This is a genomic window from Caballeronia sp. INDeC2, from assembly GCF_023631325.1.
Lineage (GTDB): Bacteria > Pseudomonadota > Gammaproteobacteria > Burkholderiales > Burkholderiaceae > Caballeronia.
Map to the genome: position 1 here is coordinate 281,109 of NZ_JALQDG010000001.1, position 51,773 is coordinate 332,881.

At 63.0% G+C, this 51,773-nt stretch carries 50 protein-coding genes and 1 other RNA gene (1 of these 51 only partly in view); 35 read left to right on the plus strand and 16 right to left on the minus strand.

The annotated features are described in order from the left end of the window. From NCS28_RS01385 to NCS28_RS01450, 14 genes are all read left to right on the plus strand, one after another. Nucleotides 1-286: the 3' end of a Tim44 domain-containing protein gene (locus NCS28_RS01385; protein ID WP_250512087.1), read on the plus strand. The gene continues 719 nt to the left of window position 1, outside the view; the window shows 286 of its 1,005 coding nt (coding positions 720-1,005); the start codon falls outside the window, past its left edge; the stop codon is at nt 284-286. Nucleotides 287-462: 176 nt separating this feature from the next. Next, the gene (locus tag NCS28_RS01390; protein ID WP_502801134.1) at nt 463-1,134 is read left to right on the plus strand and encodes a ubiquinone biosynthesis accessory factor UbiJ; all 672 of its coding nucleotides are present in this window, start codon (nt 463-465) and stop codon (nt 1,132-1,134) included. 22 nt (nt 1,135-1,156) lie between these two features. Continuing rightward, nucleotides 1,157-2,728, plus strand: a complete 1,572-nt coding sequence (ubiB, locus tag NCS28_RS01395) for a ubiquinone biosynthesis regulatory protein kinase UbiB (RefSeq protein WP_250512090.1) — start codon at nt 1,157-1,159, stop codon at nt 2,726-2,728. A gap of 11 nt (nt 2,729-2,739) precedes the next feature. Further along, the gene (locus NCS28_RS01400) at nt 2,740-3,366 is read left to right on the plus strand and encodes a methyltransferase domain-containing protein (protein ID WP_250512091.1); all 627 of its coding nucleotides are present in this window, start codon (nt 2,740-2,742) and stop codon (nt 3,364-3,366) included. Nucleotides 3,367-3,508: 142 nt separating this feature from the next. Continuing rightward, entirely contained in the window at nt 3,509-3,862 is a 354-nt protein-coding gene (locus tag NCS28_RS01405) for an FmdB family zinc ribbon protein (protein WP_250512092.1), read from the plus strand. A gap of 135 nt (nt 3,863-3,997) precedes the next feature. Continuing rightward, nucleotides 3,998-4,660, plus strand: coding sequence for a DUF502 domain-containing protein (locus NCS28_RS01410; protein ID WP_035497641.1), 663 nt, complete (start codon nt 3,998-4,000; stop codon nt 4,658-4,660). A 93-nt stretch (nt 4,661-4,753) separates the two neighbouring features. After that, the gene (gene aspS / locus NCS28_RS01415; RefSeq protein ID WP_250512093.1) at nt 4,754-6,556 is read left to right on the plus strand and encodes an aspartate--tRNA ligase; all 1,803 of its coding nucleotides are present in this window, start codon (nt 4,754-4,756) and stop codon (nt 6,554-6,556) included. 109 nt (nt 6,557-6,665) lie between these two features. Beyond that, nucleotides 6,666-7,142: a dihydroneopterin triphosphate diphosphatase gene (nudB, locus tag NCS28_RS01420; protein ID WP_250512094.1), complete on the plus strand. Its 477-nt coding sequence runs from the start codon at nt 6,666-6,668 to the stop codon at nt 7,140-7,142. Beyond that, a complete protein-coding gene (locus NCS28_RS01425) occupies nt 7,139-8,428 on the plus strand; it encodes a phospholipase D-like domain-containing protein (protein ID WP_250512095.1) in 1,290 nt (429 codons plus the stop codon). The genes nudB and NCS28_RS01425 overlap by 4 nt, the downstream gene beginning before the upstream one ends. 271 nt (nt 8,429-8,699) lie before the next feature. Further along, nucleotides 8,700-9,374, plus strand: a complete 675-nt coding sequence (locus tag NCS28_RS01430) for a TetR/AcrR family transcriptional regulator (protein ID WP_250512150.1) — start codon at nt 8,700-8,702, stop codon at nt 9,372-9,374. A 69-nt stretch (nt 9,375-9,443) separates the two neighbouring features. Next, nucleotides 9,444-11,231, plus strand: coding sequence for an acyl-CoA dehydrogenase C-terminal domain-containing protein (locus tag NCS28_RS01435; protein WP_250512096.1), 1,788 nt, complete (start codon nt 9,444-9,446; stop codon nt 11,229-11,231). Between the two features lie 718 nt (nt 11,232-11,949). Further along, nucleotides 11,950-14,379, plus strand: a complete 2,430-nt coding sequence (locus NCS28_RS01440; protein ID WP_250512097.1) for a 3-hydroxyacyl-CoA dehydrogenase/enoyl-CoA hydratase family protein — start codon at nt 11,950-11,952, stop codon at nt 14,377-14,379. Nucleotides 14,380-14,393: 14 nt separating this feature from the next. After that, the gene (locus NCS28_RS01445; RefSeq protein WP_250512098.1) at nt 14,394-15,590 is read left to right on the plus strand and encodes an acetyl-CoA C-acyltransferase; all 1,197 of its coding nucleotides are present in this window, start codon (nt 14,394-14,396) and stop codon (nt 15,588-15,590) included. 55 nt (nt 15,591-15,645) lie between these two features. Next, on the plus strand, nt 15,646-16,410 hold the full coding sequence (locus tag NCS28_RS01450; RefSeq protein WP_250512099.1) for an enoyl-CoA hydratase: 765 nt from the start codon (nt 15,646-15,648) through the stop codon (nt 16,408-16,410). Between the two features lie 6 nt (nt 16,411-16,416). On the opposite strand, the gene fdhD is transcribed toward NCS28_RS01450, so the two are convergent. Then, complete coding sequence (fdhD, locus tag NCS28_RS01455) at nt 16,417-17,244, minus strand: formate dehydrogenase accessory sulfurtransferase FdhD (protein WP_250512100.1); 828 nt, start codon at nt 17,242-17,244, stop codon at nt 16,417-16,419. Between the two features lie 190 nt (nt 17,245-17,434). Here fdhD and NCS28_RS01460 point away from each other — a divergent pair, with 190 nt between their 5' ends. Both NCS28_RS01460 and NCS28_RS01465 read left to right on the plus strand, forming a co-directional pair. Next, nucleotides 17,435-17,914 carry a nitrate reductase associated protein gene (locus tag NCS28_RS01460; protein WP_250512101.1) on the plus strand — a complete coding sequence of 160 codons (480 nt, stop codon included), beginning with the start codon at nt 17,435-17,437 and terminating at the stop codon, nt 17,912-17,914. Nucleotides 17,915-18,111: 197 nt separating this feature from the next. Continuing rightward, nucleotides 18,112-21,225, plus strand: a complete 3,114-nt coding sequence (locus NCS28_RS01465; protein ID WP_250512102.1) for a sensor domain-containing protein — start codon at nt 18,112-18,114, stop codon at nt 21,223-21,225. 8 nt (nt 21,226-21,233) lie between these two features. On the opposite strand, the gene NCS28_RS01470 is transcribed toward NCS28_RS01465, so the two are convergent. Continuing rightward, a complete protein-coding gene (locus NCS28_RS01470; RefSeq protein ID WP_250512103.1) occupies nt 21,234-21,629 on the minus strand; it encodes an acyl-CoA thioesterase in 396 nt (131 codons plus the stop codon). A 236-nt stretch (nt 21,630-21,865) separates the two neighbouring features. On the opposite strand from NCS28_RS01470, the gene NCS28_RS01475 reads away from it, so the two are divergent. Together NCS28_RS01475 and NCS28_RS01480 are read left to right on the plus strand one after the other, a co-directional pair. Next, the gene (locus NCS28_RS01475; RefSeq protein WP_250512104.1) at nt 21,866-23,743 is read left to right on the plus strand and encodes an ABCB family ABC transporter ATP-binding protein/permease; all 1,878 of its coding nucleotides are present in this window, start codon (nt 21,866-21,868) and stop codon (nt 23,741-23,743) included. Nucleotides 23,744-23,870: 127 nt separating this feature from the next. Continuing rightward, a complete protein-coding gene (locus NCS28_RS01480) occupies nt 23,871-24,128 on the plus strand; it encodes a DUF805 domain-containing protein (protein ID WP_350029765.1) in 258 nt (85 codons plus the stop codon). A gap of 12 nt (nt 24,129-24,140) precedes the next feature. On the opposite strand, the gene NCS28_RS01485 is transcribed toward NCS28_RS01480, so the two are convergent. Then, complete coding sequence (locus NCS28_RS01485; RefSeq protein WP_250512105.1) at nt 24,141-25,529, minus strand: MFS transporter; 1,389 nt, start codon at nt 25,527-25,529, stop codon at nt 24,141-24,143. A 253-nt stretch (nt 25,530-25,782) separates the two neighbouring features. On the opposite strand from NCS28_RS01485, the gene NCS28_RS01490 reads away from it, so the two are divergent. The 6 genes from NCS28_RS01490 to NCS28_RS01515 all read left to right on the plus strand — a co-directional run bounded on the left by NCS28_RS01490 (nt 25,783) and on the right by NCS28_RS01515 (nt 31,587). Then, nucleotides 25,783-26,754 (plus strand): LysR family transcriptional regulator, encoded by a 972-nt coding sequence (locus NCS28_RS01490; protein WP_250512106.1) that lies wholly within the window; start codon nt 25,783-25,785, stop codon nt 26,752-26,754. Nucleotides 26,755-26,862: 108 nt separating this feature from the next. Further along, nucleotides 26,863-28,176, plus strand: coding sequence for a Glu/Leu/Phe/Val family dehydrogenase (locus tag NCS28_RS01495; RefSeq protein ID WP_250512107.1), 1,314 nt, complete (start codon nt 26,863-26,865; stop codon nt 28,174-28,176). A 309-nt stretch (nt 28,177-28,485) separates the two neighbouring features. Continuing rightward, nucleotides 28,486-29,379 (plus strand): glutamate/aspartate ABC transporter substrate-binding protein, encoded by an 894-nt coding sequence (locus NCS28_RS01500; protein WP_250512108.1) that lies wholly within the window; start codon nt 28,486-28,488, stop codon nt 29,377-29,379. A 68-nt stretch (nt 29,380-29,447) separates the two neighbouring features. Further along, nucleotides 29,448-30,188, plus strand: a complete 741-nt coding sequence (locus tag NCS28_RS01505; RefSeq protein ID WP_250512109.1) for an amino acid ABC transporter permease — start codon at nt 29,448-29,450, stop codon at nt 30,186-30,188. After that, complete coding sequence (gene gltK, locus NCS28_RS01510) at nt 30,188-30,865, plus strand: glutamate/aspartate ABC transporter permease GltK (RefSeq protein WP_250512110.1); 678 nt, start codon at nt 30,188-30,190, stop codon at nt 30,863-30,865. Before NCS28_RS01505 ends, gltK begins: the two co-directional genes overlap by 1 nt. Continuing rightward, nucleotides 30,862-31,587 (plus strand): amino acid ABC transporter ATP-binding protein, encoded by a 726-nt coding sequence (locus NCS28_RS01515; RefSeq protein WP_061117822.1) that lies wholly within the window; start codon nt 30,862-30,864, stop codon nt 31,585-31,587. Before gltK ends, NCS28_RS01515 begins: the two co-directional genes overlap by 4 nt. Before the next feature lie 45 nt (nt 31,588-31,632). Here the strand turns inward: NCS28_RS01515 and NCS28_RS01520 are convergent, their stop codons facing one another. Then, a complete protein-coding gene (locus tag NCS28_RS01520) occupies nt 31,633-32,535 on the minus strand; it encodes a class II glutamine amidotransferase (protein WP_250512111.1) in 903 nt (300 codons plus the stop codon). Between the two features lie 182 nt (nt 32,536-32,717). Here NCS28_RS01520 and pyrC point away from each other — a divergent pair, with 182 nt between their 5' ends. The 3 genes from pyrC to rnpB all read left to right on the plus strand — a co-directional run bounded on the left by pyrC (nt 32,718) and on the right by rnpB (nt 35,038). After that, nucleotides 32,718-33,788, plus strand: coding sequence for a dihydroorotase (gene pyrC, locus NCS28_RS01525; protein ID WP_250512112.1), 1,071 nt, complete (start codon nt 32,718-32,720; stop codon nt 33,786-33,788). Between the two features lie 10 nt (nt 33,789-33,798). Then, complete coding sequence (locus NCS28_RS01530) at nt 33,799-34,611, plus strand: DUF3025 domain-containing protein (protein WP_250512113.1); 813 nt, start codon at nt 33,799-33,801, stop codon at nt 34,609-34,611. A gap of 12 nt (nt 34,612-34,623) precedes the next feature. Further along, an RNA gene (rnpB, locus tag NCS28_RS01535) (RNase P RNA component class A) lies at nt 34,624-35,038 on the plus strand. A gap of 66 nt (nt 35,039-35,104) precedes the next feature. Here the strand turns inward: rnpB and NCS28_RS01540 are convergent. Beyond that, complete coding sequence (locus NCS28_RS01540) at nt 35,105-35,527, minus strand: OsmC family protein (protein ID WP_250512114.1); 423 nt, start codon at nt 35,525-35,527, stop codon at nt 35,105-35,107. A 572-nt stretch (nt 35,528-36,099) separates the two neighbouring features. On the opposite strand from NCS28_RS01540, the gene rplM reads away from it, so the two are divergent. The 3 genes from rplM to erpA all read left to right on the plus strand — a co-directional run bounded on the left by rplM (nt 36,100) and on the right by erpA (nt 37,509). Further along, nucleotides 36,100-36,528, plus strand: a complete 429-nt coding sequence (rplM, locus tag NCS28_RS01545; protein WP_008351572.1) for a 50S ribosomal protein L13 — start codon at nt 36,100-36,102, stop codon at nt 36,526-36,528. A gap of 11 nt (nt 36,529-36,539) precedes the next feature. After that, the gene (rpsI, locus tag NCS28_RS01550) at nt 36,540-36,932 is read left to right on the plus strand and encodes a 30S ribosomal protein S9 (protein ID WP_250512115.1); all 393 of its coding nucleotides are present in this window, start codon (nt 36,540-36,542) and stop codon (nt 36,930-36,932) included. Nucleotides 36,933-37,143: 211 nt separating this feature from the next. Continuing rightward, complete coding sequence (erpA, locus tag NCS28_RS01555) at nt 37,144-37,509, plus strand: iron-sulfur cluster insertion protein ErpA (protein WP_061117816.1); 366 nt, start codon at nt 37,144-37,146, stop codon at nt 37,507-37,509. A 64-nt stretch (nt 37,510-37,573) separates the two neighbouring features. Here the strand turns inward: erpA and NCS28_RS01560 are convergent, their stop codons facing one another. Next, a complete protein-coding gene (locus NCS28_RS01560) occupies nt 37,574-38,704 on the minus strand; it encodes an anhydro-N-acetylmuramic acid kinase (RefSeq protein WP_350029767.1) in 1,131 nt (376 codons plus the stop codon). A gap of 42 nt (nt 38,705-38,746) precedes the next feature. Between NCS28_RS01560 and NCS28_RS01565 the strand changes: the two genes are divergently transcribed. Genes NCS28_RS01565 through NCS28_RS01580 form a run of 4 tightly spaced genes read left to right on the plus strand, consistent with a single transcriptional unit; the run spans nt 38,747 to nt 41,451 of the window. After that, complete coding sequence (locus NCS28_RS01565) at nt 38,747-39,064, plus strand: hypothetical protein (protein WP_250512116.1); 318 nt, start codon at nt 38,747-38,749, stop codon at nt 39,062-39,064. A 17-nt stretch (nt 39,065-39,081) separates the two neighbouring features. Further along, nucleotides 39,082-40,341, plus strand: coding sequence for a tyrosine--tRNA ligase (tyrS, locus tag NCS28_RS01570; protein WP_250512117.1), 1,260 nt, complete (start codon nt 39,082-39,084; stop codon nt 40,339-40,341). Nucleotides 40,342-40,345: 4 nt separating this feature from the next. Further along, on the plus strand, nt 40,346-40,804 hold the full coding sequence (gene dtd, locus NCS28_RS01575; protein ID WP_250512118.1) for a D-aminoacyl-tRNA deacylase: 459 nt from the start codon (nt 40,346-40,348) through the stop codon (nt 40,802-40,804). Beyond that, nucleotides 40,801-41,451 (plus strand): histidine phosphatase family protein, encoded by a 651-nt coding sequence (locus NCS28_RS01580; RefSeq protein WP_250512119.1) that lies wholly within the window; start codon nt 40,801-40,803, stop codon nt 41,449-41,451. Before dtd ends, NCS28_RS01580 begins: the two co-directional genes overlap by 4 nt. Here NCS28_RS01580 and ruvB read toward each other — a convergent pair. From ruvB to NCS28_RS01625, 9 genes are all read right to left on the minus strand, one after another. Further along, nucleotides 41,448-42,509 carry a Holliday junction branch migration DNA helicase RuvB gene (gene ruvB / locus NCS28_RS01585; RefSeq protein ID WP_250512120.1) on the minus strand — a complete coding sequence of 354 codons (1,062 nt, stop codon included), beginning with the start codon at nt 42,507-42,509 and terminating at the stop codon, nt 41,448-41,450. The genes NCS28_RS01580 and ruvB overlap by 4 nt on opposite strands. A gap of 65 nt (nt 42,510-42,574) precedes the next feature. After that, complete coding sequence (gene ruvA / locus NCS28_RS01590) at nt 42,575-43,156, minus strand: Holliday junction branch migration protein RuvA (protein WP_250512121.1); 582 nt, start codon at nt 43,154-43,156, stop codon at nt 42,575-42,577. 24 nt (nt 43,157-43,180) lie between these two features. Continuing rightward, on the minus strand, nt 43,181-43,723 hold the full coding sequence (gene ruvC / locus NCS28_RS01595; protein ID WP_250512122.1) for a crossover junction endodeoxyribonuclease RuvC: 543 nt from the start codon (nt 43,721-43,723) through the stop codon (nt 43,181-43,183). Between the two features lie 88 nt (nt 43,724-43,811). Next, nucleotides 43,812-45,377, minus strand: a complete 1,566-nt coding sequence (gene purH, locus NCS28_RS01600) for a bifunctional phosphoribosylaminoimidazolecarboxamide formyltransferase/IMP cyclohydrolase (protein WP_250512123.1) — start codon at nt 45,375-45,377, stop codon at nt 43,812-43,814. Between the two features lie 64 nt (nt 45,378-45,441). Next, nucleotides 45,442-45,675, minus strand: a complete 234-nt coding sequence (locus NCS28_RS01605) for a Fis family transcriptional regulator (RefSeq protein ID WP_008351548.1) — start codon at nt 45,673-45,675, stop codon at nt 45,442-45,444. Further along, nucleotides 45,672-46,766 (minus strand): tRNA dihydrouridine synthase DusB, encoded by a 1,095-nt coding sequence (gene dusB / locus NCS28_RS01610; protein ID WP_250512124.1) that lies wholly within the window; start codon nt 46,764-46,766, stop codon nt 45,672-45,674. Before dusB ends, NCS28_RS01605 begins: the two co-directional genes overlap by 4 nt. A gap of 212 nt (nt 46,767-46,978) precedes the next feature. Beyond that, a complete protein-coding gene (locus NCS28_RS01615; protein ID WP_250512125.1) occupies nt 46,979-48,175 on the minus strand; it encodes a UbiH/UbiF/VisC/COQ6 family ubiquinone biosynthesis hydroxylase in 1,197 nt (398 codons plus the stop codon). A gap of 2 nt (nt 48,176-48,177) precedes the next feature. Further along, nucleotides 48,178-49,575: an aminopeptidase P N-terminal domain-containing protein gene (locus NCS28_RS01620; RefSeq protein WP_250512126.1), complete on the minus strand. Its 1,398-nt coding sequence runs from the start codon at nt 49,573-49,575 to the stop codon at nt 48,178-48,180. Between the two features lie 195 nt (nt 49,576-49,770). Next, complete coding sequence (locus NCS28_RS01625; RefSeq protein ID WP_250512127.1) at nt 49,771-51,075, minus strand: THUMP domain-containing class I SAM-dependent RNA methyltransferase; 1,305 nt, start codon at nt 51,073-51,075, stop codon at nt 49,771-49,773. A gap of 224 nt (nt 51,076-51,299) precedes the next feature. Here NCS28_RS01625 and NCS28_RS01630 point away from each other — a divergent pair, with 224 nt between their 5' ends. Beyond that, a complete protein-coding gene (locus NCS28_RS01630; RefSeq protein WP_250512128.1) occupies nt 51,300-51,518 on the plus strand; it encodes a hypothetical protein in 219 nt (72 codons plus the stop codon). Nucleotides 51,519-51,572: 54 nt separating this feature from the next. On the opposite strand, the gene NCS28_RS01635 is transcribed toward NCS28_RS01630, so the two are convergent. Further along, nucleotides 51,573-51,773: NAD(P)(+) transhydrogenase (Re/Si-specific) subunit beta (locus NCS28_RS01635; protein ID WP_250512129.1), on the minus strand; the 201-nt coding region annotated here is incomplete at its 5' end.

Below are 51,773 nucleotides of genomic sequence, written 5' to 3' on the forward strand. Positions count from 1 at the left end.
CAACGACATTCGCGAGTTCACGACGCCCGAAATGTTCGCCGAAGTGAAGCTCGACGTCGATGCCCGCGGCAGCGCGCCGAACCGTACGGACGTGGTGCAACTCAACGCCGACCTGCTCGGCGTCGAGGATCGCGCGAACGAGTATCTCGCGAGCGTGCGCTTCCACGGGCTGATTCGCGAGTCGGAAGGCGCGGCGGCGGAGCCGTTCGTCGAGGTGTGGAATCTCTCGAAGCAGAAGGCCGGCAACGAAGGCTGGCTGCTCGCGGGGATTCAGCAGGTAAGCTAATTTCCTCGTCGCCATTCTGCGGGGCGGCGGTAGCTCCGGAAAACCGCGCGAAAGCGTCTCACGCAGATTTACCCCGTAGAATATGACCCGCGCGAGCCACCGCTCGCGCGGGTTTTTTTATCTCCGAATCGATGACGAACGCAGACGAATCCGCCCGTTTTGCAGCAAATCCCGCGTTGAAGACCGTGTCCAGTGGATTCGCGGCCGCCGTGAATCATCTGCTCGTACGCGAGCCGTGGGCGCTCGAACGCCTCAAACCGTATGCCGGCAAGCGCGTGAAGCTGTCATGCACGCCGGTTTCGATCGCGCTCGTAGTGCAACCCGACGGCCTTTTCGCGGCAACCACCGACGCCGAGGCGGGCACGTTCGACGTGACCATCGCCGTGCCGCTCGATGCGCTGCCGGTGTATCTGCAAGGCGGTCAGGCGGCGGTGATGAAGCATGTCCGGATCGAAGGCGACGCCGAGTTCGCGACGACCCTCGCAAAACTAGCGGAACATCTGCGCTGGGATCCCGAAGAAGACCTCGCGCGCGTAATCGGCGACGCGCCCGCGCATCGCGTTGGGCTCGTCGCGCGGGCGGTGCAGGAGCAGGCGCAGCGCACCGGGCGCAATCTGCTGGACACGTTCACCGAGTATTTCCTCGACGAGCGCCCGCAACTCGTGCGCAAAAGCGCGCTCGACGCGTTCAATGCCGAGCTTTCGAAAACGCGCGATGCCCTTGCACGCGTCGAGAAGCGCATCGAAAGAATCGAGCAACAGGCGAAACAACGAACCGAACAACCACGGCCGGCGAGCGGCGCCTCAGCGCGACCCGGGGGCGAGTCAGTGCGCGACTCGCACGAATAACGAGCTGAAGCACATTCGAACCATGCGTTTTCTGCGTTTTCTCAAGATTTTTTTCACGATCGTCCGCTTCGGGCTCGATGAACTGGTGATGAGCGGCATCGACGATCGTCGCGTGCGCTTTCTCATGCGCATCACGACCTTCGGCCGCCGGTTCGAGATCGAGCGGGGCATCCGTCTGCGGCTCGCGCTGGAAAGTCTCGGGCCCATTTTCGTGAAGTTCGGGCAGGTGCTGTCGACGCGGCGCGATCTTTTGCCCGTCGATGTCGCCAACGAACTCGCCAAGCTGCAGGATCAGGTGCCGCCGTTCGATTCGGCGGTGGCGGTGTCGATCATCGAAAAGTCGCTCGGCGCGCCTATCGACGAATTGTTCGACGATTTCGAGCGCGTGCCGGTGGCGAGCGCGTCGATCGCGCAGGTGCATTTCGCGAAGATCAGGCACGGCGAGCACGCGGGCAAGGCCGTCGCGGTGAAGGTGCTGCGCCCTGGCATGCTCCCCGTGATCGACTCGGACCTCGCGTTGCTGCGCGATGTCGCGACATGGGCCGAGCGACTGTGGGCGGACGGGCGTCGTCTGAAGCCGCGCGAAGTCGTCGCCGAATTCGACAAATATCTGCACGACGAGCTCGACCTGATGCGCGAGGCCGCCAACGGCAGCCAGTTGCGCCGAAACTTCCAGGGGCTCGATCTGCTGCTCGTGCCGGAAATGTATTGGGATCTCTCGGCGCCCACGGTGCTCGTCATGGAGCGCATGGTCGGCGTGCCGATCAGCCAGGTGGAGACCTTGCGCGCGGCCGGCGTCGATATTCCGAAGCTCGCGCGCGAAGGCGTCGAGATTTTCTTCACGCAAGTGTTTCGCGACGGCTTCTTTCACGCCGACATGCACCCCGGCAACATTCAGGTGAGCCTCGATCCGGCGACGTTCGGGCGGTATATCGCGCTCGACTTCGGCATCGTCGGGGCGCTGTCGGACTTCGACAAGAACTACCTAGCCCAGAACTTCCTTGCGTTCTTCAAGCGCGACTATCACCGGGTCGCGACGCTGCATCTGGAATCCGGCTGGGTACCGCCGAGCACGCGCGTCGAGGAGCTGGAAAGCGCGATTCGCGCGGTTTGCGAGCCGTATTTCGATCGCGCGCTGAAAGACATTTCGCTCGGGCAAGTGTTGATGCGCCTCTTCTCGACGTCGCGCCGCTTCAACGTCGAAATTCAGCCGCAACTCGTGCTGTTGCAAAAGACGATGCTCAACGTCGAAGGGCTGGGGCGTTCCCTCGACCCCGAGCTCGATTTGTGGAAGACGGCCAAGCCGTATCTGGAACGCTGGATGAACGAGCAGATCGGCTGGCGCGGCTGGTACGAGCGCCTGCAGATGGAAGCGCCGCAGTGGAGCAAGACCATTCCGCAGTTGCCGCGGCTGATTCATCACATTCTGGCGGAGCACCACGACGCGCCGAGGACCGGCAGCGACGAACTCATGCGGATGCTTCTCGCCGAGCAGAAGCGCACGAACCGCCTGCTCGTGACGCTGCTCGTCGCGGAGCTCGTCGCGATGGCGGGCGCGGGTGTCGTCGTCGCGCAGTTCTGGCTTCATCCCTGAACATCGACATCATGAGCGATCCGGCGACTCCCGACGTTCCCGATTTCCAGAACCGCGATCCGAATTCGCCGGGTTTCTGGGATGAACGCTTCGACCGGCAGTTCACGCCATGGGATCAGGCCGGCGTACCGGAGATGTTCAAGACTTTCGTCGCGTCGCTGAATCAGCAGAAGGTGCTGAACGTACTGATCCCAGGCTGCGGCAGCGCGTACGAAGCGCTTTATCTGGCCGAACGAGGCTGGCCGGTGCGCGCGATCGACTTCTCGCCGGGCGCGGTCGAGGCGGCGCGTGCGCAACTCGGCGCGCATGGGGATGTCGTCGAAGAGGCGGACTTTTTCGCCTATGCGCCGCCGTTTTCGCCTGATTGGATCTACGAACGGGCCTTTCTCTGCGCGTTGCCAAAAAACCGCTGGCAGGACTACGCCACGCGGATGGCGGCGTTGCTCAAACCGGGCGCGCTGCTCGCCGGCTTCTTTTTTATCGGTTCGACGCCCAAAGGGCCGCCGTTCGGCATTGATCGCGGCGAACTGGACGCGCTGCTGTCGCCGCACTTCGAATTGATCGACGACCACGATGTGAACGGCTCGATTCCCGTATTCGCCGGCCGCGAACGCTGGATGACCTGGCGACGAATCTGAACCGCCCGGCTTGAAATCCGCCGACGGCGCCCCGATATATCGCGCCATCGCTCCTGCGCCCGTCGTCCTGAATTGCGGGGCAAGTTTGCGGCTATAATTCAAGGCTTTGCAAGCGTCGACAGATCATTGTAGGAAGAGTGCCATGCCGATTTACGCGTACCGCTGCGCACACTGCGGCCACGAAAAAGACGTGCTTCAGAAAATGAGCGATGCGCCGCTCACGCAATGTCCAGCCTGCGGAAAGGACACTTTCTCGAAGCAGGTGACCGCCGCCGGATTCCAGTTAAAAGGCTCGGGCTGGTATGTCACCGATTTCCGCAGCGGCAACAACGGCGCAAAGGGCAACGCGGCCAACGCGCCGGCGGCGAAATCGGACGACGCTTCTTCGTCCGGCTCGGGCAACTCGAATTCGGGCGACGCGGCGCCGGCAAGCACGTCGTCGTCGGATGCCGCCAAGCCTGCGGCGGGCGCGTCCGCATCGTCGGACGCCGCCTGAAGCGCCGAGCGGCCAGCGCGTCTGGCCAAATATCGCGCAGATGACCTCGCCGACCGCGCGCAATTGGGCGCGGCTCGCCTGCCAAGCCGAATCCTCGACACAGTCGGGAACCGGCGCAGCCTCCGCCCCGTGTAAATGACGACGAAAAAGACTACGCTGAAATCCGTGTTCCTCACCGGCCTGCTCGTGCTGGTGCCGCTCGCGATCACCTTGTGGGTGCTGGGCCTCGTCATCGGGACGATGGATCAGACGCTTCTACTTCTGCCGGAATCGTGGCAGCCAGAGCGCGTCGTCGGCTTCCATCTGCCGGGCGTGGGCGCGGTGCTGACGATCGCATTCATTTTCATCGTCGGGCTGTTGACGCAGAACTTCGTCGGCCAGAAGCTAGTGAAATGGTGGGACGCCATCCTGCGCCATATTCCGGTGGTCGGTCCGTTGTACACGAGCGTGAAACAAGTATCGGACACGTTGCTCTCGTCGAGCGGCAACGCGTTCCGCAAGGCGCTCTTGATCGAATATCCGCGCAAGGGCTCGTATACCATTGGCTTTCTGACGGGCATTCCGGGCGGCGACGTGCTGAATCATCTCGACGAAGAGCACGTCAGCGTCTACGTGCCGACGACGCCGAACCCGACGTCCGGCTTCTTCCTCATGATGCCGAAAAGCGAAGTCGTCGAACTGGACATGACCGTCGACGCGGCACTGAAGTACATCGTCTCGATGGGCGTGGTGGCTCCCGCCCCGAGCGCGCCGGCACCGGTCGCGCCCGCCCGCCGCCCCACCGAGCCGCCGATGTAATGCCGGCGCGCGCGAACCTGGAGTCCGCCGACGAAAGAGCGAGACCCGAACGCGCGAGCCGTTGATCAACGAACAACGAAAGACACAAACATCATGTCGATGCGATCTGAATACTGCGGTCTGGTGACCGAGGCCCGCCTGGGCCAAACCGTTTCGCTGTGCGGCTGGGTGCATCGCCGCCGCGACCACGGTGGCGTTATCTTCATCGACTTGCGCGATCGCGAAGGGCTCGTCCAGGTCGTCTGCGATCCGGACCGCGCCGAAATGTTCACGGTGGCCGAAGGCGTGCGCAACGAGTTCTGCGTGCAGGTGAAAGGCGTCGTGCGCGAACGTCCCGAAGGCACGGTCAACGCGAACCTCACGAGCGGCAAGATCGAAGTGCTGTGCCATGAGCTGACCGTCCTGAACGCATCGGTGACGCCGCCGTTCCAGCTCGACGACGACAACCTGTCGGAGACCACGCGCCTCACGCATCGCGTGCTCGACCTGCGCCGTCCGCAGATGCAGAAAAACCTGCGCCTGCGCTATCGCGTCGCGATGGAAGTGCGCAAGTATCTCGATGCGCAGGGCTTCATCGACATCGAAACGCCGATGCTGACCAAGAGCACGCCCGAAGGCGCGCGCGATTACCTCGTGCCCTCGCGCGTGAACGCGGGCCAGTTCTTCGCGCTGCCGCAATCGCCGCAGTTGTTCAAACAGTTGCTGATGGTCGCGAACTTCGACCGTTACTACCAGATCACCAAGTGCTTCCGCGACGAAGATCTGCGCGCAGACCGTCAGCCGGAATTCACGCAGATCGACTGCGAAACCTCGTTCCTGAACGAACAGGAAATCCGCGATCTGTTCGAAGAGATGATCCGCCACGTCTTCAAGGAGACGATGGACGTCGCGCTGCCCGGGAAATTTCCGGTCATGCTGTACTCGGAAGCAATGCGCCGCTTCGGTTCGGACAAGCCCGACCTGCGCGTGAAGCTCGAATTCGCCGACCTGACGGACGCCGTGAAGGATGTCGACTTCAAGGTGTTCAGCATGCCGGCGAACTCGAAGGACGGCCGCGTGGCTGCGCTGCGCGTGCCGAAGGGGGGCGAGCTGTCGCGCGGCGATATCGACGGCTACACGGAATTTGTGCGCATCTACGGCGCGAAGGGCCTCGCGTGGATCAAGGTCAACGACAAGAGCCGCGGCCGCGACGGTCTGCAAAGCCCGATCGTCAAGAACCTGCATGACGCGGCGCTCGCGGCGATCATGGAGCGCACGGCGGCGCAAGACGGCGACATCATTTTCTTCGCGGCGGATCGCGCGAAAGTAGTGAACGACAGCCTCGGCGCGCTGCGTCTGAAGATCGGCCATTCGGAATTCGGCAAGTCCACCGGCCTGCTCGAAACCGGCTGGAAGCCGCTGTGGGTCATCGACTTCCCGATGTTCGAGTACGACGAGGAAGAGAACCGCTACGTGGCCGCGCATCACCCGTTCACGAGCCCGAAGGACGAGCACCTCGAATACCTCGAAACCGATCCGGGCCGCTGCCTCGCGAAGGCATACGACATGGTGCTGAACGGCTGGGAAATCGGCGGCGGTTCGGTGCGTATCTTCCAGGAAGACGTGCAGAGCAAGGTGTTCCGCGCCCTGAAGATCGGTGCGGAAGAAGCGCGCCTGAAGTTCGGCTTCCTGCTCGACGCGCTTCAGTACGGCGCGCCGCCGCACGGCGGCATCGCGTTCGGTCTGGATCGCATCGTCACGTTGATGTCGGGCGCCGATTCGATCCGCGACACGATCGCGTTCCCGAAGACGCAGCGCGCGCAAGATCTGCTCACGCAGGCGCCGAGCGAAGTGGACGAGCGCCAGTTGCGCGAGCTGCACATTCGTCTGCGTCAACCGGAGCAGAAGGCGCACTAAGCAGCTTTCGTTTTTGATGTGATGAAAAAGGCGCCGAGTGCGCCTTTTTCATTTTTTGCGTTACAGTCTTTGGGCACATACACATAATGAAACGCGCGTTCATAAAGACATGCAGAAGCCGCCCAAAATCCCCGAATCCGTGCTCGTCGTCATTCATACGCCGGAACTCGATGTGCTCATCATCGAACGTGCGGATCACAAGGGTTTCTGGCAATCGGTGACGGGCTCGAAAGATCGCATCGACGAACCGCTCATCGAGACCGCCGCGCGCGAGGTGCAGGAAGAGACGGGCATCGTGCTCGGTAGTGCGTTCGTGCCCGAGAACGCGCTGCTCGACTGGCATCACAGCATTCAGTACGAAATCTATCCGCAATGGCGGCATCGTTACGCGGAGGGTGTCGTTCACAACACCGAACACCAGTTCAGCCTCTGCGTGCCGCATTGTCTCGAAGTGACACTCGCGCCGCGCGAACACACCGCACACTTGTGGCTGCCTTTGCGCGAGGCCGCCGACCGATGCTTCTCGTGGTCGAACCGGGAAGCCATTCTGCAATTGCCCGAGCGCCTCGCGGCGCATAGCCGATGATCGGACTGCGTCCGCGGCGCAGTTTCAAGCGGCTGCGCCAGGCGCTGTTCTCGGGCCGTCGACCGCTGCGCCTTTGCTTCACGTCCGGCAATCACGTTCGGCTCTTCAAGTGCGGGGTGGAATTCTTCCCCGCCTTGATCGAGCGGATCGACAACGCGCGCAAGTCGGTGTCGCTGGAAACCTATATCTTCGCCAACGACGACATCGGCCGCGCCGTCTCCGATGCGCTCGTGCGCGCCGCCGAACGCGGCGTAACGGTGCGTGTGATCACGGACGGCGTCGGCACGGAAAGCAATTTACCGATGTTCAAGCTCTGGCAGGAGCGCGGCGTCGAGCATCGCATCTACAACCCGCATCTGCTGTTCGGGCCGCTCGGCTTCTCGCGCACGCATCGCAAACTCGCGTTGATCGACGAGACCTATGCGTTTTGCGGCGGCATCAATATCGTCGACGACTACGAGCAGAACGGCGCGCGCCTCGAACGGCCGCGCTGGGATTTCGCGATGGAGGCGCAAGGCCCCGTCGTGAAGGACGTCATAGAAGCGTTCGACCTTCAATGGCAGCGCATTCGGCTCGGCGTGAAGCCGCGGCAGCCGTCGCAGCCGGGTTGCGAAGAGCAGGAAAGCGATCGCACGCCCGGCCGATGGAACGCCCGCCGCGCGATGCTGGCGCGCCGGCGCGCGCGTCTCGGCGAGATTCACGCGGTGGATCAGCCATGCATTGCGTTCGTCGCGCGCGACAATCTGCTCAATCGGCGCGCGATCGAGAAAGCTTATCTCCGGGCAATCGCTCACGCGGAGAGCGAAGTGTTGCTCGCCAATCCTTACTTCATGCCGGGGCGCAAGTTGAGGCGCGCGCTCGTCAACGCGGCCGAGCGCGGCGTGCGTGTGTCGCTCGTGATCGGCCGTAAGGAATTCGTGGCTCTGGATTATGCGACGCCGTTTCTCTACGGCAATCTGCTGAAGCACGGCGTGAGGATCGCGGAGTACGAGAAGACGATGCTGCACGGCAAAGTCGCGGTCGTGGACGCGGACTGGGCGACCATCGGCTCATCGAACCTCGACGCGCTGTCGCTCGTGCTCAACAACGAGGCCAATATGGTGCTCGTGAATCATCCCGAAATCGCCGGATTGCACGACGCCATTCTTCAGGCGTTTGACGAAGGCCGCCCGATCGATGAAAAACACTATGAGGCGCGGCCTGTTACGGAGCGGACGCTTAATTGGCTCGCGTACAACACTTACCGCGTCATGATGAAAATGATCACCATTGGTCAGTACGATTAACTGCTATTTCGCAGTGATTGCGCAAAAATACTGGTCTACAAGCAACGACAAATAAAGCTTCCCACGAATCGGGAACCCGGGCAGTCACTTACAGGCAGTCCGTACATAAAACGCGACAATGGGCGCGGGCATTGTTGAGATTTATCCTATAGACGATGCTTGGCATTTTAGAAACGCGTATCTAAAAATTTGCTTGTATCACCAGCGTTCGGCCACAATAATAGAACGGCCGTTCGATTTTTACGGGTCACATAAGAACGGTAGGGACATCATGCGAAAAGGCGAACAGACGCGGGCCGCGATTCTCGACGCAGCGCTGGAGTTGGCAAGTCGGGATGGGCTGGAAGGGCTGACGATCGGCCTACTGGCCGAGCGGATGCAAATGAGCAAGAGCGGTGTGTTTGCGCATTTCGGGTCGCGAGAGGATTTGCAGGTGGAGGTGGTGCGCGAGTACCACCGGCGCTTCGAAGACGAAGTGTTCTTCCCGAGTCTGCGCGAGGCGCGCGGCCTGCCGCGATTGCGCGCAATGATGAATCGCTGGATGGAGAAACGCATCCAGGAAGTGACCACGGGTTGTATCTACATCAGCGGAGCGGTGGAGTACGACGACCGCGCCGCGAGCGCCGTGCGCGAGCAGCTCGTGCACAGCGTGAGTATGTGGCGGGAAGCATTGTTGCGCGCAATCCGCCAGTCGAAGGACGAAGGGCATCTGAAGCCGGAGACGGATCCGCATCTGATGCTATTCGAGCTGTACAGCTTTACGCTCGGCCTGCATCACGACGCGCGCTTCCTGCATCTGCCGGAAGCCGTGCAACTGACGCGGGACGCGCTGGACAAGACGATCGTGTCGTACCAGGCGTCGAATGCGGGAGCCGGAACGGGCGTCCCTCAGCCGACTGCGAATGCGGCCACGAACCTGACATCGCAACACACCGACAGCCGTTAGCGGCGCCGTTCGAATCGAGAAGTGGTTCGGCGGCGCGCAACCAGAAGCTTGAAGAAACTGGAGAGATTCATGGGACAGTACGCCGCCCCCCTTCGCGACATGCAGTTCGTGCTGCACGAAGTGCTCAACGTGGAAGCTGAATTGAAGAGCATGCCGAAGCATGCCGACCTGGACGCCGACACCATCAATCAGGTGCTCGAGGAAGCCGGCAAGTTCTGCTCCGAGGTCGTGTTCCCGCTCAACCAGAGCGGCGATCGCGAAGGCTGCACTTACGAGGGCGACGGCGTCGTGAAGACGCCAGCCGGCTTCAAGGAAGCTTATCGTCAGTACATCGATGCGGGCTGGCCCGCGCTCGGGTGCGATCCCGAGTACGGCGGACAGGGCTTGCCCGCGTTCGTGAACAACGCGCTTTACGAAATGCTCAACTCGGCGAATCAGGCCTGGACGATGTATCCCGGTCTCTCGCACGGCGCGTACGAATGCCTGCACGCGCACGGCACGCCGGAGCAGAAGTCGACCTATCTGTCGAAACTCGTATCGGGCGAATGGACCGGCACGATGTGCCTGACCGAACCGCATTGCGGAACGGATCTCGGCATCCTGCGCACGAAGGCCGAGCCGAACTCCGACGGCTCGCATGCGCTCACCGGCACGAAGATCTTCATCTCGAGCGGCGAGCACGACATGGCCGAGAACATCGTGCATCTGGTGCTCGCGCGTCTGCCGGGCGCGCCGATGGGCACCAAGGGCATCTCGCTTTTCATCGTGCCGAAGTTCGTGCCGGATGCGAGCGGCGCGATCGGTGAGCGCAATGGCATCAAATGCGGCTCGATCGAGCACAAGATGGGCATCCACGGCAACGCGACCTGCGTGATGAATCTCGACGGCGCGAAGGGCTGGCTCGTCGGCGAAGCGAACAAGGGCTTGAACGCGATGTTCGTGATGATGAACGCGGCGCGTCTGGGTGTCGGCATGCAGGGTCTCGGCCTGACCGAGGTCGCGTACCAGAACTCGCTCGTGTATGCGAAAGAGCGCCTGCAGATGCGCTCGCTCGCCGGCCCGAAGGCGCCGGAGAAGCCGGCCGATCCGATCATCGTGCACCCGGACGTGCGTCGCATGCTGCTCACGCAGAAGGCCTATGCCGAAGCGGGCCGCGCGTTCACGTACTGGGCGGCGCTCAACATCGACAAGGAACTCTCGCACGCGGACGAATCCGTGCGTCGCGAGGCCGCCGATTTCGTCGCGCTGCTCACGCCGGTCATCAAGGCCTTCCTGACGGACAACGCGTTCGAAGGCACCAATATGGCGATGCAGATTTACGGCGGGCACGGCTTCATCTCCGAATGGGGCATGGAGCAGTACGTCCGCGATGCACGCATCAACATGATCTACGAAGGCACGAATTCGATTCAGGCGCTCGACCTGCTCGGCCGCAAGATTCTCGGCGACATGGGCGCGAAGCTGAAGCGCTTCGGCAAGCTCGTTGCGGATTTCGTCGAGCAGGAAGGTGTGAAGCCGGAGATGCAGGAGTTCATCAATCCGCTCGCGGATATCGGCGACAAGGTGCAGAAGCTCACGATGGAGATCGGCATGAAGGCCATGCAGAACCCTGACGAGGTCGGCGCTGCGGCCGTGCCGTATTTGCGGACTGTCGGGCATCTGGTGTTTTCGTATTTCTGGGCGCGGATGGCGCGGGTTGCTTTGGACAATGCCGATTCCGGCGATGACTTTTACAAGGCCAAGCTGGCCACGGCGCGGTTTTACTTTGCCAAGCTGCTGCCTGAGACCGCTTCGACGATTCGTGCCGCTCGTGCCGGAGCCAAGCCGATGATGGATTACGACGAAGCGCTTTTCTGATTTTTTTTGGGCTTTCGCGGATCCCGTTAGCTCGTCGGTTTACTAGCGTTGCCCCTATGCGGGGCGGCAGTCACTTTCTTTGCTGCTGCAAAGAAAGTAACCAAAGAAAGCAGCTCGTTCAGGCCCGCGGTCACACGCAGTTTGGCCATGCTTGCCAGCCGTCGCTGGTCCTCGCCTAAGTGTCGCCCTCAAAGGCATATCCGGGCTTGGATCGCGCACGGTCTGACGAGCCAGTCGTTTGAGCGCGCTGGTTCAGCACGAAATAGCACCGGCACAGCGCTACGCGCTGCCGCCGGGTCTGCAAGGGAAACCAACGGAATACATGTGCAGTGCTTTGAGATGGCGGTATGAGTAAAGAAGCGCACGCAGACCCGATTGACCGGTCGGCCGCGAAGCGGGCCGGAGCCGTTTGGTGCTGAACCAGTTCGTTGTGCGGCGCGATGTGGCAGACCGTGCGCGGTCCAAGCCCTTATCTGCTTGTGAGGGCACTCGCTACAGCCGGGCCATTAGGTCAATCGCCTGTGCCGCGGCCGGTGTGAAGTGCTTAGGCTGGGGATAGCTGTTTCTTTGGTTACTTTCTTTGCAGCAGCAAAGAAAGTGACTGCCGCCCCGCACAGGGGCAGTGCCAAATAGACCGACACGAAATCAGGATTTCACGAACAAAAGCAACAAAAGCAACAAAAGCAACCGAACAACCCAAACCCGGAGTGACAAACCTGTGAGCACCCTGAACATCAAGAAAGTCGCCGTGCTCGGCGCGGGCGTGATGGGCGCGCAAATTGCCGCGCATCTGATCAACGCCCGCGTCCCGGTCCTGCTCTTCGATCTTCCCGCGAAGGAAGGCCCGAAAAACGGCATCGCGCTGAAGGCCATCGAGAATTTGAAGAAGCTGTCGCCCGCGCCGTTCGGCGTGAAGGACGACGCGCAATACATCGAGCCCGCAAACTACGACGACGATATCGCGAAGCTCGCCGAATGCGACCTCGTGATCGAGGCCATCGCCGAGCGTATGGACTGGAAGCACGATCTCTACAAGAAGGTGTCGCCGCATCTCGCGCCGCACGCGATCTTCGCGAGCAACACGTCGGGCCTGTCGATCACGGCGTTGTCGGACGGCTTCTCCGATGAACTGAAGTCGCGCTTTTGCGGTGTGCACTTCTTCAATCCGCCGCGCTACATGCATCTGGTCGAGCTGATTCCGACCGCATCCACGAAGCCCGAAATTCTCGATCAGCTCGAAACCTTCCTGACGAGCGTGATCGGCAAGGGCGTCGTGCGCGCGAAGGATACGCCGAACTTCATCGCGAACCGCGTCGGCGTGTTTTCGATTCTCGCGGTGATCGCCGAAGCGGAGAAGTTCGGCCTGCGCTTCGACGAAGTCGACGACCTCACCGGCGCGCGCCTCGGCCGCGCGAAGTCCGCGACGTTCCGCACAGCGGATGTCGTCGGTCTCGACACGATGGCGCACGTCATCAAGACGATGCAGGACAACCTGCCCGACGATCCCTTCTTCTCCGTCTACAAGACGCCGCCGGTGCTCGAAGCACTGGTGAAGAACGGCGCGCTCGGCCAGAAAACGGGCGCGGGTTTCTATCGCAAGGAAGGGCGCGCGATCAAGGTGCTCGACCCGAAGACGGCTTCCTATGTCGATGGCGGCGCGAAGGCCGACGAGCTCATCGGCCGCATCCTGAAGCGTCCGCCCGCCGAGCGCTTCAAGCTCTTGCGCGAGACGGACAATAAGCAGGCGCAATTCCTGTGGGCGATTTTCCGCGACGTGTTCCATTACATCGCGGTGCATCTCGAATCGATCGCGGACAACGCGCGCGATGTCGATCTCGCGATCCGCTGGGGCTTCGGCTGGAATCAGGGGCCGTTCGAAAGCTGGCAGGCGGCGGGCTGGCAGCAAGTCGCGAAGTGGGTGCAGGAAGATATCGATGCAGGCAAGGCGCTTTCGAACGCGCCGCTGCCCGCGTGGGTGCTCGACGGTCCCGTCGCCGAGAAGAACGGCGTGCACACGAACGAAGGCTCGTGGTCGCCGAAGTCGAAGCGCTTCGAGCCGCGCTCGACACTGCCCGTCTATGAGAAGCAAGTGTTCCGCGCGCCGCTCGAAGGCGTGACGGGCGCCGATCCGAAGGCGTTCGGCAAGACGCTGTTCGAAACCGAAAGCGTGCGCGCGTGGCTCGATCGTGACGACGGCGATGTCGTCATCGTCTCGTTCAAGACGAAGATGAACACCATCGGCCCGGGCGTGATCGACGGCCTCACGCAAGCCATCGAGCTCGCGGAAAAGGAATATCGCGGCGTGGTGATCTGGCAGCCGACGTCGCTGCAACTCGGCGCGCCGGGCGGTCCGTTCTCGGCGGGCGCGAATCTCGAAGAAGCGATGCCCGCGTTCATGATGGGCGGCGCCAAAGGCATCGATCCATTCGTGAAGAAGTTCCAGCAAGGCATGCTGCGCGTGAAGTACGCGAACGTGCCGGTCGTGTCGGCGGTGTCGGGCATCGCGCTTGGCGGCGGGTGCGAACTGCTGTTGCATTCGGCCAAGCGTGTCGCGCATGTCGAGAGCTATATCGGTCTCGTGGAAGTGGGCGTCGGCCTGGTGCCGGCGGGCGGCGGTCTGAAGGAAGCCGCGTTGCGCGCGGCGGAAGCGGCAAGCGCAGTCAATGCGACGACCGATCTGCTCAAGTTCCTGCAGAAGTCCTTCGAAAACGCGGCGATGGCGAAAGTCTCGTCGTCCGCATTCGATGCCCGCGCGATGGGCTATCTGAAGCCGTCCGACACGATCGTGTTCAACGTGCACGAGTTGCTCGACATCGCGAAGAACGAGGCGCGCGCGCTGAGCGCATCGGGTTATCGGCCGCCGTTGCGCGTGAAGCAGGTGCCGGTGGCGGGGCGCTCGGCGATCTCGACGATCAAGGCGTCGCTCGTGAACATGCGCGACGGGCGTTTCATCAGCGACCACGACTATCTGATCGCGAGCCGTATCGCGGAAGCGGTGTGCGGCGGCGATGTCGAAGCAGGCAGTCTCGTCGACGAAGAATGGCTGCTGGCGCTCGAACGCCGCGCGTTCGTCGAACTGCTCGGCACGCAGAAGACGCAAGAGCGAATCATGGGCATGTTGCAGACCGGCAAGCCGGTTCGCAATTAATCGCGGAGCAATCAATGAGCAAACAACTTCAAGACGCATACATCGTCGCCGCGAGCCGCACGCCGATCGGCAAGGCGCCGCGTGGCGTGTTCAAGAACACGCGCCCGGACGAACTGTTGGTGCACGCGATCAAAGCGGCGGTCGGGCAAGTGCCGGGACTCGACACGAGCGTGATCGAGGACGCGATCGTCGGCTGTGCGATTCCGGAAGCCGAGCAAGGGCTGAACGTCGCGCGCATGGGCGCGTTGCTGGCGGGCTTGCCGAACACGGTCGGCGGCGTGACGGTGAACCGCTTCTGCGCGTCGGGCCTGACCGCGCTCGCGATGGCGGCGGACCGCATCCGTGTCGGTGAAGCCGAGGCGATGATCGCAGGCGGGTGCGAATCGATGAGCATGGTGCCAATGATGGGCAACAAGCCGTCGCTGTCGCCGCATATCTTCGATCGCAACGAAGATGTGGGCATCGCGTACGGCATGGGCCTGACGGCGGAGAAGGTCGCCGAACGCTGGAAGGTGAGCCGCGAGGCGCAGGACGCGTTCGCGGTGGAGTCGCATCGCCGCGCGCTGGCCGCGCAGCAGGCGGGCGAATTCGCGGATGAAATCGCCGCCTACACGCTGAACGAGCGCTTTCCGGATCTCGCGTCGGGCGAAGTGCGCACGAACAATCGCGAGATCGGGCTCGATGAAGGCCCGCGCGAAACAAACCTGGAAGGGCTGGCGAAGCTGCGTCCCGTGTTCGCGAACAAGGGCTCGGTCACGGCGGGAAACAGTTCGCAGACGTCGGACGGCGCAGGCGCGCTGATCGTCGTGTCGGAAAAGATCCTGAAGCAGTTCAACCTCACGCCGCTCGCGCGCTTCGTGAGCTTCGCGGTGCGTGGCGTGCCGCCGGAGATCATGGGCATCGGGCCGAAGGAAGCGATTCCTGCCGCGTTGAAGGCGGCGGGGCTTAAGCAGGACGACATCGACTGGATCGAGCTGAACGAAGCCTTCGCGGCGCAGGCGCTCGCGGTGATCGGCGACCTCGGTCTCGACCCGTCGAAGGTCAACCCCCTCGGCGGCGCGATCGCGCTCGGCCATCCGCTCGGCGCGACGGGCGCGATCCGCGCATCGACGGTCGTGCACGGTCTGCGCCGTCGCAACCTGAAGTACGGCATGGTGACGATGTGCGTCGGCACCGGCATGGGCGCGGCGGGCATCATCGAGCGTCTTTGATCGCGAATGGTCCGCGAGCGTCGCCGCTCGCGGACCGACATGAAGGAGACAGCGGATGGAAATTCAGATCGAACGCGCGGACGGCGTACTGAGCATCGTGCTCAATCGTCCGGAGAAGAAGAACGCGATCACCGCGGCGATGTACCAGGAAATGGCCGACGGCCTCTACGAAGCAGAGATGGACCCGACCGTGCGGGCGGTGCTGATTCGCGCGGTCGGCAGCACGTTCAGCGCGGGCAACGATCTCGAAGATTTTCTGAACGATCCGCCCAAGGGCCTCGATGCGCCCGTGTTCCAGTTCCTGCGGCGCATCAGCGGCTTTCCGAAGCCGATCGTGGCGGCGGTCGCGGGCACGGCGGTGGGCATCGGCACGACCATGCTCCTGCATTGCGACATCGTCTACGCAAGCACGAACGCGAAGTTCTCGCTGCCGTTCTCGCAACTCGGACTGTGTCCCGAAGCGGCGTCGAGTCTTCTGCTGCCGCGCACGGCGGGTTATCAGCGCGCGGCGGAAAAGCTCCTGCTCGGCGAAGCGTTCGACGTGAACGAAGCGATCGGCATGGGCTTCGTGAACGGCGCGATCGATGCAGCCGAGCTCGACACCTACGCGTTCGACAAAGCGAAGCGGCTCGCGATGCTGCCGGCATCGTCGCTGCGCGTGACCAAGTCGTTGATGAAGGGCGCGCAAACGCATGAAGTGAGCGCGCGCATGGAAGACGAAGCGGCGCACTTCGCGCGGATGCTGATCGCGCCCGAAGCACGCGAGGCGTTTCAGGCGTTCTTCGAGAAACGCAAGCCGAACTTCAGCCAGTTCGAATAAGCCGCTTCACTCGACGTCGTATTCGACGAAGCTGTTCTCGCGCGCGAAGCTGACGAGCCGCAAGCCCGCCTGCTTCGCGATCGAGATGGCGAGGGACGTGGGCGCGGAGATCGTCGCGACCATCGGAATGCCGACGCGTGCCGATTTGCGCACGAGTTCATAGCTCGCCCGGCTCGACAGAAACACGAAGCCTTGCGTCGTGTTCTCGCGCTCGAGGATCAACTGGCCGATGAGCTTGTCGAGCGCGTTATGCCGCCCGACATCTTCGAACGCATAGCGCACGGCGCCGGTTTCGTCGCACCACGCGGCGGCGTGCAGGCCGCCCGTGAGCTTCGTCAACTGCTGATGCGCGGGCAGTTCGCGTGCGGCGCGCTCGATCGCATCGGGCGCGAGGCGCGCGAGAAAGCCGGTGTCCGGCACCTGTTCGGGCTGAAGATCGAGTAACTCGATACTTTCGATGCCGCACACGCCGCAGCCCGTGCGTCCGGCGAGCGCGCGGCGCTTGTCCTTGAGCGTTGCGAAAGCTTGCTGCACGACCTGAAGATGCACTTCGGCATGCGGCAACGCGACGCCGTCATCGCGGAAATAGACCTCGATGTCGTGAATGTCGCTGCCACGCTCGACGATGCCCTCCGTCAGCGAAAAGCCCACGGCGAAGGCTTCGAGATCGCGCGGCGTGCACATCATCACCGCGTGCGAGATGCCGTTGAACACGAGCGCGACCGGCCATTCCTGACCGACGTTGTCCGCGGCGACCGCGCTCTTGTTCCTGCGATGCCTGCGCACCTGGCGCTCGACGAAGCCCGGTTGGTCGTCGGTTTCGAGTTGGTTCACTTCAATGCTCCTGACCGCTCACTTCGAGTAAAGTCGGGTATGTGACTTGCTGCCTATCGTTGCTGTTCGCACGCATCGCGCCGCGAACAGCGGCTAGAGTGCAATGGTTCCAGCCAGATCCAAGGCCCTACAATAACTTAAGCGAGCGATGCGCGTCGCGCATCTCCGCTCAATCCAACGAGGCTTCGCTATGGGACTCTACGACGCCGCCCGTCTCTTCGGATTCGAAGTCGAATCCTCTGACAATCTGCGTTTCATCCCGCTCGCGGTGCGCTTCAATCTCGACCGCTTCGGCATGCGCATCACGCTCGATCAATGGCAGCAGCTTCCTTACGACGATCGCGCGCTGCTTGCACGTTTTCCCGTCGAGGACGATGCCGAACTCGAGAAGAACTTCGACCTCGCGCTCGAAGAGATGATGAAGACGCACGCGAACGCCGCGCCGGAAAAGATCGACCGCGATCCGGATCCGGTGTGGATGCATGCCGATGCCGTGCCCGAAACCGTCATCCGGCAAAGCAGCCTTTCCGGCGTGAGCGCGCCGAGTCTGGATCGCTGGGGCAAGCTCGACCGTTTTCAGCGTTACGCGCTCGCGAAACTCTCGCGCAACACCGACAAGGTCAATCACGACTTCCTGCCCGCGATGAAGGAATTCGGCCTGGTCGAGTGAGGGCCGGGCGCGCAAACGTTAAGCGAGCGCTTTAATCGGATTATTTTCGGGCGAACCCTAAATCCGGGGCGAGCGGTGCCGTTATTGGGCGTTAACCACTAATCGCGGCGTGTACGTGTGGCACGCCGCGCATTCGCGTGGACGCGCGTCCGCTCGATGCGCATCCGACGCGCATCCAAGGATCAAGCCCGCCGCTCATGACCCGATTCCTCACCAGAGGTTTGCTCGTCAACATTGCCGTGGTACTGGCCGCGCTCGGCGCGAATGCGTTCGTCGCTTGCGAGCGCATCGGCGGTTTGCGCGAAAGCGATGCGCACACGCTCCGCTCGATGAGCCTCCTGCGCGATCTCGCCGCCTGGCGCGCCACGCTCGGCGAATCGCTCACGCAACTGAGCCGCTTCGAAGCGACCGGCATCGCCGAAACCGACGTGCGCCATCAGGAGCGCGAGGCGCATCTCGACGCGCTCGAAAGCGGGCTGCGCGCGCAGATCGCAATGGAGCCGGGCATGACGGGCGCATTCGACGCGCTCGCCGCGCGCGCCGCCGAGATGCGCCGCACTGCCGATCGCGCGTTCGAGCGCGCGAAGCACGCCGGTCCCGGCGAATCCCGCGCATGGGCCGACGCCGCGTTCGTCACGCTGGGCGAAGATAAGCAGAGCGTCGACGAGGAACTCGACTTCGTGCGCTCGCGCATCGATAACGCGACCATCGTCGCGCTCGATCAGTCCGCGCAGGCATCGAGCGGCGCGATGCTGCTGCTCGTCTTCACGATGCTCGCCGGCAGCGCCGTGCTGATCTGGCTGTTCGCGAGCCACGAGCGGCAATCGCGCGAGAAGCTCGGCGTCGTGCGCGCGAGACAGCGCAGCAATGAGCGCTTTCGCGGCATGTTCGAGGCGCATCCGGTGCCGATGTGGATCGTCGATAGCGAGACGATGCGCTTCGTCGCCGTGAATCAGGCCGCGATCGAGCACTTCGGTTTCAACGAGCCGGAATTCATGAACATGACGCTGCGCGATCTGCATCACGCGGACGACTTCGACCGATTCGCCGCACGGCTCGCGCGCAGCGGCGGCGAAATCGGCGAGCGCGCCGCGTCGGGGCAGGGGGCGGCGGGCGTGTGGCGCTATCGATGCAAGGACGGCGCGATCGTCGGCGCGGATGTCTCGCATCACTCGCTCACGTATTCGAATCGTCCGGGCATCTTCATGCTGGCGAACGACGTGACCGACCGCATCAACGCGGAAGCCGAGGCGCGCAGGTCGAACGAGATGCTCGAAGCGGTCCTCGACAACATTCCGCAGCGCGTGTTCTGGAAGGACAGCGACCTGCGCTATCTCGGCTGCAACAACGCGTTCGCGCGCGATGCGGGCCTCGCCTACAACGAGCAGGTCATCGGCAAGACGGATTTCGAGCTGCCGTGGAGCGCGTTCGCGGATGTGGTGCGCGCGGACGACGAAGAGGTCATCGTCACGACGGTGCCGAAGATGCACTACGAGCGCGACATCGTGATGGGCGATCAGCTGCGCACCGTGGTCACGAGCAAGCTGCCTTTGCTCGACGGCGAAGGGCAGACGATCGGCGTGCTCGGCTCGTATCACGACGTCACCGATCGCAAGCGCGCCGATCTCGCGCTGCGCCTGCAAAGCCGCGCGCTCGACGCGAGCGTGAACGCGATTCTGATCACGGGCGTCGTGGACGGCGCGAACGTGATCGAGTACGCGAATCCGGCGTTCAAGCGCATCACGGGCTACGATCCGAGTGAAGTGATCGGGCAGGATTGCCGCTTCCTGCACGGCTCCGACGGCGATCAGGACGGCCTCTCCTCCATCCGCCGCGCGCTCGACGCGAACATGGAGGCGAGCGTCGTGGTGCGCAACTATCGCAAGGACGGCGCGCTCTTCTGGAATCAGCTCTTCGTCGCGCCGGTGCCGGATGCGCAGGGCATGACGACGCATCACATCGGCATCATCAACGACGTGACCGATCTGATGCGCTATCAGGAAGAGCTCGAATATCAGGCGAATTACGACACGCTCACGCGCCTGCCGAACCGCAATCTGCTGCGCGACCGCTTGCAGCACGCGATCGAGACGGCGCGGCGGCGCGAGACGAAGATCGCCGTCGTCTTCATGGATCTCGACGGCTTCAAGAACGTCAACGATAGTCTCGGTCATAGCGTTGGCGACCGCCTGCTCGCGGTGATCGCGGAGCGGCTTGCGCGTTCGGCGCGATCGAGCGATACGGTCGCACGTCACGGCGGCGACGAGTTCGTGGTCGTGCTGCCCGATCTCACCGACGAAGCCGGGCTGATCGCGTGGATGGAGCGCACGCGCGCGGCGATTTCGGAGCCAGTCTGGCTCGACGACACCGAGCTTTATGTGGGCTGCAGCATGGGCGCGAGCCTTTATCCGCAAGACGGCGACGACGCCGAAAGCGTGATGAAGAAGGCCGACCTCGCGATGTATCGGGCGAAGGACATGGGCCGCAATACGTATCAGTTCTATCAGCCGGAGATGAATGCGAGCGTCGGCGCGCGCATGAATCTCGAACGGCGCTTGCGGCGCGCGCTGCGCGACGGCGAGTTCCTGCTGCACTATCAGCCGCAGGTGGACATGACGACGCGCGCGATCGTCGGCATCGAGGCGCTCGTGCGCTGGAGCGATCCGGAGCAGGGGCTCGTGTCGCCGGCGTCGTTCATTCCGGTCGCGGAAGAGAGCGGGTTGATCGGGCCGCTGTCGGAGTGGGTGTTGCGCGAAGCGTGCCGGCAGAACAAAGCGTGGCAGGATGCCGGGCTGCCGCCGGCGCGTGTCTCGGTGAATCTGTCGGCGCGGCATTTTCAGCAACGCGACATCGCGCGGCTCGTGACATCCGTGCTCGAAGAGACCGGGCTGGAGCCGCGCTATCTCGAACTCGAACTCACGGAAAGCGCGATCATGCGCAACGCCGAGGAAGCGATCACGATGCTTTCGGAGCTATCGGCGCTCGGCATCGGCATTGCGATCGACGACTTCGGCACCGGATATTCGAGCCTGTCGTATCTGAAGCGCTTTCCGGTGCACCGGTTGAAGATCGATCGCTCGTTCGTCGCGGATATCGGCTCGTCGGGCGACGACGAAACGATCACATCGGCGATCATTGCGCTCGCGCATTCGCTGGAGTTGCAGGTGATCGCGGAAGGTGTTGAAACGCACGCGCAGCACGACTTCCTGCGCGAGCGCGATTGCGACGAAATGCAGGGCTATCTGTTCTCGCGCCCGATGCCGCACGAAGCGATTCCGGGCTTGTTGCAGCAGGGCGTGCTGCCCCACTGAGCGCGTGTCTAGTCGAGCGACGGCAGCACGCGCGGACGGCGATCGCGGTCGGTCGCGACGTACGTGAGCGTCGCTTCCGTGACCTTGACCACTTCTTCGGCGAGGTTCATGCGCTGCGCCCAGACTTCGACCGACACCGTGATCGACGTATTTCCCGTCTTGACGATATCGGCGTAAAAGCTCAGCAAGTCGCCGACGAAAACGGGCTGCTTGAACAGGAACGAATTCACCGCGACGGTCGCGACGCGGCCGTTCGCGCGGCGGCTCGCCGGAATGGAGCCGGCGATATCCACCTGTGCCATGATCCATCCGCCGAAGACGTCGCCGTGGACGTTGGCGTCGGCGGGCTGCGGCACGACGCGCAGCGCGACGTGCTTTTCGGGAAGACTGGAATGGTCGGTCATGGAAGGCGTTCCGGTTTGCAATGGGCGGGAAGGCTAGCGCGCGTGAGCGGCCCCTTGAACCTTCTGCGACAATGCATATTTATAGATGAGCCCGAACCGCGCGCGAAACTGAAGACTCGATGACGCCGGGGCTCGAAGTAAATTGTACGGGAAAGCATGCGAGAGACGTGCGCCCGTTCCGCCGATAACAGCGTCCCCACGCCGCGCCCAAGCGACGCGCTCACACGATACGACTCATGCGCCGCTATTCCAACAGCGAGCCCGGCCCGATGGCCCAGGGTCCGCGCAACGACTGGCAGACGATTCGCTCGCTGCTGCCCTATCTCACCACGTACAAATGGCGTGTCGCGTTCGCGCTGACCTGCCTGATCGGCGCGAAGGTGGCGAACCTCGGCGTGCCGATCGTGATGAAGCGCATCGTCGATAGCCTCGCTTCCGTGCAGCATCTCACCGCCCTCGGACGCGCGAACGACGCGCCGGGCATCGTGTTGATCGGCGGCATCGGGCTGCTGGTGATCGCCTATGCGGCCGCGCGGCTTTCGACATCGCTCTTCACCGAACTTCGCGAACTGCTTTTCGCGAAGGTCACCGAAAGCGCCGTGCGGCAACTCGCGCTGCAAGTGTTCCGGCATCTGCATTCGCTGTCGCTGCGCTTTCATCTGGAGCGGCAGACGGGCGGCATGTCGCGCGACATCGAACGCGGCACGCGCGGCATCCAGCAACTCGTGTCCTATTCGCTCTACAGCATCCTGCCGACACTCGTCGAAGTCGGTCTCGTGCTCGCGTTCTTCGTAACCAAATACGAGGCGTATTACGCGATCGTTACGCTCGTCGCGCTCGCCACGTATATCGTGTTCACGGTGAAGGTCACCGAATGGCGCACGCATTTTCGCCGCACGATGAACGATCTCGATTCGAAGGCGAACTCACGCGCGATCGATTCGCTGCTCAACTACGAGACCGTGAAGTACTTCGGTAACGAAGAGTGGGAAACGCGCCGTTACGATGAAAATCTGCAACGCTATCGCGCGGCGGCGATCAAGTCGCAGCGCTCGCTTTCGATGCTGAACTTCGGGCAGCAGATGATCATCGGCGTCGGGCTCGTGTTCATTCTCTGGCGCGCAACGCAGGGCGTGATGGCGGGGCGTCTCACGCTCGGCGACCTCGTGCTCATCAACACGTTCATGCTGCAGCTTTATATTCCGCTGAATTTTCTGGGGGTCGTGTATCGCGAGCTGAAGCAGGCGCTGACCGACATGGACCGCATGTTCACGCTGCTCGGCGCGGGCCGTGAAGTGCCCGATGCGCCGAACGCGCAGCCGCTTGCCGTGCGCGGCGGCGAAGTGCGTTTCGACAACGTGAGCTTTGCGTACGAGAAGGCGCGGCCGATTCTGCATGGCGTCGATTTCACGATTCCCGCGGGCACGACGACAGCCGTGGTCGGACACAGCGGCTCGGGCAAGTCGACGCTCGGACGGCTGCTCTTTCGCTTCTACGATCTCGATCGCGCGCAGGGCGGCGGCATTCGAATCGACGGACAGGACATTCGCGACGTGACGCAGGATTCGTTGCGCGCGGCGATCGGCATCGTGCCGCAGGACACGGTGCTCTTCAACGATTCGATCTACTACAACATCGCGTACGGGCGTCCTTCCGCGAGCCGCGACGAAGTGATCGCGGCGGCGCGCGCGGCGCATATTCACGAGTTCATCGAGGCATTGCCGGCGGGGTATGACACGCCTGTCGGCGAGCGCGGGCTGAAACTGTCGGGCGGCGAGAAACAGCGCGTCGCGATCGCGCGCACGCTGTTGAAGGACCCGCCGATCCTGATCTTCGACGAGGCCACGTCCGCGCTCGATTCGAAGTCCGAACGCGCGATCCAGCGCGAGCTCGATTCGATCGCGCGCGAGCGGACGACGCTCATCATCGCGCACCGGTTATCGACGGTCGTGCATGCGCAGCAGATCATTGTGATGGATCACGGGCGCATCGTGGAGCGCGGCACGCATGTCGAATTGCTGCGCGCGGGCGGGTTGTTTGCGCAGATGTGGGCGTTGCAGCAGCAACGGGCGGAAGAGTCGGTGGCGGATCAGCGAGATACGGCGGGGGCTTGACGAAGAAGATTCCTAAAGTGGAATGAACTTAGAGGTTTTGCACCGACTTGCGCAGCCTTGCATTAGCCGAGTAGTTATACTCTCTTGCGTCATTTAATAAGGATAACTTTTTAAATGGCTTGATGACGTGCGTACTCCAGCACCGTACTTTCGTTTAAACAACAAAAAGCAATCAGAGGCAGAAATGGGAAGTTTCAGCATATTTCATTGGCTCATCGTCATCGTGATTGCGATCGTCACGATCTATCCCTATGTGAGGATAATTCAACGCACGGGCCATTCTGGCTGGTGGATTCTTGCAGGTCTCATTCCAGTGCTCAACCTGGCCATGTTGTGGGCCTTCGCATTCGCACGCTGGCCGGCGATCGACGGCGACCGCCGCTAGCAAGCCGCAGCCTTACTCCATCGCATGCGCGCCGCCGATCGCGACGCCGTCATGCGTCTGCGAGGCAGTGGACGACCATCGCAGCCACTGTCCACGCAGCATACACAACGCGCTGAACGCGCACGTCGCGAGCACGCCGAAGGTCGCAAAGCCCATCTGATAGCTTCCCGTGCTTTCCTTCGCGATCCCCATGATCACTGGCAAATAGAAGCCGCCGATGCCGCCCGCCGCACCGACGATCCCCGACAGCAGACCCGTCTTGCCCTTCCACCGATGCGGCACGAGCTGGAAGGTCGAACCGTTGCCGAGACCGAACGCGACGTACAGGCAGATCAGAATCGCGACACCGCCTGCTACCGGCGGCATCCAGATCGCGAACGCGAAGTCGCCGATTGCGATGGCCGCGAGCAGCACGAGCAACGCGCGCACGCCGGTCACGCGATCCGCGACATAGCCGCCGAACGGCCGCACGATCGCGCCGAGAAACGCGAGCAGCGACATGAAGAGTCCAGCTTCGAGCTTCGGCATCTGATAGAGCGACGTGAGCAGCAGCGTCACATACGACGACATGCCGACGAAGCCGCCGAACGTGATGCTGTAGATGAGCATGATGACCCACGTGTCGCGCTCGCCGAGCACCGACCGATAGTGCCGTGGCAGCACCGCGATCGCGATCATCGCGCCGATCACCGGCAATAGCAGCACGCCGGTCTTGCCGCCGCCGAACACGCCGCCGTCCACCGCGAGCACCAGCACGATCAGGCTGACCAGCGTCACCGCGAAGCTGGACAGCGCGCGTAACGTACGGCCGGTCTTCTGGCCGGCATCGGAAGCCCACGCGAGGAGCGCGGCCCCCGTGACTGCGAGCAACGGCAGCACGGCGGCGGTCGACATCTGCCAGCCGAAGGCGTCCGCCAGATGCGGAAACAGGAAGCCGTCGAGTACCGCGCCGATGTTGCCCGCGGCGGCGAGACCCAGCACGAGCCCTTGCACCTTCGGCGGATAGTTGCTGCCGGCCATCGGCAACGCGACCGCGAAGCTCGCGCCGCCCATGCCGAGAAACACGCCGAGCACGAGCAGCAATGCATACGACGGCACGCCGGGCAGAAGCGGCAGCACGATCGACGGAATCGACGAGAGCACGACGCCCATCAGCGCGATGCGGCGTCCGTCGGTCGACTGATAGAGATTGCCGAGCGTCACGCGCAGGATCGCCGCGGCCAGAACCGGCACCGCGACGAGAAAGCCCTGCTGCGCGGCGGACATCGTCACGTCGCGGCCGATGAACGGCGCAAGCGGCCCATACAGCACCCACACGGTGAAACCCGTATCGAAGTAAAGGAAGCAGGCGACGAGCGAGCGCCAGTTGCCGTTCCTGAGCGACGCGATCAGATTGGACATTGCGGGTTTCCGTATATGCGCGTGCTGCCGGATGAACACGCGACGGCCCCGGAAATTGCAAGCATCATGCCAATGGAATGCATGTTTGGCCGACGTTACGCGCAGAGCGAATGTGGGCGCTTCAGAGCGATTCGGTACACGAGGCGACGGCACCGCGCCCGTGCGCGGCAGCATGCGAATGGTGCGCCGCGCCTTCGCGCGGTTCATGCGCCCGCTAGAATGCGGTCTTCGCTGAACACGCGCAGGATCCGGAATGGAACTGAAATGGCTGGAAGACTTCGTGTCGCTCGCGGAGACGCGCAGCTTTAGCCGCTCAGCCGAGCTTCGGCACATCACGCAGCCCGCGTTTTCACGGCGCATCCAGGCATTGGAGGCGTGGCTCGGCACGGAACTCATCGACCGTTCCGTGTATCCGACGCGCCTCACGCAAGCGGGCAACGTCTTCTACGAGCAGGCGCTCGCGATGCTCTCGCAGTTCCACGAAGCACGCACGCTGCTGCGCGGGCAGGGCGGCGTGCCCGTGGCGACCATCGAATTCGCCGTGCCGCATACGCTGTCGCTCACCTACTTTCCGCGCTGGCTCGAGCACATCGAGGCGCGGCTCGGGCGCATCCGCACGCGGCTGCGCGCGCTCAACGTGCACGATGCGGTGCTGTCTCTCGTCGAAGGCGGCTGCGATCTCGTGATGGGCTATCACCATCCGAGTCATCCGGTCGCGCTCGATCCCGCGCGCTACGACATGCTCACGCTCGGCGCCGAGCCGATCAGTCCGTTCTCCGCGGTCACCAGAGGCGGACGCGCGCGCTTCACGCTGCCCGCGACCGCCGAATCCCCGGTGCCTTATCTGTCGTACACGCCGAACGCGTATCTCGGACGCATGACGGAAGTCATCATCGCGACCGCGCCCACACGGCTCTATCTCGACAAGGTCTATGAAACCGACATGGCCGAAGGTCTCAAGGCGATGGCGCTGGCCGGGCACGGCGTCGCGTTCCTGCCGCACAGCGCGGTGCAGGATGCGGTGGAGGAAGGGCGGCTCATCCGCCTCGATCGCGGAACGCGCGGGACGCCCGCCGGACAGTTTACGCTGACGATGGAAATCCGCCTCTACCGCGACAAGATCGCAGCACAAGGCGAGGAGCCGCGACAGGCGTTGATGCGCGCGTTATGGGACGCAGTCGGTGAAGAATTGTTGAAGGCGTCGACGGAGAAGCCCGCCGTGTAAGGCTCGGCGACGTTATGCAGAATTTGCATGACGGGATAAGGAAACGGCATTGGATTTGGAAACGGCGTTTTTCGACAATGAGCGCATTCCTTCAACGCTGGAGCGTCAATGTCCTCCTCGAAGCAGTCGCTGCAAACGCCGGATGCCAAACATGCAATCCCGTCGTACCTCAACGCCGACGATCTCGGTCCCTGGGGCAACTATCTCAAGCAGGTCGATCGTGTCGCGCCGTATCTCGGCTCTCTTTCCCGCTGGCTCGAAACGCTCAAGCGCCCGAAGCGCATTCTCGTCGTCGATTGCCCGATCGAACTGGATAACGGCACCGTCGCGCACTTCGAAGGCTATCGCGTGCAGCACAACACGTCGCGCGGTCCCGGCAAGGGCGGCGTGCGTTATCACCAGGACGTGACGCTCTCCGAAGTGATGGCGCTGTCCGCGTGGATGTCGGTGAAGAACGCGGCCGTGAACGTGCCGTACGGCGGCGCGAAGGGCGGTATCCGTGTCGATCCGCGCACGCTGTCGCGCGGCGAGCTCGAGCGCGTGACGCGCCGCTATACCAGCGAAATAGGCATCATCATCGGGCCGAACACGGACATTCCCGCGCCGGACGTGAATACGAACGAGCAGATCATGGCGTGGATGATGGACACCTACTCCATGAACCAGGGCCAGACGGCGACGGGCGTCGTGACCGGCAAGCCGATCTCGCTCGGCGGCTCGCTCGGCCGCAAGGAAGCGACGGGCCGCGGCGTGTTCGTCGTGGGCACGGAGGCGGCGCGGCGCATCGGCATGGAAATCGAAGGCGCGCGCATCGCGGTGCAAGGCTTCGGCAACGTCGGCGGCATTGCGGCGAAGCTGTTCCAGGAAGCGGGCGCGCGCGTGATCGCCGTGCAGGATCACACGGGCACGATCCACAACTCGAAGGGCATCGACACGGTCGCGCTGCTCGATCACGTCGCGAAGAACGGCGGCGTCGGCGGTTTCGCGGGCGCGGATCCGGTGCAGGCCGAAGAGTTCTGGATGATCGAGAGCGACATCCTGATTCCGGCCGCGCTGGAAAACCAGATCACCGAGAAGAACGCGTCGAAGATTCGCACGAAGATCGTCGTCGAAGGCGCGAACGGCCCGACCACGACCGCCGCGGACGACATCCTGAACGATAAGGGCATCCTCGTGATTCCGGACGTCATCGCGAACGCGGGCGGCGTGACGGTCTCGTACTTCGAATGGGTGCAGGACTTCTCGAGCTTCTTCTGGACCGAGGACGAAATCAATCAGCGTCTCGAACGCGTGATGCGCGAGGCGTTTGCCGGCGTGTGGCAGGTCGCGAGCGAGCATCAGGTGTCGGTGCGCACGGCGGCGTTCATCGTCGCGTGTACGCGGATTCTGCAGGCGCGTGAAATGCGCGGGCTCTATCCCTGATCCGATGCGACGGCGCATTCGCTCAATCCGTCCGCGAGAGGCGGGCAGCGCTCGCGCCCTTTGAACGATGCGGGCGGCATTTCCTCGGGAATGCCGCCCGCATTTGCACGAAAACTACAAGTCGGCGGACTAGTTGAATTCGGTCAAGCATCCGCGCGAAAACGCCAGTAATATTCGCGGTCGCAACCCGTTGCAACCCAACCGCAATCAGGCGTCTCACAAATAAGACGACGTGGGTTAACAATCATTCTTTCAGAATAATTACCCTGCTAAACTTGCCCCGGTTTTTCGCCACAGGAGATCGAACACATGAAGGTTAAAAAGGCTGCGCTGCTCGTCGCCGCGCTCGGGTTTCTCGCAACCGGCGCGTACGCGCAAGACGCCGGCACGCTGAAGAAGATCAAGGACACGGGCGTGATCTCGCTGGGGCATCGCGAATCGTCCATTCCGTTTTCCTACTATGACGACAAGCAGAACGTCGTCGGCTACTCGCACGAATTTGCGCTGAAGGTCGTCGAGGCCGTCAAGCAGAAGCTGGGCATGCAGGATCTGAAGGTGAAGCTCACGCCGATCACCTCGCAGAACCGCATTCCGCTCGTGCAGAACGGCACCGTGGATATCGAGTGCGGCTCGACCACGAACAACGCCGAACGCCAGCAGCAAGTCTCCTTCTCGAACACGATCTTCGTGATCGGCACGCGCCTCATGACCAAGAAGGATTCGGGCGTGAAGGACTGGGCCGACCTGAAGGGCAAGACCGTCGTGACGACCGCCGGCACCACGTCCGAGCGCCTGCTTCGCAAGATGAATCAGGACAAGAACATTGGCATGAACATCATTAGCGCGAAGGATCACGGCGAGTCGTTCCTGACGCTGTCGACCGGCCGCGCCGTCGCGTTCATGATGGACGATGCGCTGCTCGCCGGCGAACGCGCCAAGTCGAACAATCCGGGCGATTTCGTGATCGTCGGCGCGCCGCAGTCGCATGAAGCGTACGGCTGCATGATTCGCAAGAACGATCCCGAGTTCAAGAAGGTCGTCGACGACGCGATCGCCAAGGTCGAAACCTCCGGCGACGCCGACAAGATCTACAAGAAGTGGTTCGAAAGCCCGATCCCGCCGAAGGGCCTCAACCTCAACTTCCCGGAAAGTGACGACATCAAGGCTCTCTACAAGAGCCCGAATGACAAGGCAATCGACTAACCGGTTCGAGTCTCGAACGAACGAAACGGAAGGAGCTTGCTTCTTCCGTTTCTTTTTGGAGTGAGTCCATGTCTTATCACTGGAACTGGGGCGTCCTGCTGAGTCCGGTTTCGACCGGTGAGCCCACCACCTATCTCGGCTGGCTGATCTCCGGCTTTTGGGTGACCATCACCGTGTCGCTCGCGGCCTGGGTGATCGCGCTCGTGGTCGGCTCGTTGTTCGGCATTTTGCGCACGGTCCCGAATCGCACGCTGGCGGGCATCGGCACCGTCTATGTCGCGATCTTCCGCAATATTCCGCTGATCGTGCAGTTCTTCATCTGGTATCTCGTGATACCGGAGTTGCTGCCGCCTTCAATCGGCAACTGGTTCAAGCAACTGCCGCCCAGCGCGCAGTTCTTTTCGTCGTCGATCATTTGTCTCGGGCTCTTCACCGGCGCGCGCGTGTGCGAGCAGGTGCGCTCGGGCATCAACGCCCTGCCGCGCGGACAGCGCAACGCAGGCCTCGCGATGGGCTTCACGCAATGGCAGACGTATCGCTACGTGCTCATGCCGGTCGCGTACCGCATCATCGTGCCGCCGCTCACGTCGGAATTCCTCAACGTGTTCAAGAACTCGGCAGTGGCGTCGACCATCGGTCTCTTGGATCTGTCCGCGCAGGCGCGTCAGCTCGTCGACTACACGGCGCAGACCTATGAATCTTTCATCGCGGTGACGGTCGCCTACATGCTCATCAATCTGGTCGTGATGCAGTTGATGCGCTGGGTCGAAGCGAAAACGCGGCTGCCTGGCTACATCGGAGGCAAGTAATGCATCAGTTCAACTGGAGTGACATTCTCGCGCAGTGGCCGACGCTGATGACAGGCGCCAGGATCACCTTGCAGATCACGGTGCTCGCGATCGTGGTCGGCATCGTGTGGGGCACCGTGCTCGCGCTGTTCCGTCTGTCGGGCGTGAAGCCCCTGCAATGGTTCGCGAGCGCGTACGTCACGCTGTTCCGCTCCATCCCGCTCGTGATGGTGCTGCTGTGGTTCTTCCTGATCGTGCCGCAGTTGCTGCAGAACGTGCTCGGGCTGTCGGCGGATATCGACATTCGCCTCGCATCGGCGATGGTCGCGTTCTCGCTGTTCGAGGCCGCGTACTATTCGGAAATCATTCGCGCGGGCATTCAAGCGGTGCCGCGCGGTCAGGTGAATGCGGCCTTCGCGCTCGGCATGACCTACGGCCAGGCGATGCAACTCGTCGTGCTACCGCAGGCGTTCCGTGCGATGGTGCCGCTCTTGCTCACGCAGGCCATCGTCCTGTTTCAGGATACGTCGCTCGTCTACGTCATCAGTCTCGCGGATTTCTTCCGCACGGCGACGAACATCGGGGATCGCGACGGTACGACCGTCGAGATGGTGCTGTTCGCGGGCGCGTGCTATTTCGTGATCTGCGTGGTGGCGTCGGCCCTCGTCAAAAGTCTTCAGAAAAAGGTCGCAAGATGATCTCTATCAAGAATGTTTCCAAGTGGTACGGGCAGTTCCAGGTGTTGACGGACTGCACGACCGAAGTGAAGAAGGGCGAGGTCGTCGTGGTGTGCGGCCCGTCGGGTTCGGGCAAGTCGACGCTCATCAAGACCGTGAACGGCCTCGAGCCGTTCCAGAAGGGCGAGATCACGATCAACGGGCAATCGCTCACCGACAAAAAGACGAATTTGTCGAAGCTGCGCTCGAAGGTCGGCATGGTGTTCCAGCACTTCGAGCTGTTTCCGCATCTGACGATCACGCAGAATCTGACGCTCGCGCAGATCAAGGTGCTCGGCCGCTCGAACGACGAAGCGACGCAGAAGGGTTTGAAGCTGCTGGATCGCGTCGGCCTGCGCGCGCATGCGGACAAATTTCCCGGGCAGCTTTCGGGCGGTCAGCAGCAGCGCGTGGCGATTGCGCGCGCGTTGTCGATGGACCCGATCGCGATGCTCTTCGACGAGCCGACCTCCGCGCTCGATCCGGAGATGATCAACGAAGTGCTCGACGTGATGGTCGAGCTCGCGCAGGAAGGCATGACCATGATGTGCGTGACGCACGAAATGGGGTTCGCTAAAAAGGTCGCGAACCGTGTGATCTTCATGGACAAGGGCTTGATCGTCGAGGACGATCAGAAAGAAGCGTTCTTCGCGAATCCGCGGTCGGATCGCGCGAAGGATTTTCTGGCGAAGATCCTGCACTGAGCTTGGTGTGGAGAAAAAGGCGCTTCTGAAACGAAGCGCCTTTTTTTATTCGATCCCGAGTTCCGATTCCACCGCCGCCGTCGTCTGGATCTCGCCGATCTCCAGCGCCGATCCGACGCACGCCTTCGCGAGCGGTTCCGCCGCCTTCTTCGCGATCTCGTCCGGCACCGGAATATTCGCGGTGCGGGCGAGCGCGCCGCACTGGAACATCGCGAGATCGCCGGGGGCGAAGCGCGTCCAGATTTCGTTGTCGGTGAGCGGGGACGTGGCGATCACGGCGACGCGGTCTTCGGGCGTCGTGTATTTGGCGAAGTCGATCGACATGTCGGCGTCGATCAGATGCGCCGTCGAGAACGGCCAGCTACGCACTAGATAGTACAAATGCGTCGAACAGTGCGAGAAGAGCGCCTGCCCGTTCGACATCAGGAAATTGAAGACGCCGTATTGCGTGATGTCGCGGGTGAGCCCCGCGAGCGCGTCGAAGAGTTCCTCGAGCGGCGGCTGCGAGCACGGAAACGCGCGGCGCAGGCCTTGCAGCAGCGCGCAGAACGCGAGTTCGCTATCCGTCGTGCCGACCGGCTGATAGACGCCGGTCAGCTCGGGCGCATAGCCTTTCAGATCGCCGTTGTGCGCGAAGATCCAGTGCCGGCCCCACAATTCGCGCATGAACGGATGGCAGTTTTCGAGCAGAATATGCCCCTGCGTCGCCTTGCGGATATGCGCGATCGTGTTCTTCGACTTGATCGGATAGCGCTTCACCATGTCCGCGAGCGGCGAGCTGGCGGACGACTGATGATCTATGAAGAGCCGGCAGGCCTTGTCTTCGAAGAACGCGATCCCCCAGCCGTCGGCATGATGATCCGTGACGCCGCCGCGCGCCGCGAAACCGGTGAACGAGAACGTCACATCGGTCGGTTCGGCGCAATTCATTCCGAGAAGTTGGCACATGGTGCTGGGGCGGGCGGCTTATGGCCTGGTTGTTACAATACGTCCGACAAGCATATCACCGAGGTCGGGCCGAAAAAATCGCGCACCCGCTCATAACCGTGCGCGTTGTGGAATTCCCACGGCGATTTTTTTCCTGTCCTCGCGTGGACTTGCGCCATACCAACGTTCCCCGTCATCCCGCCATGTCCACTCATTCTTCTTCGCCCAATTCGCTTACGATCGCGCGTCCCGACGACTGGCACCTGCACGTGCGCGACGGCGCGACGCTCGCCGCCGTCCTGCCGCACACGGCGCGTCAGTTCGGCCGCGCGATCATCATGCCGAATCTGAAGCCGCCCGTGACCACGACCGAGATGGCCGGCGCGTACCGCGAGCGCATCCTGGCGGCGCTGCCGAAAGAGGGCGCGCTCGCGCGCTTCGAGCCGCTGATGACGCTTTATCTCACCGACAACACGCCGCCCGACGAGATCCGCCGCGCGAAAGCGAGCGGCTTCGTGCATGGCGTGAAGCTGTATCCGGCGGGCGCGACGACCAATTCGGACGCGGGCGTGACGGATCTCGGCAAGTGTGCGAAGACGCTCGAAGCGATGCAGGAAACCGGCATGCCGTTGCTCGTGCACGGCGAAGTGGCCGATGGCGATATCGACGTGTTCGATCGCGAGAAAGTGTTCATCGACCGCGTGATGACGCCGCTGCGCCGCGATTTTCCGGCGCTGAAGGTCGTGTTCGAGCACATCACGACGAAGGACGCCGCCGATTACGTGCGCGAAGCGCAAGGGCCGATCGGCGCCACGATCACCGCGCATCATCTGCTGTACAACCGCAACATCATGCTCGTCGGCGGCATGCGGCCGCATTATTACTGCCTGCCGGTGCTCAAGCGCGAGACGCATCGCGTGGCGCTCGTCGAGGCGGCGACGTCCGGCAATGCGCGCTATTTCCTCGGTACGGACAGTGCGCCGCATCCGAAGGGCCTGAAAGAGCATGCGTGCGGCTGCGCGGGTTGCTACACGGCGCTGCACGCGCTCGAGCTGTACGCCGAAACCTTTGACAAGGCCGGCGCGCTCGACAAGCTCGAAGGCTTCGCCAGCTTCCACGGCGCGGACTTCTACGGCCTGCCGCGCAGCGCGGAAAAGGTGACGCTGGAACGCGGATCGTGGACGTTGCCCGCCGAATTCACCGCCGGCGACGCGACCATCGTGCCGTTGCGCGGCGGCGAGTCGATCGGCTGGCGTTTCTCCGACGCGCGTTGACGCCGCGAACGTGAGCGCGGGTTTCGCGGATATCGACTGGGCGCGGCCCTGGCTCGCGTCGATCGAAGCGCGCGGCAGGCGCTGGCAGGCGGCGGCGCTCGCCGGTTACGACGACTATCTCGCGATGCTCAACGAAGACGCGGCGGCGTCCTCGCATGTAACCGGCCGCGGCGAGCGGCTTGCGTTCATCGCGCAGGAAGCGCTGCCGGCCGGCGCGTCCTACGAAGGGCATATCGCGCAGACCGGCCGCGTGCCCACCCGCCACAATCTCCACGATTTCTTCAACGCCTCGATTTGGTTCGCGTATCCGCGCATCAAGGCGGCGCTCAACGCGCGGCAGGCACAGCAGATCGATACGCTCGGCGTCGGCCCGACGCGCGGCGGCGTGCGCGACGCGCTCACGCTCTTCGACGAAAACGCAGTGCTTTTCCCATGCGCCGATGCATCGCTCGCGGATGCGCTGCGCGGCTTCGCCTGGCGCACGCTGTTCGTCGACGAGCGCGCGGCATGGGGCACGCGTTGCGAGGCACGCATCTTCGGACATGCGCTGCTGGAAAAGCTCGTCGCGCCGTACAAGGCGTGCACGGGGCACGCGTGGATCGTCGAGGTTCCCATCGACTATTTCACGCTCGACGATGCCGAGCGCCGCGCGCTGATCGACGAACGCGTGACGCAGCGCCTGAACGCAGGGCCGCTCGATAGCCGCGCGTTCGCCCCGCTGCCGGTGCTGGGCGTGCCGGGCTGGTGGGCTGAGAACGCGTCGCCCGATTTCTACGGCGATGTATCCGTGTTCCGCCCGGGCCGTCGCGATCGCCAATGTTAGAATCAATGCCGCAAAGCGGGCCAGGCAATCGCGGCCTCGACGGTTTCGGCCGGAGAGGGCGAGGAAAGTCCGGACTCCACAGGGCAGGGTGATGGCTAACGGCCATCCGTGGCAACACGCGGAACAGGGCAACAGAAAGCAAACCGCCGATGGCTCCGGGCGCAAGTCCGGAGATCAGGTAAGGGTGAAACGGTGCGGTAAGAGCGCACCGCGGACGTCGCGAGACGATCCGGCACGGTAACCTCCACCCGGAGCAATTCCAAATAGGCAGGCGCGCATCCACGCGATGCAGGACGGGGCCCCCGTCCGTCTGCGGGTAGGAAGCTCGAGCGCGTCAGCAATGGCGCGCCTAGAGGAATGATTGCCACGCGCGTTCGGCTTCGGCTGGGCGCGTGCACAGAATCCGGCTTATCGGCCCGCTTTGTCGTCATTCAAAAGAGAAGAGCCGGCGTCTCGCGACGCCGGCTCTTTTCGTTTCGGCTTTCGATCCGCCTTACGCTTCGACGATCTCGAACGAATGCGTGAGTTCCGCCGTCTTCGCCAGCATGATCGACGCCGAGCAGTACTTGTCGTGCGACAGGTTGATCGCGCGCTCGACCGTCGCCGGATTCAGATTCTTGCCGGTCACGGTGAAATGAAAATGGATCTTCGTGAAGACCTTCGGGTCTTCGCTCGCGCGATCCGCCTTGAGCGCGACCGAGCAGCCCTGGATTTCCTGACGGCTCTTCTTCAGGATCATCACGACGTCGTAGGCAGTGCAGCCGCCGGTGCCGAGCAGCACCATTTCCATCGGGCGCGGCGCGAGATTGCGGCCGCCGCCTTCCGGCGCGCCATCCATATTGACGAGATGGCCGCTTCCCGTTTCGGCAGCGAAGGCCATGCCGTCTTGTCCCATCCAGCTAACTTTGCATTCCATGCTCAGGCTCCAGCTGCTCAGCGCGTCGTTACAGAAACTTTATTGTAGCGGTTCAGGGTTTTTCGAGAGACCTCGGCTTACGAGCATGTACGGGTTGACGGGGCGAAAATCAACGCGGCGATCCATGCGATTAGCGATGGAACCCGACTCGAGCATGGCCTCTAGACGACGTTTCAGACCGCGGACTGGCGACGATGGTTTGTAAGCAATTGAATTTACAGGGGAATTTGTTCAAGGCTTCATTGCTTCCTTATTCCGAATTATGAAATTCGTTTTCACCATGCAAATCTTCTTGCTTTGCAGCATGACGGTGCCTATACTCGTTCCTGTCTCCTCCACCTCCTCCTTGGTGGATTAAGCCCGAGCCTCAGTTGCCCGGGCTTTTTTTCGTCCTCGCGCCGCGCAAAAGCAAGTCTTTGACGTAGCGGCCAAATTCCCTTTATAATTCAAAGTTCTCTTCGTCACACGCCCGCGAAGAGAAACTTGTGAGAGCCTGCACGCGTCGCGAACGCTCATATAAGCAGGGCCGAACAAGTCAAAGTTCAAGGGCAGATCAATTTTTTGGATCGATCATGAAGACGTTTTCCGCAAAAGCCGAAGAGGTGACGCGCGAATGGTACGTGATTGACGCGACGGATAAGGTTCTCGGCCGTGTCGCCAGCGAAGTGGCACGCCGTCTTCGCGGCAAGCACAAGCCTGAATTCACTCCGCACGTCGACACCGGTGATTTCATCATCGTCGTCAATGCCGGCAAGCTGAAGGTCACCGGCAACAAGACCACGGACAAGAAGTACTATCGTCACTCGGGCTACCCGGGCGGCATTTACGAAACGACGTTCGGCAAGATGCAAGAGCGTTTCCCGGGCCGCGCGCTCGAGAAGGCTGTCAAGGGCATGCTTCCGAAGGGTCCGCTCGGCTACGCGATGATCAAGAAGCTGAAGGTCTACGCCGAAGCAACGCATCCGCATACGGCTCAACAGCCTAAAGCGCTCGAGATCTAAGGGGAGCCCACATGATCGGTAACTGGAACTACGGTACGGGCCGCCGCAAGAGCGCCGTCGCTCGCGTCTTCATCAAGTCGGGCAAGGGCGACATCGTCGTCAACGGCAAGCCCATCGCCGACTATTTTTCGCGTGAAACGTCGCTGATGATCGTGCGTCAGCCGCTCGAACTCACGAACCACGGCACCACGTTCGACATCAAGGTCAACGTGTCGGGCGGCGGTGAGACGGGTCAGGCAGGCGCGGTTCGCCACGGCATCACCCGCGCGCTGATGGACTACGACGCAACGCTCAAGCCGCAACTGTCGAACGCAGGCTTCGTCACCCGCGACGCGCGTGAAGTGGAACGTAAGAAGGTCGGTTTCCACAAGGCACGCCGCAGGAAGCAATTCTCGAAGCGTTAAGCGCTTCGGCGTTTCGCCTGCGCCGGCCACCGGCTCTCGGCGAAATTGCTGCGAAAGCCGCCCGCACCTTGGTGCCGGCGGCTTTTTCGTTTTGGCGCGCCGAACCGCGATCATGTCGAATTTGCATATAGCCCATTGATTTCATGGACATTCGGCACGATATTGAGATCAGCCCTACAATAGCGGTTAGAAGCTTAATTGGAGAGTTCGAATGAGCGCTGTCAGCGACACCCCCACGACCGAAATGCCGATGCCGTTCGTCTTCACCGACGCGGCTGCAGACAAGGTCAAGCAATTGATCGATGAAGAAGGCAATCCGGATCTGAAGCTGCGCGTGTTCGTGCAAGGCGGCGGATGCTCGGGATTCCAGTACGGCTTCACGTTCGACGAAGAAGTCAACGAAGACGACACCGTGATGGACAAGGCGGGCGTGCAACTGCTCGTCGACTCGATGAGCTACCAGTATCTCGTCGGCGCGGAAATCGACTATAAGGACGACATCAACGGCGCTCAGTTCGTCATCAAGAACCCCAACGCCACCACGACTTGCGGTTGCGGTTCGTCGTTCTCGGTCTGAGAACGAATCAATCGATGTGATCGAAACGGAGCCTTCGGGCTCCGTTTTTGTTTTTGGTCGCCGCTCAGTGCGGATAGATCGCGCCGAGCACCCGCATACCCGACGCGCCCGTCACCGCGGGTAGATTGCCCGGCTCGCGCGCGACGCAGCGCATCGCGAGCCACGCGAACGCGAGTGCTTCGACTTGCTGCGGCGGCACGCCGAGCGCCTCGGTCGTCATGACGGGCACGCCCTCGACGCCGCCGTCTTCCAGCGCCTCTTGGAGCATCTTCATCAGGACTGGATTGCGCGCGCCGCCGCCGCACACGTACACGGCGCGCACATCCGACGCGTGACGCGCGATCTCACGGGCGACCGTCGTCGCGGTGAGCGCGGTGAGCGTCGCCTGGACGTCGGCGGGAGAGAGGCTCGCGAAGGCGGCGAGCTTCGCATCCATCCACGTCGGGTTGAAGAGATCGCGGCCCGTGCTTTTCGGCGGAGGCAGTTCGAAAAAAGGCTCGTCGAGAAGGGCGCCGAGCAGCGCCGGACGCACCTGGCCTTGCGCTGCGAATTGCCCGCCATCGTCGTAGGCTCTTTGCAGATGACGCAACGCCCATTCGTCGATCAGCGCGTTCGCCGGACCGCAATCGAAGCCGCGCACTTCGCCGCTTGCCGCAAGGATCGTGATATTGCTGATGCCGCCCAGATTGCACACGACGCGCGTCTCGTTCTTTTCGCCGAACACCATCGCGTGAAACGCCGGCACGAGCGGCGCGCCCTGGCCGCCCGCGGCGACATCGCGGCTGCGAAAATCGGCGATGACATCGATGCTGGTCATCTCCGCAAGCAGCGCGGGATTGTTGATTTGCCGCGTATAACCTTTCTCCGGCCGATGCCGCACCGTCTGTCCGTGAACGCCGATCGCGCGCACCTTCGCCGCCGAATAGCCGCTCATGCTCTGAAGTTCGTGACAACACACGGCATAACGCGTCGCGAGCGCGTTGGCGGCGAGCGCCTCGCGTTCGATTTCGTTGTCGCCGGGCGATTGCAGTTCGAAGAGCGCGTCGCGCAAGCCTTTCGAAAAGGAGACATGCGCCTCGCCGAGCACGACGGGCGGCTTGCCCTCGGCGAACTGCACCGCGACGCCGTCCACGCCATCCATGCTGGTTCCGGACATCAAACCGAAGTACACGCCATCCGCCTTGCCGGTTTCGATTGCTTCGGTTTTTTTGGGCACGCTGCTCTCCTCTTCGATGCCATGTTGCCGGTTCTGCTCAAGCGGCGATTATCCGCGTTATGGATCGAATCGTTAAGACGCGTCTGGCGTGGTCTTGTATCCACCGGCGCATCGGGCGCGCCGAAGTCCGCGCAAATCAGCCTCATCCGACATGAAACGGCGCGAATGGCCGCGTCATCGCGTAAAATCCTCAGCCTGAACAAGCAATTGCGCGTGATTTCATCATTTTCCGCGCGCGCCGCGTTTCGACGCGCGGCGTCCCATCCGGCCACGCCGGACCGCTGCGACGGCATCGAGGCCAGATCGCGCCGCCGTTCGCCAGTCATCGAACCCTTTTGACTTCACAAGCCGCAAGCATGACCACAGATTCCAACGCTTCGTCCGCGCCCGCCGCCGCGCAGAGCTTTCCGATCACCGACGATGTGAAAAGCGCGCTCGCCATCGCAAAGCGTGGCTGCGACGAACTGCTGATCGAAGACGAATTCGCGCAGAAGCTCGCAAGGAGCGCCGCGACGGGCAAGCCGCTGCGCATCAAGCTCGGCCTCGATCCGACCGCGCCCGACATTCACATCGGCCATACGGTCGTGCTGAACAAGATGCGCCAGTTGCAGGATCTCGGCCATCAGGTCATTTTTCTGATCGGCGATTTCACGTCGCTGATCGGCGATCCGTCCGGCCGCAACGCGACGCGCCCGCCGCTCACGCGCGAGCAGATCGAAAACAACGCAAAGACGTATTTCGAGCAGGCCGCGCTCGTGCTGGATCGCGAGAAGACGGAAATCCGCTACAACAGCGAATGGTCGATGCCGCTCGGCGCCGACGGCATGATCAAGCTCGCGTCGCGCTATACGGTCGCACGCATTCTCGAGCGCGAGGATTTCACGAAGCGCTTTCAAAGCGGCGTGCCGATCTCGATCCACGAATTCCTCTATCCGCTGATGCAAGGTTACGACTCCGTCGCGCTGAATGCGGATCTCGAACTCGGCGGCACGGACCAGAAGTTCAATCTGCTCGTCGGCCGCGAATTGCAGAAGCAGTACGGCCAGGAGCAGCAGTGCATCCTGACGATGCCGCTGCTCGAAGGCCTCGACGGCGTCGAGAAGATGTCGAAGTCGAAGCACAACTACGTCGGCATCAGCGAGAAGCCGACCGAGATGTTCGGCAAGCTGATGAGCATTTCGGACGTGCTCATGTGGCGTTACTTCGAACTGCTCTCGTTCCGCAGCATCGACGAGATCGCGCGATTCAGAAAGGAGGCCGAGGGCGGCCGCAATCCGCGCGACTTCAAGGTGATGCTCGCGCAGGAGATCGTTGCGCGTTTCCACTCGTCGGCGGACGCGGAGCGCGCGCTCGACGACTTCAATCATCGCGCGAAGGGCGGCGTGCCGGACGACATTCCGACGGTGACGCTCGCGGGCGCGCCGATCGCGATCGGCCAGTTGCTCAAGCAGGCGGGCCTCGTTCCGTCGACGAGCGAGGCGCTGCGCAACATCGAGCAGGGCGGCGTGAAGATCGACGGCGCGACCGTCTCCGACAAGGGCCTGAAGGTCGAGGCCGGCGAGTTCGTGGTGCAAGTGGGCAAGCGCCGTTTCGCGCGCGTCACGCTGACCGCTTAAGCCGATGATCGCGCTCATTCAGCGTGTGAAGCGCGCCGATGTCCGCGTGGGCGAGCGTGTGACCGGCGCGATCGACGCGGGCCTGCTCGCGCTTGTCTGCGCCGAGCGCGGCGACAACAACGCCGCCGCCGACAAGCTGCTCGCCAAGATGCTCGCGTACCGCGTGTTCGGCGATGCCGCGGGCAAGATGAACCTGTCGGTATCGAACATGGATGGCGCGGGTCGCGCGGGCGGCGTCTTGCTGGTCTCGCAATTCACGCTTGCCGCCGATACATCGAGCGGCCTGCGCCCGAGCTTCACGCCCGCCGCTCCGCCCGACGAAGGCAAGCGGCTCTTCGATTACTTCGTCGAGCAAGCGCGCGCGAAGCATCCGATCGTCGAGACCGGCGAGTTCGGTGCGGAGATGCAGGTATCGCTCGTCAATGACGGACCGGTTACTTTCTGGCTTCAGGTGCGTCCATGACGACTCGCGTACTCTTCATCCGCCACGGCGAAACCGACTGGAATCGCATCAAGCGCATTCAAGGGCATATCGACATTCCGTTGTCCGAGCATGGTTTGCTGCAAGCCGAACAGCTCGGGCAGCGGCTTGCGCGCGAAGGCGGGATCGATGCGGTCTATTCGAGCGATCTGCAACGCGCGCAGCAGACGGCGCGTCCTTTCACGGATGCGCTCGGGCTGGAATTGCGCTTATCGGAGAGCTTGCGCGAGCGGTTCTACGGCGCGTTTCAGGGCCATGACAGCGACGAGATCAGCGACAAGTTTCCCGCCGAATATGTCGAATGGCAGACACGCGATCCCGGTTTCTCGCCGCCCGGCGACGGCGAATCGCAGCGCGTGTTTTATCACCGCGTCGTGCATGCGATGGAACCGATCGTTGCCGCGCATCCCGACGGACGTATTGCGGTCGTCGCGCATGGCGGCGTGCTCGATTGCATCTATCGATTCGCGATGAAGTTGTCGTTGCAGGAGCCGCGGAACTGGCCGTTGCTCAATTGCAGCGTCAATGTGGTGGATTATGAGGACGGCGGCGCGAAGGTCGTGTCCTGGGGCGATATCACTCATCTGTCCACGGACACCGACGACGACAACTTACGCAAACGCCCCTAGCCGTTGTTCGTATCCCAAAGATCCCGAATCGGACCCGCATCCGGCGCAGCAATGCCAAAGTGCCGATAAGTAAGCATCGTAGCGACCCGCCCGCGTGGTGTGCGCTGCAAGAAACCTTGCTGAATCAGATACGGCTCCAGCACATCCTCGATCGTATCGCGCTCCTCGCCGATTGCCGCGGCGAGGTTGTCCACGCCGACCGGCCCGCCATCGAACTTGTGCAGGATCGCTTCGAGCAGCTTGCGGTCCATCAGATCGAAGCCGACAGGATCGACGTCGAGCATCTTCAGCGCGCGGTCAGCGACGTCGGCGGAAATCACGCCGTCCGCTTTGACTTCGGCGTAGTCGCGTACGCGGCGCAGCAGGCGGTTTGCAATCCGCGGCGTGCCACGCGAACGCTTCGCGATTTCCAGCGCGCCTTCAGGCACGATCTCCGCCTTCAACAGCGACGCCGACCGCGACACGATGCGCGCCAGCTCGCTCGCGTTATAAAACTCCAGCCGCGACACGATGCCGAAGCGGTCGCGCAACGGATTCGTCAGCATGCCCGCACGCGTGGTCGCACCGACGAGCGTGAACGGCTGCAAATCCAGCTTCACGCTGCGCGCGGCGGGCCCTTCGCCGATCATGATGTCGATCTGATAATCCTCGAGCGCCGGATAAAGAATTTCCTCGACGACCGGCGAAAGCCGGTGAATCTCGTCGATGAACAACACGTCGTTCGCTTCGAGATTGGTGAGAAGCGCGGCGAGATCGCCCGCGCGCTCAAGCACCGGGCCCGACGTCTGCCGCAAATTCACGCCCATTTCCCGCGCGATGATATGCGCTAGCGTCGTCTTGCCGAGACCCGGCGGCCCGAACAGCAGCACGTGATCGAGCGCTTCGGAGCGCCGCTTCGCCGCTTCGATGAAGATTTCGAGCTGGCCGCGCGCCTTTTCCTGCCCGATGTATTCGTCGAGCTTGTGCGGGCGCAGCGCGCGCTCGAACGCTTCCTCGTTCGGCGAGACGGGCGTGGCCGAGATGACGCGTTCGGCGGCAAGTTTGTCGGTTTCGATCATGGGTCGATTGTACAGCGAGCTTTCTCGCGGCGAAGCTGGCCGAATGGGCTAGGCCAGCTAGGACATCAAGCCTTCGAGAGGGCCTTCAGCGCCAGCTTGATGCCCTCCGAAACCCCCGTTGCCGCCGGCACGTTCTTGACGGCGGCGAGCGCTTCCTTCTCGGAATATCCGAGTGCGAGCAGCGCGTTGAGGATATCCGACGCGTGATCGGATTGCGAAACCGTCCCCGCGACGGCGCCGAGATCCGCGCCGAGCTTGCCCTTCAGTTCGAGCAGCAGCCTTTCCGCCGTCTTTTTGCCGATACCGGGCACGCGCGTGAGGCGCGCCGCGTCCTGTGTCGTCACCGTCTGCGAGAGTTCGTGCACGCTCATGCCCGACAGCACCGCCAACGCCATCCGCGCGCCGATGCCGCTGATTTTCAGCAACTCGCGGAACGTCGAGCGTTCCTGCGCGGTGAGAAAGCCGTACAGCAGATGCGCATCCTCGCGCACGATCAACTGCGTGAGCAGCACGACTTTTTCGCCGGCATCCGGCAGGTTGTAGAACGTGCTCATCGGCACGTCGATTTCGTAACCGACGCCGCCGCAATCGACGAGCAAGTGCGGCGGATTTTTTTCCAGCAAAACGCCGGCGATGCGACCGATCATGTGTGTGAACCGAAAGAAATATTATTAGCCGATGAGCCGGCCGCGCCGCACGCGCAAGCCTTTCTTCGCAAGCCCCGGCGCGATGCCGCCCAAGGCCGCGAGGCCCGTGCCGCCGTGCGCATGACAGATGGCCATGCCGAGCGCGTCGGCGGCGTCGGTGCTCGGCACGCCGGAAAGGCACAGGAGACGCACGACCATCTGCTGCATCTGTTCCTTCGTCGCGCGTCCGTAGCCGACGACGGCCTGCTTCAACTGCAACGCCGTGTATTCCGCCACCGGCACGCCGCTCGCAACGAGCCCGCAAATGGCCGCGCCGCGTGCCTGCCCGAGCAGCAGCGTCGACTGCGGATTCACGTTGACGAAGACCTTCTCGATCGCGGCCTGATCCGGGTTGTGCTGCGTGATGAGCGTCGAGATGCCGCTGAAAATCGTGTTCAGGCGCGAAGGCAAGTCGGCATCGGCCGTCTTGATGACGCCGCTCGTCACGTAAGTGAGCGTGTGCCCCGTCTTGTCGATGATGCCGAAGCCCGTCACGCGCAGGCCGGGGTCGATGCCTAGGATTCTCATTCGTTCGCCATGCGCGTAGTCCAAATCAAAAAGGCCTGTTTGCGCATTCGAAGCGCAAACAGGCCAATCTTAAATGAAGCAGGCGGAATTAATGGCGGAAATGACGCGTGCCGGTGACGATCATCGCGACATTGTGTTCGTCGGCGGCGGCGATCACTTCGTCGTCGCGCATGGAGCCGCCCGGCTGGATCACGCAGGTTGCGCCCGCGTTCACGACGACATCGAGGCCGTCGCGGAACGGGAAGAACGCGTCCGACGCCACCGCCGAGCCGTTCAGCGTGAGACCGGCGTTCTGCGCCTTGATGCCCGCGATGCGCGCCGAATCCACGCGGCTCATCTGGCCCGCGCCGACGCCGAGCGTCATGCCGCCGCCGCAGAACACGATCGCGTTCGACTTCACGAACTTCGCGACGCGCCACGCGAACATCAGGTCGTCCATTTCCTTCGGCGTCGGATGGCGCTTCGTCACGACGCGCAGCTCGTGCGGCTGCACGTTCTTCGCATCGAGCGATTGCACGAGCAGACCCCCGCCGACGCGCTTCAGATCGAACGTGTTGTGACCTTCGCCGAGCGCGATCTGCAACAGGCGCACGTTCTGCTTCGCCGCGAACACGGCGCGCGCCGCCTCGCTGAACGACGGTGCGATCAGCACTTCCACGAACTGCTTCGCGACCGCTTGCGCCGTGGCTTCATCGACTTCGCGATTGAACGCGATGATCCCGCCGAATGCGGAAGTCGGGTCCGTCTGGAACGCCTTCGAGTACGCTTCGGCGGCGTTCGTGCCGACCGCCACGCCGCACGGATTCGCGTGCTTGATGATGACGCACGCGGGCGCATCGAACGTCTTCACGCATTCCCACGCGGCGTCCGAATCGGCGATGTTGTTGTACGACAGTTCCTTGCCCTGCAACTGCGCGTAGTTCGCGAGCGCGCCGGCGGGCACGGAAAGGTCGCGATAGAACGCCGCGCTCTGATGCGGATTCTCGCCGTAGCGAAGATCCTGAACCTTCTCGAACGCCATGTTGAAGGTCGCCGGATACGTGTTGCGGCGCGAGTGCTGCAGCTCTTCGGTGAGGCTCGTCAGATAGTTCGTGATCGCGCCGTCGTATTGCGCGGTGTGCGCGAACACCTTCGTCGCGAGACGGAAGTTCGTCTTGTAGCCGACGTTATTCTTGTTCGCGCGCATTTCGTCGAGCACGGCGGCGTAATCGGCCGGATCGACGACGACCGTCACGTCGCGATGATTCTTCGCCGCCGAGCGCAACATGGTTGGGCCGCCAATATCGATGTTTTCGATCGCATCTTCCAGCGAGCACTCTTCCTTCGACACCGTCTGCACGAACGGATAGAGATTCACGACCAGCAGATCGATGGTCGGGATGTCGTGCTTCTCCAGCGCGGCCATGTGCTCGGGCAGGTCGCGGCGCGCGAGAATCCCGCCATGAACTTTCGGATGCAGCGTTTTCACGCGCCCGTCGAGCATTTCCGGAAAGCCGGTGTAGTCGGCGACCTCGGTCACGGGCAGGCCCGCGTCGGCGAGCAGTTTCGCGGTGCCGCCGGTGGAAAGCAGCTTGACGCCGAGATCGGCCAGCGATTTGGCGAAATCGACGATGCCGGATTTGTCGGAAACGGAGAGGAGCGCTTGCTTGATCATGATGAACACTGAAACCGAAAAGGGAAACCAGGCCGGACCAAGGCGCGCGCCTCAGTCCGATGAATCAAATCAATCCGTGCTGTTGAAGCTTCTTGCGTAAGGTGTTGCGGTTGATGCCGAGATACTCGGCAGCGAGCGATTGGTTTCCGCCCGCCTGCTCGAGCACCACCTCGAGCATCGGTTTTTCCACGCACGAAATCACCATGTCGTATACGTCGTGCGGGTTGGAGCCGTCCAGATCCTGGAAGTAGTTGTCGAGGCTCTGGCGGACGCATTGTTCGATGTTATGTCTGCTCATGCGGCAATCAGTCGGTCTGTCGTGTTGTTGTTCCCGCCGCACGATTCTTCCCCGTCCGCGTCTTCGGCGTCACCGGACTCGTCGACATAGACGAGGCGGTCCGACAACGCCTTTTGTGCGTCAAAGAATTCGTTGACAGCGAGCAATTGTTCTTTGGTCGTGTCCAGCGTATTCATCCGGTGCCGGAAGGTGTTGGCGCCGGAAAGGCCGCGAGTGTACCAGCCGATATGCTTGCGCGCAGTCCGTACGCCCGTGAATTCCCCGTAAAAGGCGTAGTGATCTTCGAGGTGTTCGTTCATCACCTGCTGGATCTCGTCGATGCGCGGCGGCGGCAGGCGCTCGCCCGTCTGCAGAAAATGTTCGATCTCGCGAAAGAGCCACGGACGCCCCTGCGCCGCGCGGCCGATCATGATGGCGTCGGCGCCGGTCGCGGCGAGCACGTCGCGCGCTTTCTCGGGCGTCGTGATGTCGCCGTTCGCGACGACGGGAATCTTCACCGACGCCTTCACGGCCGCGATGGTTTCGTACTCCGCGTCGCCCTTGTAGAGATCGGCGCGCGTGCGGCCGTGGACGGTGAGCATCGAAATGCCCGCCTCCTGCGCGATCCGCGCGATGGTCAGCGCGTTCTTGTTCTCGCGATTCCATCCCGTACGAATCTTGAGCGTGACGGGCACGGCGTCCGGACCCACGCCGACCGCCTGTACTACGGCTTCCACGATGCGCGTGACGAGCGGCTCGTTCTGCAGCAGCGCCGAGCCCGCCGCGACGTTGCATACCTTTTTCGCCGGACAGCCCATGTTGATGTCGATGATCTGGGCGCCGTTTGCGACATTGTGGCGCGCGGCTTCCGCGAGCATCTGCGGATCGGCGCCGGCGATCTGCACCGAGATCGGCTCGACCTCGCCCGCGTGATTCGCGCGGCGCATGGTCTTTTCGCTTTTCCACAACTGCGCGTTCGACGCGACCATCTCCGACACCGCGTAGCCCGCGCCCATGCGCTTGCAGAGCTGCCGGAACGGGCGGTCGGTGACGCCTGCCATCGGAGCGACGAACAGGTTATTGCGCAGAACGTGTGGACCGATGGTGGGCATGAAGGCTAAACGATCCGCGCTGAGTGATTTCGGCCAAAGCCGTGTCAGGCGGATGCAACGTTGCTGAAGGGAAACGGCTATTTTAACGCGAACAGCGTGCTGAAATTAAGAGCAATCGCGTGCAAGTCTTTAAATCTTCTATGAAAGAACGCGCGCTCATAGAGGATAAGTCCAGCCGATCAGCGCAGAAGGTTGCCTTATTCCGTGCCGGATCAGCGCCGTTGGCCGAACATCATCTGCCGGGCGAGCGCGGATTTCACCGGCGGGAGAAACTCGAGCGCAGTGAGGGCGAGACCGCGCATTGCAGCGAGCGGCGGGAAATCGACCGTGAAAATGCGCGCGAGCGTGTCGGTGGCGCCGATCGTCAGGCGCCGGTCGAGCGCGCGGCGCTGCGCGAAGCGGGCGAGCGTGAGCGGACGCGGTCCGTCGGCGGACAGCGCGTCGGTGAGCGCGAGCGCGTCGCGCAAGCCGAGGTTCAGGCCCTGACCCCCGACCGGATGCAGTGTCTGCGCGGCATTGCCGATGGCGACGGTGCGCCGGTCGACGAGCACGTCGAGCGCGGTCAGGCCGAGCGGAAACGCCGCACGCGACGCAATGCGCGTGAAGCGGCCCATGCGCGTGCCGAACGCGGCGCCCAGTTCGGCGAGGAAAGCGTCGTCGTCGAGCTGCATACGGCGGGCGGCTTCGTCGGGCGTACAGCACCAGACGAGCGCGTAGTCCGCGTGACGCTGGCCGCCGCACGGCAGAAGCGCGATCGGCCCTTCGCTGGTGAAGCGTTCCCACGCGACATTCGCGCGCGGATCCGACACGCTCACCGTTCCGACGATGGCCGTTTGCCCGTAATCGCGCGCGCGGCGCTCGCCGGTCGCGGTCACATCGCTCTTCTTATAAAGACCGCCTTCGGCATTCACGAGCACCTTCACGCGGAGCGTGCGCTCGCCGCTCGCTGACTGCAGCGGCAGCGAGACGCCCTCGTGGTCCTGCAGCGGCGCGAGGGCGGAGGAATTGGTGAGCCAGTCGACCTTGGTCGCGCGCACGGCATCGGCAAGCGCGCCGACGAGCGAGCCATAGCGCACCACGTAGCCCAGTTCGGGCAACTCGTGCTCGTCGTGCTCGATCAGCGTGCGGCCGAAGTGTCCGCGCTGCGACACGTGGATACGGCGGATCGGCGTAGCGTCGCCGGGAAAGCCGAGCGGCTGGAGCATCACGCGGCTGCCGTGCGACAGCGCAAGCGCGCGCGGATCGTTGGCGGCGGCTTCGGGCGTGCGCGCATCGATCAGCGCAATGGAGAGCCGCGATGTCGCGCTGCGCCGCGCGAGCCAGCCGGCGAGCGCGAGTCCGACGGGCCCCGCGCCGACGATGGCGATGTCGTAGTCGAAATGCGGTTCGATGCCTTGCACGTCGCTCATGTTCAGTTTGCGTTTGTGTCGCGCATCAGCGCTTCGATCTCGTCGGCGGCGACGGGCACTTCGCGCGTGAGCAGTTCGCAGCCGCTTTCCGTGACGATGGCGTCGTCCTCGATGCGGATGCCGATGTTCCTGTACTGTTCCGGCACATCCTCGGCGGCGCGCACGTAGAGGCCCGGTTCGACCGTGAGCGCCATGCCGGGCGCGAGCGTTCGCCAGGGCCGCGCGCCTTGCTCGTCGAGCGGACCGTCGGCCTCGCGGTACTCGCCCGCATCGTGGACGTCCATGCCGATCCAGTGCCCCGTGCGATGCATATAGAAGCGCGCGTAGGCACGTTGCGCGAGGACATCGTCGACGTTGCCGAACTTCGTCTTGTCGAGGATGCCGGTATCGAGCAAGCCTTGCGACAGCACTTTCACTGCGGCCTGATGCGGCGCGTCGAAGCTCACACCTGGGCGCGTCGCATCGACGGCCGCGGCCTGGGCCGCGAGCACGATGTCGTAAAGCTCGCGCTGCGCAGGCGTAAAGCGGCCGCTCGCGGGGAACGTGCGCGTGATGTCGGATGCGTAGCCGTCGAGTTCGCACGCGGCGTCGATGAGGATCAGGTCGCCGTCGCGCGCGATCGCGTTGCCCGCCGGATAGTGCAGTACGCAGGCGTTCGCGCCCGCCGCGACGATCGATCCGTATGCCGGCGCCTGCGCGCCGTGCCGGCGGAACGTGTAAAGCAGCTCGGCTTCGATCTCGTACTCACGCATGCCGGGGCGGCACGCGCGCATCGCGCGGCGGTGCGCTTCGGCCGAAATCGAGGCCGCGCGCCGCATGATGGCGATTTCGTGTGCGTCTTTCACTAGGCGCATCTCGTCGAGAATCGGCAGTAAATGCTCTGCGCTCTCGGGCGCGCGCACGCCGCTACGACTCTGCGCGCGCACGGCGGCGAGCCAGCCGCGCACTTGCGCATCGAGTTCAGCCGATGTGCCGAGCGCGTAGTACAGCGCGGGCTGGTCGGCGATCAGCCGGGGCATTTCATCGTCGAGCGCATGGATGGAAAACGCGGCATCGAAACAGAAGGCGTCGCGCGCGGCTTCGGGGCCGAAGCGGAAGCCTTCCCACGTTTCGCGTTCCGCGTTCTTCTCGCGGCAGAAGAGCATCGACGCGGCCTCGCCGTCCTTCGCGCTCGCGTTCAGAACGAGGGTTGCTTCGGGTTCGTTGAAGCCCGTCAGATAGTAGAAGTAGCTGTCGTGACGGAAGGGGTAGTCCGTGTCGCGGTTGCGCGTGACTTCCGGCGCGGTCGGCACGATGGCCACGCCGCCGCCTCGTGCGCGCAGTTCGGCGAGCACGCGTTCGCGACGCGCACGGAAGATGTCGACGGCGATGGGACTGGCGAGTTCGGTCGGTGAGTTCATGCGCCGATTGTAGCGCCGGCTTTGCGATCACGGCACCTGGTCGTTCGGCATAGGCTAAAACGCATCCGGACGACGCGGTATCGGCCGGATGTGGCGGCGCAATTCGTGCAATTTGCCTATGCCATTCGGCCGAATGGCTTCACGTGCGCCGCCGCTGCATACTTGTTTCCAAGGTGACGCAAACGGCGGCGCAACTCATTCGGCAGCGGGACGATTGCGCACGCTGCCCGCGATCAGATCGAAGCGGAACAGGCGGCATTCGAGCGCGCCATTGAAGAGCGGCGTCTTCGTCGATTCGCGCAGTCGCAAGAGGCCCGGCAGCTTGCGGTCGGACGTGAGGACGTACGCGCGCCAGCCGGGAAAGCGCTGCTTGAGCGCGTTGCCGAACGAGACGAAGAATTCCGTGTCGGCCGGATCGGGCTGCGCGCGTGCAAATGTGTCGTCGTCCTCGCGGCGGGAGCGTGGCGTATCGCGGATCTCGCCCCGCGGACCGCGCCCGCGCACTTCGATGCGCTCGCCGTACGGCGGATTCGCGAGCAGGATGCCCGGCGCATCGGTCGGCGGGACCATGTTGCGGGCATCGACCTGTTTGAGCGACATATCGGTGATGCCCGCGCGGCTCAGGTTCGCGCGCGCCTTTTCTAGCATGTCGCCGGAGATGTCGCTGCCGAAGATGTTCAGCTCGGCTTGCGTGGCGCGCGCGGCGCGGCGTTGTTCGAGAGCGGCGGTCTTGAGCTTTTGCCACATGCCCGGGTGAAAGGGCTTCAGCTTTTCGAAGCCGAAGCGACGGTCGTTGCCCGGTGCGATGTTGAGCGCCGTCTGCGCCGCTTCGGCGAGGAAGGTGCCGCTGCCGCACATCGGATCGAAAAGCGGCGTGCCGGGTGTCCAGCCGGTGAGACGCAGGATGCCGGCCGCGAGATTTTCGCGCAGCGGCGCGGCGCCCTTGTCCAGGCGCCAGCCGCGCTTGAAGAGCGGTTCGCCGGAGGTGTCGAGATAGAGCGTGCATTCGTTCACCGTGAGGAACGCGAACACGCGGACATCGGGCTGCGCGGTATCGATGCTCGGACGCGCGCCGGCGACATCGCGCAGGCGGTCGCAGACGGCGTCCTTGACGCGCAGCGTCGTGAATTCGAGGCTCTTCACCGGCGATTTGATCGCGGTGAGATCGACGCGCATCGTCTGGCTGGGCGTGAACCATTGCTCCCAGCGTTGGCGATGCGTGAGTTCGTAGATGTCCTGCTCGTTGCGATACGGGCCTTGCGCTACCTTCAGGAGCACCCGGCTCGCGATGCGCGAATGAAGGTTCGCCGCCATGCCCGCGACCCAGCCGCCCCGGAAATGCACGCCGCCGGGCACTTGTGCGCCGACGACCAGCGATCCGCCACCCGACAGCGGCGCGCTCGCCACATGACGCTCGCCGATCTCCGAAAGCTCGGCGGCGAGCGGCGCTTCGAGACCGCGCGGGCAGGGGACAAACCAGTCGAAGAGTGGGGAGGACATGAGCTGCTTTGAGGGCCGTTTAAAGGCGGTATTGTACGCGCGTGCTTCACGGGCTTCGAACGTCATCGCTTCTTGCAGACGAAGTCGCGCCTTTCGCGATGGCGAAGGGTATGTACCGTTGACCGCCCGTTTTCGCGCGGCCGAATTCGGAAATTTCGCCTGTTGCCGCGGCAGCCGGATCCCCAGAGTCTGCTTTGGCGAACTCGCCAATCAAAGGAGATTCCATGCCGAACGTGTATGTCGAACCACTTCCGAAACATCGCGACGGTGCGATCGAAGGCTACGCACTCGAGCTCTCAGCCACGCAACGACTGACCAGCGTCGTATACAAAACGCAAGCCGAGGCGATCAAGGCTGCGCGGGCCAACGGCTATAAACCGCTGGTCGCGCGCGTGAGAAAAATGGACAAGGGCAACCCCGATCACTGGCGGGCAGCGGATTAGGTACGCGTCTTCTTTTATGGCAGCCGCGCTGCGGCTGCCAGACTGCACTTGCAATTACTCCACCGCCTTCATCATGTCTTCGACGACCTTCTTCGCGTCCCCGAACACCATCATCGTCTTGTCCATATAGAACAACTCGTTGTCGAGACCGGCGTAACCCGCCGCCATCGAGCGTTTATTCACGATGATCGTTCGCGCCTTGTACGCTTCGAGAATCGGCATCCCGGCGATCGGTGACTTCGGATCGGTCTTCGC

Coding starts and splice junctions, on each gene's coding strand:
- ubiB (WP_250512090.1), top strand. CDS start 1,157: ATGCGTTTTCTGCGTTTTCTCAAGATTTTTTTCACGATCGTCCGCTTC.
- NCS28_RS01400 (WP_250512091.1), top strand. CDS start 2,740: ATGAGCGATCCGGCGACTCCCGACGTTCCCGATTTCCAGAACCGCGAT.
- NCS28_RS01405 (WP_250512092.1), top strand. CDS start 3,509: ATGCCGATTTACGCGTACCGCTGCGCACACTGCGGCCACGAAAAAGAC.
- NCS28_RS01410 (WP_035497641.1), top strand. CDS start 3,998: ATGACGACGAAAAAGACTACGCTGAAATCCGTGTTCCTCACCGGCCTG.
- aspS (WP_250512093.1), top strand. CDS start 4,754: ATGTCGATGCGATCTGAATACTGCGGTCTGGTGACCGAGGCCCGCCTG.
- nudB (WP_250512094.1), top strand. CDS start 6,666: ATGCAGAAGCCGCCCAAAATCCCCGAATCCGTGCTCGTCGTCATTCAT.
- NCS28_RS01425 (WP_250512095.1), top strand. CDS start 7,139: ATGATCGGACTGCGTCCGCGGCGCAGTTTCAAGCGGCTGCGCCAGGCG.
- NCS28_RS01430 (WP_250512150.1), top strand. CDS start 8,700: ATGCGAAAAGGCGAACAGACGCGGGCCGCGATTCTCGACGCAGCGCTG.
- NCS28_RS01435 (WP_250512096.1), top strand. CDS start 9,444: ATGGGACAGTACGCCGCCCCCCTTCGCGACATGCAGTTCGTGCTGCAC.
- NCS28_RS01445 (WP_250512098.1), top strand. CDS start 14,394: ATGAGCAAACAACTTCAAGACGCATACATCGTCGCCGCGAGCCGCACG.
- NCS28_RS01450 (WP_250512099.1), top strand. CDS start 15,646: ATGGAAATTCAGATCGAACGCGCGGACGGCGTACTGAGCATCGTGCTC.
- NCS28_RS01460 (WP_250512101.1), top strand. CDS start 17,435: ATGGGACTCTACGACGCCGCCCGTCTCTTCGGATTCGAAGTCGAATCC.
- NCS28_RS01465 (WP_250512102.1), top strand. CDS start 18,112: ATGACCCGATTCCTCACCAGAGGTTTGCTCGTCAACATTGCCGTGGTA.
- NCS28_RS01470 (WP_250512103.1), bottom strand. CDS start 21,629: ATGACCGACCATTCCAGTCTTCCCGAAAAGCACGTCGCGCTGCGCGTC.
- NCS28_RS01475 (WP_250512104.1), top strand. CDS start 21,866: ATGCGCCGCTATTCCAACAGCGAGCCCGGCCCGATGGCCCAGGGTCCG.
- NCS28_RS01485 (WP_250512105.1), bottom strand. CDS start 25,529: ATGTCCAATCTGATCGCGTCGCTCAGGAACGGCAACTGGCGCTCGCTC.
- NCS28_RS01490 (WP_250512106.1), top strand. CDS start 25,783: ATGGAACTGAAATGGCTGGAAGACTTCGTGTCGCTCGCGGAGACGCGC.
- NCS28_RS01495 (WP_250512107.1), top strand. CDS start 26,863: ATGTCCTCCTCGAAGCAGTCGCTGCAAACGCCGGATGCCAAACATGCA.
- NCS28_RS01500 (WP_250512108.1), top strand. CDS start 28,486: ATGAAGGTTAAAAAGGCTGCGCTGCTCGTCGCCGCGCTCGGGTTTCTC.
- NCS28_RS01505 (WP_250512109.1), top strand. CDS start 29,448: ATGTCTTATCACTGGAACTGGGGCGTCCTGCTGAGTCCGGTTTCGACC.
- gltK (WP_250512110.1), top strand. CDS start 30,188: ATGCATCAGTTCAACTGGAGTGACATTCTCGCGCAGTGGCCGACGCTG.
- NCS28_RS01515 (WP_061117822.1), top strand. CDS start 30,862: ATGATCTCTATCAAGAATGTTTCCAAGTGGTACGGGCAGTTCCAGGTG.
- NCS28_RS01520 (WP_250512111.1), bottom strand. CDS start 32,535: ATGTGCCAACTTCTCGGAATGAATTGCGCCGAACCGACCGATGTGACG.
- pyrC (WP_250512112.1), top strand. CDS start 32,718: ATGTCCACTCATTCTTCTTCGCCCAATTCGCTTACGATCGCGCGTCCC.
- NCS28_RS01540 (WP_250512114.1), bottom strand. CDS start 35,527: ATGGAATGCAAAGTTAGCTGGATGGGACAAGACGGCATGGCCTTCGCT.
- rplM (WP_008351572.1), top strand. CDS start 36,100: ATGAAGACGTTTTCCGCAAAAGCCGAAGAGGTGACGCGCGAATGGTAC.
- rpsI (WP_250512115.1), top strand. CDS start 36,540: ATGATCGGTAACTGGAACTACGGTACGGGCCGCCGCAAGAGCGCCGTC.
- erpA (WP_061117816.1), top strand. CDS start 37,144: ATGAGCGCTGTCAGCGACACCCCCACGACCGAAATGCCGATGCCGTTC.
- NCS28_RS01565 (WP_250512116.1), top strand. CDS start 38,747: ATGTTGCCGGTTCTGCTCAAGCGGCGATTATCCGCGTTATGGATCGAA.
- tyrS (WP_250512117.1), top strand. CDS start 39,082: ATGACCACAGATTCCAACGCTTCGTCCGCGCCCGCCGCCGCGCAGAGC.
- dtd (WP_250512118.1), top strand. CDS start 40,346: ATGATCGCGCTCATTCAGCGTGTGAAGCGCGCCGATGTCCGCGTGGGC.
- NCS28_RS01580 (WP_250512119.1), top strand. CDS start 40,801: ATGACGACTCGCGTACTCTTCATCCGCCACGGCGAAACCGACTGGAAT.
- ruvB (WP_250512120.1), bottom strand. CDS start 42,509: ATGATCGAAACCGACAAACTTGCCGCCGAACGCGTCATCTCGGCCACG.
- ruvA (WP_250512121.1), bottom strand. CDS start 43,156: ATGATCGGTCGCATCGCCGGCGTTTTGCTGGAAAAAAATCCGCCGCAC.
- ruvC (WP_250512122.1), bottom strand. CDS start 43,723: ATGAGAATCCTAGGCATCGACCCCGGCCTGCGCGTGACGGGCTTCGGC.
- purH (WP_250512123.1), bottom strand. CDS start 45,377: ATGATCAAGCAAGCGCTCCTCTCCGTTTCCGACAAATCCGGCATCGTC.
- NCS28_RS01605 (WP_008351548.1), bottom strand. CDS start 45,675: ATGAGCAGACATAACATCGAACAATGCGTCCGCCAGAGCCTCGACAAC.
- dusB (WP_250512124.1), bottom strand. CDS start 46,766: ATGCCCACCATCGGTCCACACGTTCTGCGCAATAACCTGTTCGTCGCT.
- NCS28_RS01615 (WP_250512125.1), bottom strand. CDS start 48,175: ATGAGCGACGTGCAAGGCATCGAACCGCATTTCGACTACGACATCGCC.
- NCS28_RS01620 (WP_250512126.1), bottom strand. CDS start 49,575: ATGAACTCACCGACCGAACTCGCCAGTCCCATCGCCGTCGACATCTTC.
- NCS28_RS01625 (WP_250512127.1), bottom strand. CDS start 51,075: ATGTCCTCCCCACTCTTCGACTGGTTTGTCCCCTGCCCGCGCGGTCTC.
- NCS28_RS01630 (WP_250512128.1), top strand. CDS start 51,300: ATGCCGAACGTGTATGTCGAACCACTTCCGAAACATCGCGACGGTGCG.